Genomic DNA, 57,671 nt, shown 5'->3' on the forward strand with positions numbered 1-57,671 from the left:
TTCCACTAACAGATGAAGAAATCAAACAGCTTGTTGCCTTTATTCGGGCGAAAAACACTCTGAAAGTATAAACAACACAAAAAAGAGAGGTCCCTGTCATAGAGGGACCTCTCTTTTTCTGCTTACGACAGCTCACTTAATTCCTCTAACCGCCGCTTCGCTTCTTCTTTATTAAAGGAACTATAATAGCGATAATTCTCATCATCTAAGATGCGGTAATGCTGGCTTAGTACATTCTGCTGAAGACGAAACGTACCTTTTTTCACAGACGTCCGCCACCAAACCTTTCCACCAATCGTACGTTCAACAGATAAATGCAATTCATCGTGGGCGACGACTTCCAAAATCTCAAGCGGATCATCCCCAAGTGTCCCTTTTAAAATGTCACTATCCCTGAATAATGCACATACGGCCGCAGATTGCGTCCAGTTGAGGCGAAGACGATTCTTTTCTACCTGCTGCAAATGCCGTTTGGATAGCCCAAGCACCTCAGCCATGCGGTCCTGTGTATAGTCTTTTTCTTTTCGAATTCGTGCCATTTGTTCTGTGACGAGGTCAATTACCATTTCTTTGTCCATCTCTCATCACCTCTTGATTGTTCAGTCTTTACTGACATCATACACGATTTCTTAAAAAAAGTGGCGTCTCACCTCATGGAATGGCGAAAACATCTATTGATTCTGCTTTTCACCATGACCATGCTGTTGTTTCCATTTTTCTTGGGCAGTCTCATGTAAATATGGATAAATGTTTTGTTTCACCGTTTGCTCAAATACTTCTTCATCTAAAATACTGTACGCCGGAATTTTGATCAATTTGCCATCCATTTTCCGAATGAGCACATCCATGAACAGAAATCCCCTGATATTGTAACGATGCCTGCGCATATCAATAGATTGAATGTCTTGAAAAGGGATTGTTTGTTGCCGGTATAAAACAGCACCATTCTCTCCACGCTGAATGCGAAAAATCACATTTCCCTTCTTCGTAAAAGCCGGAAGAATCATCAAAAAAGAGATCCACCCATAGACAATGCCTAATAATCCGCCTAAAAATAAAAACAACGTATAATTCGATTCAAATGTAAGAGCTTCTGAAAATAACCAAATACCGATGATGCCAAACCCGCCCGTTGCTAAGAATGCCCATACTCTTAGAAAGGGTCTGCTCCTCACTTCTATTACTTCACTTGGATTCAAGCGCCATTCTCCTTTTCTCCATTAGAATATAGAACGTAATCCGTCCCTATGAGCCGTCTCTATCCGAAATTCATTTTCCTTCATGCCCGACACTAGCCAAGAATGCTTCTGCCCCGGAATAACAAATATCATAGACTCTACATCCGGCGTATTATTTTTATCATAAGTGACCTTCATCAAAGAATCCATTTTTCCTTTTCTGACCCTTACATCAGAAACAAATGCCCGCACAAGCTCTTGGTTCTCTGCTTTATTTAGAAAAGAAGGGCAATCCTCATTCCCTTGACTGGCTTGTTCTAACAGCAGTTCAAATTCTTCCGCCTGCAAATTCATGACTGGTGTGAGGTGATCACTCATGTGTATGTTCAAAAAGGTTGTCACTTGCTCCACAGTCTGCTGATCTTCTTTTAGTTTGTGAATCTGATGCACTTGTTGATCATAAAGCGTATGATGCGCATACACACCTGCCTGAGTCGTATGAAAGGACGTACTGACCTCTTCATCTAATGCACCAAACCTTGAAGCTTTCACGGTATGTGATGCATCATTCATGGCTTGAATGAAATGCCGGTATTCTTCTTTATAACGGTATTGTCTATTTCGAAATTCCAGCACGTCTTTTGCCAGCAAAGAGCGACATGCAATTTCAAATAAAAATCCAAGACGTTCATCCTCTACATCTGGATAATAGGCTTCCTTTAAAGACATCCCTTGCTCAAAATAGCCTTCACTGTAAAAACTAAAGATGAGTTCCTCGATACTTAGACTTAGCTGATCCAACTTGATCTCTCCTTATCCAAAAGAAAATGCGCCCTTCAAGAAATCACCTGCACCTTTCAACAGCGAATCTGCGGTTTCTTTTGTTTTTTCTATTCCTTTATGTATCACCTGATTTGCTTGATCAATGGTGTCATTGACTGCTTTAACACCTTGACCTGCCAGTTCAAATGCTTTTTTTCCTTTATCGACAACCGCATGAATTGGGTCTTTTAATTTCACTGCGACCTGTTCTGCAAAACCAGAAGTAAGCTTGGCGACTTTTTCACCAATAAAGCCACCTACTGCTGATCCTATCGCACCGCCAACCACTGTTCCAATCGGTCCTGCAAAGCTTCCAAGAGCGCCGCCCACAACGGCACCTGCAACAGATCCGCCTGCAATAAAGACCGTATTATTCACTGCATTTCCAACAGCCTTTGCATTTTCACGCTTGAGAACTTCTGGCTGATCCCCAAATTCCGCATAGTTCTCCGCAATTTTCAGACCGCAGCCAACCGTTTCTGTTGCACCCGTGACGACCGTTGCAATGATGGCATTTCCTTTCGCAAACCTTGCACCATTTTTCAGAACAGACTTGATGCCAGCTGTGTCCTTCCAATTGATACTTCCTTTTGTGAAATCACGTACACTGTTCGTGAACGCAACTGTATCGCTAGGATAAAATTTCGTAAATTTCTTATGGACCAGGTCAGCCATCGACCAATTGGATCGTTTTAATAATTCTTTTTTGCTCAGCCAAATCCTTGCCAACCGGTCAAATCTCGTTCCTTCTACCCGTCCGGTCACATCAAGAAGGAGCTTTGAATGCTGCGCAGCATAGCGGCCATTTTCTTTAATAAAGGTCGTCATGCCAAGCCCATAGTATTTTGCCTGCATCATCACAATACCAGCTAGGCTCGTGAGTGTACCATATTGATCATACAGACTGTACATTTTCCTTAAAATATCATCAGCTTCGACCATTTTATCCGTTGCATGACGAATGGCAATGTCGTCACTGCTCAATTTGCTCATTAAGGCTTGTCCAGAACCCCATGCATCTCCTACTCCAGAAAAACAGCTTCGATAACGGGGATCACAGCCTAGGATGAGGCCATCCAGTTCACTATGTAAATCGTGGTGCTTTGTTTCGATGGCCGAAAGCTCTCCTACAAAATCATTCGCCAGCCCTGTCAGCTGATCTGGAACTACTACAATGTCACGCGCCATCACATCATCTCCCTTCTCGGTTTCTTTCTCTCCGTTCTTCTCGCCTTTTTCGCTCAAGCTCTTCCATTCTGGCGATTTCAGCTTTACGTTCCTCGATTTTGACAGCAGCATCCCGCAGTTCCTGACTTGTTTCAAGCAAGTCCTTTTCAAATTGATCATAGCGTGCCACTGTTTCCTCAAAGCTTTGATCAAATTTATCTCTTGCTTCCCCTTGCCAGCCTGATCCAACTGCCTTCAGCCGATTCTCAAGCAGCTGCTTCGACTGCCGAATGCCATCAGCGGCTTCCTGGAACTTTTGAGCGAGTGCAAGTGTTTGACTAGAATCCAACTTTCGCACCCCTTTCTCCCAAATTAACGTACAAATGGATGATTTTATATGTCCTCATTATAAATAAAAAGACACCCAAAAAAATCACCCTAAAGAACCATTCAGCACATCGCAAAATAAAAGTAGGTCTTTTTCCTCTCTAATTGTCAGAGAAAACCTTTCTTGTTATGAAGCGCATTCAAGACATGATAAAATGAACATATTCTACAAAAGGAGTGACGTATTGATGAAAGAGGAAATGATCCAGCGATTCACAAGTTATGTAAAAGTGGATACACAGTCTGATGCAGACATAGAGAGCTGCCCATCCACTGCAGGACAGCTGAACTTAGCAAGGCAGCTAGTTGAAGAGATGAAATCCATCGGCATTCAAGAAGTGACAATGGATGAAAACGGTTATGTCATGGGCACGATTCCATCTAACACAGACAAAGAAGTGCCAACCATTGGCTTCCTGGCTCATATCGACACAGCCACTGACTTCACTGGCAAGAACGTGAAACCGCAGATTCATGAGAACTATCAAGGCGGGGACATCACGTTAAACGAAGATCTACATATCGTATTATCTCCAGCGCAGTTTCCAAATTTACAAAAATACCAAGGACATACGCTCATCACGACTGATGGCACGACCCTGCTTGGTGCAGATAACAAAGCTGGTATCGCAGAAATTATGACCGCCATGTATTACCTGATTGAGCATCCAGAAATCAAGCATGGAAAAATTCGTGTCGCCTTCACACCAGATGAAGAGATCGGCAGAGGACCTCACAAATTCGATGTTGATGCCTTTGGCGCTTCTTATGCTTATACGATTGACGGCGGCCCGCTAGGAGAGCTTCAATATGAAAGCTTCAACGCCGCAGGTGCAAAAGTATCAATTAAAGGAAACAACGTCCATCCAGGGACAGCAAAAGACAAAATGGTCAGTGCTGCAAAGATCGGCATGCTCTTTCACAACAAACTTCCTTCAGATGAATCTCCAGAATACACAGAAGGATACGAAGGCTTTTTCCATCTCACGAGGTTTGTAGGAGAAGTAGAAGAAGCAGAGCTGCAATATATTATTCGTGATTTTGATAAAGAGAAATTCAACAAGCGCAAAGCACTGTTTGAAAAAATCGCAAACGACTTAAAAGCGGTCTACGGCGAAAACAGCATCACCCTTAGCATTCAGGATCAATACTACAATATGAGAGAAAAAATTGAGCCAGTCAAACATATCGTAGACATCGCTCATGAAGCCATGGAAAACCGCTCAGTGACACCTGTCATTGAACCAATCCGCGGCGGTACAGATGGCTCACAGCTTTCATATAAAGGACTTCCAACGCCAAACATCTTTACTGGCGGGGAAAACTTCCACGGTAAATATGAATTCATCTCTGTAGAGAACATGCTGAAAGCGTCAGAAGTGATCGTGGAAATTGCACGTTTATTTGAAGAAAAAGCATAAACATGTTTACAACCGTTCCTGTTCGGGAACGGTTTTTTAATAAAAGTTTACAATTTTCTGAAACTTTTATGACACTTAATCGTACTAATAGAGACAACCCCAGAAAAATTCTTCTTGACGAGTGAAATAACTGGAAATATAATAGTTAAAAACAACCAGTATTTTAGACCTAAAAAAGCAGCCAGAATAAACCTTTAGAACTAAACGCTATTTGCTAACTATTTTCAGTTATAAACATCACTCACCCTGTCTACACTTAAAGAATAGGATGAATTGGAGGAATGTCATATGATGATTTTATTGATTATCGCTTCACTTTGCTGCTACTTACTATTCTCTTTCAAAAAAGATAACCGCACCCAAAAACGAAAAAGCGCAGAGCTTTCGGAGTTTGAAATCTTTCGTATGCGCCGCCACTACAACGGCAAACGCCGTCACCCACTAAACGATGCACCCAAACAAGTATAAATGTAAAAAGAAGGGCCTCATCACCAGGGGCTCTTTTTATGTATAAAAAAACGACCAAATTCATGGCCGTTTCTCTTGTTTATTTATACACCTTCGCAGGTACTTGAATCATAGGAATTCCTACATAGTACGGTGAAATTTCATATGGCTGGAAGACAACAGCGATTCCCTTTTTCGTGAAGTAGTACTGCGTGTCGTAGCCGATTTGAATATCGCTTTTTTTCAGATTCGCATAGAATTTACTTTTATGCTTCTTTGTGTAGTTATAGATATAATCTCTTACTTTTGTACGTTTTTTCTTTGTTTTTACCACATCTGTAAAGTACAGTTGCTTTGTTTTTTTCTTTGTTAACACATAGTTCATGCTCGTAACCATCGTATCCCCGTGCATGCTACCGTCATTCATGTAATCATAGTTTAGGATACTTAGTTTCTTCCCATTGTTAAATTTCGTTTTAAACGATCTCTCGTATGTGATCTTCCCAATGCCTTCTTTTTTCGCTTCGTCCTTTAAGAACAAATACGTAGAATAGGAAAATGCGATATCTTCTTTTAAATCATGGTTGATGGTTTTCATATGCGCTTTACTAAGGTTTTTCACCTGTGCATATTTAAACGTTTTTTTCTTTTTATAATAGTGTGTACTTACTTTTGCTTTTTTCACTTGTTTGGCATCCGCAGATCCAACTGGCGCAAACAATGAAACAATCAGCGAAAAAATGAGCAGGCTGATCGTTAGGCCTTTTTTCATTGTCATAGTAAAAACCCCCATTTTTGTCTATTACCAAATGAGTATACCATGACAAAAGAACCAAAAGAAGTGTTCTTTTCCATATTATTCTTTATTTTTCATGTGAGGTTTGTTTACCGTTTTCATAAGTTCCTGTATGCTTAAGATAGAATGTTAGATGAAGTGTGGTGTTTATCATAGAAGAGAATATTTTCAGTCATATCCGGACAACATTTCATAGTTTGTCCCCTACCCAGAAAAAGATTGCCAATTACATTTTACAAAACCCTCAGAAAGTTGTGCTTCATTCGATTAGTGCACTCGCTACTGAATGCAACACAAGTGAAACGACGATCTTCCGTTTTCTGCGAAAAATTGGCTATGAGTCCTATCAAGTGTTTCGTGTCCATGTCGCGCAGGATATTGCGACCAATACGCCTCAATCCATATACGGCGAGATCGAAGCATCTGATAGTGTCGCAGATATTAAACATAAGGTCATAGAGTTAACAACCAACTCTATTCAGGATATGAAGCATATTTTAGAAGACCAAGCTGTGACACAATTTATTGAGCAAATGAAACAGGCTCATAAAACCGTCTTCTTTGGAGCAGGTGCCTCCAGTTTTATTGCCGGAGATGCCTATCATAAGTTTCTCCAGCTTGGCTTTGAAGTGAGTCTATGTAGTGATCCTCATATGATGAATATGATTGCAACACATGCAACGGAACATGATTTTATCGTCGCGATCTCACATTCAGGAGAAAGTAGAGAAATCCTTGATGCCGTGCAATTTGCAAAGGAAAAAGGTGCAACGGTCGCCTCGATTACGAGCTATCCGAAATCAGAGCTCGCCAAGAAATCCGACTTTCATCTGCTCAGTTCATCGAGAGAAACAACCTATCGTTCTGACTCAATGATTTCTCGTATTAATCAGCTTGTGATTATTGATGTTTTGTACGTCGCAGCTGTTTTAGAATTAGGATCAAATGCAATCGACAACGTCAAACGTTCTCGATTAGCTGTAGCTAAAAATAAAACATAATCGACCATAGACCGGAGCTGTTTCCGGTCTTTTTTTTGTGACTTTTCTCATATTTTCCGTTGACACATTCCTATTTCGTCATGTAAATTAAATGAACAATAGTTTATTTCCTACTATTAATTCAAATCAATAGTATATATACTAACAAAAAGAAAAGAAAGCGCTTTTGTAAGGGGTTTCTAAATAGGAGGCGGACAAAATGGCAAAGCAAATTGGATTCATTGGATTAGGCATTATGGGGAAACCTATGGCACTCAATCTATTAAAAGCCGGTCATACTGTGACTGTTTTCGATATTCATACAGAAGCTGTTCTAGCATTAAAAGAATTGGGCGCAAATGCCGCTGCATCAGCTGCTGAGGCAGCATCTGAAAGCGATATCATCATCACGATGCTTCCAAAAGGTGAGCATGTAGAAGCAGTTGTAGCAGGTGAACAAGGCATATTGGCTACAGCAAAACCTGGCACGATCATTATAGATATGAGCTCTATTTCACCTGTTACTTCTAGAGCTTTAGCGGCACTGGCAAAACAGCATCAGGTCGAATTTATCGATGCTCCTGTCAGTGGCGGAGAGCCAAAGGCGATAGACGGGACACTTGCGATTATGGCGGGCGGAGAAGAAGAGATCTTTGAACAAGTAAAGGATGTCCTCTATGCCATGGGCACAGATGTCGTATTAGTTGGTTCAAATGGAAGCGGGACAACCGCTAAGCTTGCGAATCAAATCATCGTCAACTTAAATATCGCTGCCATGTCCGAGGCACTCGTTCTTGCCGCTAAGTCTGGCATTGCGATTGATAAAATGTATGAAGCCATCCGAGGTGGACTGGCAGGAAGTGCTGTCCTCGATGCGAAGGTTCCCCTCATTTTAGAACGAAACTTTGAGCCTGGTGGACGTATTGACATCAACTTAAAGGATTTAACCAATGTCATGGAAACCGCCCACGATATCGGCGTTCCTCTCCCGCTGTCTAGTCAGCTGCTAGAAATCTTCCACGCCCTCAAAGCGGACGGAAAGTCTGGACTTGATCACGGCGGGATCGTTCAATATTACGAAAAAATGGCTCATGTTGAAGTGAAGAAAGGATGAGGTTCTATGAAACAAAGCATTGAGTTATTAAATGCCATTCCGAAAGCGGATTCAGACCGCATTCAATCAGCATACGAACAAGCACTAAACCATTTCCACCATAAAGTGATTGTATTAGACGATGACCCAACAGGCATTCAAACCGTACACGGCGTCTCTGTTTTCACCGATTGGTCAGAGAAAAGCATTGAAGCTGGTTTTCTTGAAGACAGCCGTATGTTCTTTATCTTAACCAACTCTCGCAGTATGACAGAGAAAGAAACGGCGGTTCTTCATGAAACGATCGCATCAACGATTGTGAAAACGGCTGAACGGCTTGATCAAGATTTCATCATTGTCAGCCGGGGGGACTCCACCCTGCGTGGACACTTCCCGCTAGAGACTGACATTCTCAGAACGACCATTGAACAGCAAAGCTCCCACCAATTTGACGGCGAAATCCTTCTTCCCTTTTTTAAAGAAGGCGGTCGCTTTACGATTGGCAATATTCACTACGTACAGGAAGGTCACGAATTAATTCCTGCTGGTGACACAGAATTTGCATTGGATCGTACATTCGGATTTCAATCTTCTCACCTCGGAGAATGGATCGAAGAGAAATCAAACGGGTCGTTCACTAAGGAAAACACTACTTATATTTCTTTAGAAGATATCCGGGCTTTACGTATTGAACAAATCAAGGATCAGCTGATGACCGTGAAGGATTTTCAAAAAGTGGTTGTAAATGCAGTAGACTATGACGATGTCAAAGTCTTTGTCATTGCCCTCATAGATGCCATCAAAGCAGGTCAGCACTTTCTATTTAGAAGTGCGGCCGCTCTCACAAAAGTGCTTGGCGGTGTTGAGGATCAAGCACTTTTAGCTAGACAAGACTTAATACAGGAAGAAAGCACGCACGGTGGCCTCATCATGGTCGGTTCCCATGTCAAAAAAACAACGGAACAATTGCGAGCGCTGCAGCAAAATAAAGACATCGCATTTATTGAATTTGATACACACCTCGTGTTAGAACCTGAAGCATTTCAAGAGGAAATTGACCGCGTAATTCAACAAACTGAAAGGCTTTTAACAACCGGACAATCGGTTGCTGTTTATACAAGGAGAGAACGGCTTGATCTTGGAGACAATCGCCGAGAGGAAGAATTGAAGCTCTCTGTTCAGATTAGTGATGCGGTGACAAGCATTGTCCAACGCCTCTCCATTCGCCCTAAGTACCTCATTGCCAAAGGTGGAATCACCTCAAGCGATATTGGAACAAGAGGACTCAGCGTCAAACGTGCGACTGTCGCAGGTCAAATCAAACCAGGTATTCCCGTTTGGCAAACAGGAGAAGAAAGCAAATTCCCATTCATGTCTTATGTGATTTTCCCGGGAAATGTTGGCTCAAAGGATACGTTAAAAGAAGCAGTAGACATACTTGAAGGATAAAGCAGAGGGAGCGTTCACGCTCCCTGATGCAGCACAAAGGAGGAAAGATCATGTCGTTAGTTTTTATCGGACTTGGCGTTTTGTTATTACTTTTACTCATGGTTGTCTTTAAGTTAAACGCTTTCATTTCGTTGATTATTGTCTCTTTAATCGTTGCCGTTTTAGAAGGCATGTCACCACTTGAAGCGATTGCTTCAGTCGAAAAAGGGCTTGGAAGTACACTCGGCCATCTGGCGTTGGTTCTTGGCTTTGGAGCGATGCTTGGTAAATTGATGGCTGATTCTGGCGGTGCTCAGCGTATTGCCATGACACTCATCGACCGCTTTGGTATCGGGAAAATCCAATGGGCGACGATGCTGACTGGATTTGTTATCGGAATTGCTCTATTTTATGAAACCGGATTCATTATTCTTATTCCATTAGTCTTTACCATTGCTCAAGCCGCAAGACTTCCTGTGTTGTATGTGGGAATGCCGCTCGTCGCTGCACTCATTACCACACATGGCTTCCTCCCTCCTCACCCAGGGCCGACAGCCATTGCCAATGTATTTCAAGCCAACATGGGACAAACCTTATTGGTTGGAATTATTTTAGCCATTCCTGCTGTTTTAGTAGGCGGACTTCTGTTTACGAAACTATTTAAGAAAGACCAACTGCATGCACACATTCCAAAGGACTTGTTTAATCCAAAGGAATTTACAGAAGAGGAAATGCCAAGCTTCGGCATTAGTATTTTCACCGCTATTTTACCTGTATTGCTCATGACATTCAGAGCATGTTTAGAAATTTTCTTCCCGTCCTCCCCGCTGCTACCGGCAGCTGAGTTTTTAGGCGAGCCGGCGATTGCCCTATTAATCTCTGTGTTGCTTGCCATCTACACATTTGGTCTTGGCAGAGGAAAGAGCATGCAGGACGTCATGAAGTCGATTACGGATTCAATTGGCTCCATTGCGATGATTCTATTGATCATTGCTGGCGGCGGCGCCTTTAAACAGGTGCTCATTGACAGCGGTGTTGATCAATACATTGCAGGGATTATGCAAGGAAGCACACTGTCTCCTCTGCTCCTCACTTGGCTGATTGCAGCTGTCCTTCGTGTCTCTTTAGGGTCAGCAACTGTCGCGGGTCTCACAGCAGCTGGCATTTCTGCACCGCTAATTGGTTTGACGGGAGTCAGCCCAGAATTAATGGTGATTGCAACAGGCGCCGGCAGTATAACATTCTCTCATGTGAATGATGCAGGTTTCTGGATTTACAAAGAATACTTTAATTTGTCGATGGCTCAAACTTTTAAAACGTGGACATTGATGGTGACTGTTCTATCACTTGTTGGATTAGCCGGTGTTCTCGTCGCTGATTTGTTTATGTAGGAAAATAAATAGGAAAAACCATTGACTTTTTCTCGAAAAGATTGAATAATTGTGTTTATTAAGAAAATTGAATCAAAGGTAACCTTATTAAGAGTGGTGGAGGGACTGGCCCTGTGAAACCCGGCAACCGCTGTTCCTAGGAACAGAATGGTGCTAATTCCTTAAGCAAGCTGAAGCTTGTTTGAAGATAAGGCAGAGATCTCACAGTATATGATGCTCTTCCTTATCCAAGGAAGAGCTTTTTTATTTGATTTATAACCTGAAGAAAGAAGGGATTCAGCATGACACAAGTACAAACCATTGGTAAGAAAACAACAAAGCCGCCATTTCGCGCAGATCAAGTAGGGAGTTTACTTCGTTCTGAACGCATCAAAGAAGCCCGCAAGCAAAAAGCAGACGGTACACTGACAGCAGAACAGCTCAGACAAATTGAAAACGAAGAAATCACTCGTATTGTAGAGAAGCAAAAGGAAATTGGATTAGAGGTTGTCACAGATGGAGAATTCAGACGTGCATGGTGGCATTTTGACTTTCTAGAAGGGCTTGATGGGGTCGAAGGATTTGAAGCAGACCAAGGCATTCAATTCCACAATACGACAACAAAAGCGAGAGGCATCAAAGTAACAGGGAAGATTGATTTTACTGATCATCCAATGCTGGAGGATTATCGCTTCCTTCACAGCATCGCGGGTGATCATACGGCTAAAATGACGATTCCAAGTCCGAATATGCTCTTTTTCCGTGGAAAGCTTGAAGAAGGTGTGTACGACAGCTTAGATGATTTTCACCATGACGTGGCACAAGCTTATAAAAAAGCCATCCGTGCTTTTTATGATGCAGGCTGCCGCTATTTGCAGCTAGATGATACAGCTTGGGCTGTGTTCTTTTCTGAAAAAGGACATGAACAAATCAAAGCTTTTGGCCGCGAGGAAGATGAACTGCGTGAATCGTTTGCGAAAACAATCAATGAAGCGGTTGCCGATCGACCAGAGGATTTGGTGATCACTATGCACATTTGCCGTGGTAATTTTAAATCAACTTGGGCAGCCGAAGGTGGTTATGAGGCAGCGGCAGAAACGATTTTTGCGGGTCTCGATTTGGATGGTCTCTTCTTAGAATTCGACGATGACCGTTCTGGCGGATTTGAACCCCTGCGTTATGTGAAGAATCCAAACCTTCAAATCGTACTAGGTCTTGTCACTTCAAAGTATGGGGAACTTGAACCCGTTGATCAGATCAAAAGACGAATCGAGGAAGCAGCTCAATATGTGGACATCAACCAAATCTGTTTGAGCCCACAATGCGGATTCGCTTCAACAGAGGAAGGCAATTTGTTAACAGAAGAACAGCAATGGGAAAAGCTGCGTCATGTGATTGAGATTGCGGATCAAGTGTGGACATCATAGTCCACTCACAATAAAAAGAGACAAACCGTTTGATCAGCGGTTTGTCTCTTTTTTTTATGCGTCTAAATGCTTTCCATTTGTCGCAATCACTTGTTTATACCAATCAAAGCTTTTCTTTTTCTTTCGATCTAATGTACCTTTTCCTTCGTTATTACGATCGACATAAATGAAGCCGTAGCGTTTTTTCATTTCAGCCGTTGAGGCACTGACAAGGTCAATTGGTCCCCAGCTTGTATAGCCGATCAGATCAACGCCGTCTGCGATCGCTTCTCTTGCCTCAAGCAAATGACTTCTGAGGTAATCAATTCGGTAATCGTCTTGAATGGAGCCGTCTTCTTCTACTTGATCCACAGCACCCAATCCATTTTCTACGATAAACAATGGTTTTTGGTAGCGGTCATATAGTTGGTTTAGTGTTGTACGAAGTCCTTTTGGATCAATTTGCCAGCCCCAATCACTTGCTTCTAGATAAGGGTTTTTCACGCCTTCAAATAGGTTACCACCAGTAACTTGTCCAAGAACCTCTGGATCTGTACTTGTCACAAAACTCATATAATAGCTGAAGCCAATATAGTCGACTGTATGGTTTCTTAGAATGTCTTCGTCACCGTCTTGGAATTCAATGTTGATGTTATTTTCCAGGAAATAACGTTTCATGTATCCAGGGTAATAGCCTCTTGCCTGTACATCTGAGAAGAACAATGTTTTACGATCTTGATCAATCGCAGCAAACATATCTTCAGGTCTTGAGCTGTACGGATATGTGGTCATCGCTGCAATCATACAACCGATTTTAGCATCTGGAATGATTTCGTGTCCTGCTTTAACAGCTAGAGCACTTGCAACAAATTGGTGATGCGCTGCTTGATATTGAATGCTTTTCTCGTCTTCGCCTTCTTCAAATACAAGGCCACCCCCTGTGAAAGGAGCATGTAACACAACGTTGATTTCATTAAAAGTCATCCAATATTTCACTTTATCTTTAAAGCGAGTGAACAATGTTTTAGCGTATGTTTCATAAAGACCCACAAGCTTACGGTTTCTCCATCCGCCGTAGTTTTTCACAAGTGCAAGTGGCATTTCATAGTGAGAGATCGTGACAACTGGCTCAATTCCATGCTTATGCAGTTCATCAAATACTTTTTCATAGAAAGCGAGGCCCGCTTCATTCGGTTCCGCATCGTCACCATTTGGGAAAATACGTGGCCAAGAAATGGATAGTCTGAAGCACTTGAATCCCATTTCTGCAAACAGGGCAATATCTTCTTTGTAGCGATGATAGAAGTCGATCGCATCATGATATAAGTTAAGGTCTTTCATTGATTCATCGAATGGGTGCATAATCCCGTGTGGTGATACATCCGCTGTCGATAAGCCTTTTCCATCTTTGTTATAAGCGCCTTCAATTTGGTTGGCTGCTACTGCGCCGCCCCATAAGAAACCTTTAGGAAATGTTTTTTCTAAATTCGTCATGTTGAATGCCCTCCTCATTTTCTTCTACACTGACTGTAAGCAGTGTCTCTTTTACTGTAATCGCCCCAACTGTTTTCGCATCAACTTGTGCATAATCATTTGTGTTGGTGACGATAATTGGCGTTGTTACATCATAGCCATCTTGCTGAATGCTCTTGATATCAAATTCAACTAGCAGATCTCCTGCTTGAACGAGATCACCTGACTGCACATGACTTGTGAAATGTTTACCGCCAAGTTTTACTGTATCAATCCCCACATGGATGAGAAGCTCAGTGCCTTGGTCACTCTTTAAGCCAATGGCATGTTTCGTTTGAAAAATGGTTTCAACCTTGCCATTGAATGGTGCTACTACACGTCCAACTGTTGGGACAATGGCTGTACCTTTACCCATGATTTCATTAGAGAATGTTGCATCATTTACTTGATTTAGCGGCTTTAATTGACCTTCAAGCGGGCTTTGTACTACTTCATTTTGAAGCGCCACTGTGTCTTTCTTTTCTTCTGGTTTGTCTGCTTTTGTATCATCTTTCACTGGTACATCTTTGAATCCTAGGACAAGTGTCATGATGGTTGCTACAACAAAGCCGATCACTAATCCAATGATGGAGTACACAAATGTCGGTCCAATGAACGTTGGGAGACCTGGAAGACCTGCTGATCCTGATATCACATATGACTTTACTTTGAAGATAGACATGAACACGCCGCCTGCTGCTGCACCAATGAGGGCTGCAAGGAACGGTTTTTTCAATCGCATGTTCACACCATACATAGCAGGTTCAGTAATACCCATTAATGCAGTGATACTTGTAGACATCGCCAATGATTTGAATGTTTTGTTTTTTGATCTTAAGAAGACACCGAATGCTGCGCCTGCTTGTGCCATATTCGCTACAAACATCATTGGAAGAATGAAGTCAAAACCGTTTAATGTAATGTTGTTGATCATGATTGGAAGTAGTGCATAGTGCATGCCCGTAATGATCAATGGTGACATAAATCCACCGATTAAGAGTCCGGCCAAAATACCTGCATGTTTGAACAATAAATCAATTCCACCTGAAAGGCCATTTCCGATAATCCCACCAAGCGGTCCAACCGCGATAAGCATAACTGGTACCACGACAAGAAGTGTAACTGTTGGAACAAGAATGATTTTTAGTGATTTCGGACTATATTTTTCTGCGAATCTTTCCACATATGAGCCGAGCCAGATAGTGAGTAGAATTGGAATCACCGATGAAGAGTACACAACGGCAACCACTGGCAAGCCTAGAAATTCTGTATTTCCTGCACCTAGTAAAGCGGTGAGCTGCGGGTGCAGTGCGGCTGCTGCAATGGCAGCGGCGATATACTGATTTGTGCCAATTTTTTTGGCTACGCTTACAGCAAGCAGAATCGGTAAGAAGTAAAAGGCTCCGTCTCCGATAGCTGTTAAAATCGCATATGTGCTGCTTTTATCTGAGATCCATTGGAACGTCAGCATTAATGCCAAGATCCCTTTGATCATACCAGCTCCAGCGATGGCTGGAAGAATCGGTGTGAAGACACCAGAGATAAAATCGAAAAGCTTTGAAATCACATTTTGTTTTGATGCTTCTTCTGAATCGCCTGACTTTACATCTGTTGATAACCCAGAATCAGCAATCATTGCTTGATAGACGTTTGATACGTCGTTGCCAATAATGACATGGTATTGACCGCCGCTTTGATTCACGCCCATGACGCCATCTGTTGATTGCAGCTTCTCCTTATCCGCCTTGCCTTCATCGTATAAATTGAAGCGAAGTCTTGTCATACAATGCGTGACTTGCTTTACATTCTTTTCACCGCCGACAAGCTCTAGAACTTCTTTTGCTGTTTGTTTGTGGTTCATTGTGTTACCCTCCAATCGTTGATTTCATCTTGATATAGAAAAAACCTAAACATCCATTAATGCCCGAAAAATAGCGATTCAGACATTAATCGATATTTAGGTTTTGCCTGCTTAACCAGTAACAATCCTTCATAGCGATTGATCGTTATTCAATTTTATAAGCCTTTAGATACAAAAAAACCTAAATCATGCCTTATCAAAGATAGGGACAATGATTTAGGTTTTGCCTGCTTGACCAGTAACAATCCTAAAAGATTGTGGGTTATTGAGTTTATAGTTATAAATTAGCATGTTAATTTTGATATGTCAACGCTTTCTTTTTGATTTATTTTCTTTTTATGACTCGATCGATGTGCAAAGTTAAGTATAACATCTCATCTTCTATGAGACTTCGGTTGTATTCTTTTTGAACATAGTCATTAATTTTCTCCGCACATTGAAAAGCGGCTGTATTTTTTTCCTTTACCACTTCATACAGAAACTCATTTTGATTTTCCATTTGTGTTTCGTTAAACAGACGCTGTCCAAAAAACTTCAAATGCGTGACAAAACGGAAATAATTTAATGATTCTTCGTCCAAATCAATTTGGAAATGATACTTTACGATGTTCAAAATATCTTGAATCAGTTTTGTAATTTGAATGACATTCGGCATTTCCTCATTCAGTTCTGCATTAACAATATGCATCGCAATAAAGCCTGCTTCATCCTCGGGAAGATGGATGTTGAGCTTGTCCTGTATGATCCGAATCGCTTCTACACCACACATGAATTCCTCTTTGTACAGCCGTTTGATTTCCCAAAGCAAGGCATTTTTAATGTCCATTCCTTTTTGATGACGTTCAATAGCAAAGGTAATATGATCCGTTAACGTGACATAGATGCTGTCATTTAAATTTTTGTTAAGGGTCGTTCTCGCGTAATCGATAATTGCCTCACACACTTGCATATACTCGATCGGAATATCATAAAGCAGGGTTTTGAATTTTTCTGATATATCTTTATTTTGAATGGAAAATACTTTTTCAATACGTTCTTCGTCAATCGGGTCTCCGCTTTTCTTTTGAAACGCAATCCCTCTGCCCATAATGACCAGCTCATGCTGCTCGTCATCAAACGCACTGACCACATTATTGTTGATTACTTTCGAAATGATCAATTGATCCCCCCCAGTACATTCCGCTTTTTCGAGCATTTCATTGTTGATTGATATGTCATTTTATTATTATTTTCAAAAAAGAGGACTTTAAGATGATTTTACATTTTTTTTTGATACGGTCAACTAGAAAGAATGACATATTACCTCTCAGAAATGACGATTTAGGGGCAAAAAGGCTAAAAATAGACAAAAAACACTCTTCAAAAAGAGTGTTTTTTACAAAATTAGGAGCAATCCCAGTTATAGACGACATTTTCGAAATGTTTTCGTTTGAGGTCTTCTGGTTTGATAAAAAAGTTAGCAATGCCGCAATCTCCCCATAACATGTCCACTTCATCATCTGAGTCAATTTGCAATAATAGCACACTATGTTCTTGGTCTACATAGGTACGCGGGTCTTCTTGTGTAAAACCTGGGTATCCGCCTACTTTGTGGCCAAAGCCACTTGCTGTCTCATAAAATTCATCTAGTAAAGTATCTGCTTCATCACCATCAATACCAACAGCATCTTCGAATAGATCCCAGCTTCGCTTTCCTGTGACTTTTTCAAAGCGGAAATCTTCTACACTGATCGTTTCGCTTGATAATTCACCTGTAATCGCGCCTTCCTTCGTAACTGGAAAATAAAAATCGTCAGGAATTTTCACGAATGAAAAATCAGTCAATAAGTCTTCTTCAGCTAAGAAAGGTTCCTCAATAAATTTGATCCGAAAATCTTTTTGCTCTGTTTTATGGTCAATATTCATCCCATAAAGATCATCATGTACAGAAATAAAAATTTGCAAAAGTCCTGTTTCTGGGTAATCTTTCAGCTTTGGCAGCTGGCCGAAATTGATTTGTGCCAGCAGCTTCATAGGATGGCCTTCTCCATCAACGGGATATTCGTCGTTTTTTGGGAAATAAGGATCACCTGCTATTTTGCTGTCATATGGTCCTGTTTTTCCTTGTTTTATCTGTAATTGAATCAGTGGTTTTTCAGTTTGATCTAACAATGGACGGTAAGGCGCAAGTACTTCTTGCAGCTTTGCTGATTGTGTCAAGATGGGCTTCCTCCTTATGTATAGGTCTAATGATCAAAACAGGTCTCTCTTTTTCTATCATACAGAAGTGTAACTTCCCTGTCAGTGAAAAACCCGTCAATATCATGACAAAAAACTCACTTCAACACGTTAAAAAACCTCCGATATGGCTGGAGGTTTTGTGATTCGTTTATTTATTTCACTTGATAATTCACTAAGTCTGTTGCCAATGATTTCATCGTTTCGTTCGTTTCGTGCAGCCCCTCAATAATTTTTGTGAAAGTGCCAACGAGTTCTGCTTGATGTTCAGAAGAAGCCACGATTTGTGCTATTTCTTCTTCCATTCCTTTGATAGAGCCTTGCACATCTTTTAGCGCTGTTTCAATATCAGTCGTTGCCTGCTTCGCGTGAGTAGACAGCTTTCTCACTTCTGTAGCAACCACCCCAAAGCCTGCTCCTGCTTCACCGACTCTTGCAGCCTCAATGGATGCATTGAGTCCAAGTAAGTTCGTTTGATCAGAGATACCTTTGATGAGATTAGACACTTGGTTGATTTTAGAGGAATTTTCGACAGTGGTTTTTGTATTTTGTAGAATTTGTTCACTTGTCGCTTGTAGTTCCTCTGAATGTGCAGCCACTTGCTGTACCATCGCGACTAGTTTTTCGGAAGCATCGTTACTTTCCGTCATAATGTGTTCTAATCGTTGTTGATTCGTTTGGTCATATGCTACACAGAAGGCAGCGATTACTTGACCATTGTCATCTTTAATCGGGACGGCGACGATGTCCATAGGAATTCCGTACACCTCTTTAGGAATCTGGATAAATGATGGCTCTCTCCCATTTTTCAACATCGAAAAGTTTTGGAACCCGGGAGCTACAACGTCGCCTGCTTTAAACCCTAAGTCAATGTTCCCGTGCTGCTGATAATAAAGAACCTTCTCTTTCCCTAATACAGAAAAGGTTAGCTGCTCTCTCATAGCTAGTCCAACGATTGGTAAAGCGTCTATTATGTTATCAATTCTCTGTGACATTCGCTCACGTTCATCCTCTCTTTTTCTCAGTACACTCTCTTTATCGGTTCTTTATATGATCTATTACAGCCTGCAATGTGTACTAATATCAACCAAATGACCTAAGACATATAAAACAGCCACATTCCATCAAGAGAATGTGGCTGTTTTTAAAAGAAGAAGATGCATATCAACACACTAATGACGATGAAAAAAAGATACATGCAGTCGATCCATGAAGTGCTGATGACATGATAATACGTTCTCTCCCTCGTCCCTGTGAAGCCTCTTGCTTCCATCGCAATGGCTAGTCGTTCAGATTTCCGTACGCCTTGCGTGAAAAGAGGGAGTGCATAACGTATAAACGCTTTCCAACTGTTTTTTTGCTTGTAACCTCTAATTTTATGTGCAGCCTTCATTTGCTTCAATTCACTTTGAAACAACGGGATAAACCGGAAGCCTGCCAGCATCCCATATGCCCATTTGGGTGACATTCGGCATTGATGGATTAAGCTCATCATAAAGGCCGTCAAATCAGTTGTTGATGTAAAAAGGAGACCAAATGTCACAAACCCAAGCATTCTAAAAGAAATGGTCAGCCCATTTCTTAAACTCTCCTCTGTGATATGAAACCATGCCCATTTCCAAACTGTATGATCTCCCTTGCCAAAGGCCGCTATCATCCAAAACACGAGAATGAAAAAGAGCAGATAAGGTACAAGTCTGGTGATGAGGTATTTCAAATTCCAGCCGCCTAGGACAAGTCCAATTCCAAGTGCAAACAGCCAGATGATGAACGTCGTTTTAGGATCAGAAATCGCCATCAGACAGCACATCGCAAGGAGATGGGCGAGTAATTTCATGACTGGATTTACAGTGGATAGAAAGGAGTGATTACTTTGCAATCGTCATCACTTCCTTTCTTTCAGCCATATAGCGATAATGTAACGGCACTCTCAGCTCACAGGAAGTGACAAGTTCCTGATGAGAAAATAAATCAAAAGGCGTACCATCATAAACATGCTCCCCTTGATGAAAAACAAGCACCTGATCAGCGCACTCATCAACGAGTTCCATATCATGTGTGACCATGATAATAGTGGTGCCTTGTCGTTGACGTTCTTTTAAACGCCGGATTAACTCCCTCGCCGTTTTCTCATCCTGCCCGAAGGTCGGCTCATCTAAAATGAGTACATCCTGATCAAAAAGAAGCATCGTGGCAACACTTAATCTTCTTTTTTGTCCTAAACTTAAGGTGAAAGGATGCACGTCTCTATGCTTCTCTAGGCCGAACTCTGCCAATAGCTGATTCGTTTTTTCTTGCACCACAGGCTCTGGCCAATTTCGCTGTCTCCCACCAAATGCGATTTCATCAAACACTGTGTCCTGTATAAATTGAAGTTCTGGATTTTGAAATACAAAGCCGGCTTTTTCATATAATGTTCGGTCAGACCACTTTTTCAGGTGTTTTCCTTTTAAAAAAATGTGACCTTTCTTTATTGGTTCTAAACGGATGACATGTTTAAGAAACGTACTTTTTCCGCTTCCATTTTCACCAATGATCGCAACCCAATCTCCTGCTTTTATATCAAGGTGCAGGTCATCTATAATGCTTTTTTTCCCGTAGCTTAATTGTAGATGATCTGTGCGAATGATTGTCTCTCGATTTGTTGATGTCTCATGACGTTCTTTTCTCGCCTCAAAGGTTTGCAAGAGTTTTTGACTCAGTGGATGAAACGGATCTTGTACGATAGTGGACCATTTCTCGGGAAATATTTTCGGACGCCAAATGCCGGCTTCTTTCATTTCTCCCTCAAATGTGTTCATCACGTCTTTTGGCGTTCCATCTGCTATGATACGGCCTTGATGATCTAATAAGATCACCCGATCCATCCACTCGATGACACCGTCTAACACATGCTCCACAAAAATCATCGTCTGATTCTGTTCAGCCGAAAGCTGCTGAAGCAATTGAAATATCTCCATTCTTCCTGCTGGGTCAAGCTGTGCAGTCGGTTCATCAAAGAACAGGACATCTGGCTCTAATGCTAGTAAACAAGCAAGCGCCAACCGCTGCTTCATGCCGCCAGATAAGGTATGAATATCTGTATTTGGGTCGACATCCAGCTGTACTTTTTTCATGAGATGCTGAATCATATTATCCATTTGTTCACGAGGGACAGATCGATTCTCTAAGCTAAACGCAATTTCCTCATTGACTCTGTGCATACAAAACTGCGAATCTGGATCTTGAAACATGACACCAGTATGCCTTTGCCGCATCACTTCTCCCTGTACTTCAGCTTCCATATGCTCTGGAATAATGCCAGCAAGCACAGAAATCAGCGTAGATTTCCCGCTTCCACTTGGTCCTAAAATCAGCACCTTTTCCCCCTTTTGAATAGAAAGAGATACTTGATGAAGAACGGGATTCGGCTGTTCATAAAAACGGACAGTGAGATTACTGCACGCGAGAAATGAATCCATGCTGGTCACCCTTACTTCGTTTTTCTTTCATGATGGCATATTGATTCAGCACACCCGTTTTAGATAAAGCATCCACCACAACCTTTGCTAAGCAACCACCGAGTAACATCCCGCTAATGACTTGAGTGACAAGTGTCATGAGTAACACTTGAGGCGTGTAATAGCCGAATCCATTGGCAATGAGGCTATATGCCATTGCCCCTACTGCTGCAAAGGCACCAGACAACATGAGTGTCCACATGCGATATCGCTTATAGCCAAATAGAGCGAAGGCGATTTCTGCTCCAAGTCCTTGGCATACACCAATCAAAAGCGCAGAAAGACCGAAGTGGCTGCCTGTCAGTAATTCCACGGCGGCGGCGGCTGTTTCTGCGATGAGGGCAGCTCCTGGCTTTTGGATAATGTAAGCAACGATTGGACTGGCAATGACCCAAATTCCGAACATGATGTTGCCTCCTGCTGGACCGACAAGGGCTGTAATCGGTAAATAAAGCGTCGACCACCCTAAATAGATAACTCCGCATGCCACTGATAAAATGACAGCGAGAACGACTTCTTTCATCTTCCATGTCATGAAGAATGCACCTCCATTTGGACAGGCCACTCTTCGACAGTAAAGGCCATGTCCCAGAATTTATACTCAAGCTGACAGCTTAAGATGAAGTGCTGTTTCATTTTCTCCTTTTCCTTCTCACTTGCTCCTTCCGCCCACTGATCAAGCCGTTTGCAAAGCTCCACTGTAACAGAGTCCGTTAACCCGCCATAAAACGTAATCCACTCATAGAATGGATGGGCAGGATCGGGCTCTACATCTCTGAGCATTCGTTTGCCTATTTCCCAATAAGTCCAAGGGCAAGGGAGCAAAACCGCAATGATTTCTCCTAGCGTCCCTTCCTCGGCGACTTGCAGCATGTGATGAATATAGTGATGAGCACTTGGCGCCAAAGATGCACCTTGCAGTTCATCATAAGCGACACCTGCCACCCGGCAAAGGTTTTGATGAGGATGTGTCTCACTATCAAGGACAAAAGCCATTTGTTGATGGAAAAAGGTAATGTCCTCTCTGTCTGTACATCTGCTAATGGCTGCCGCATAAATTTTAATAAAGGCATTTAAATATTCTGCATCCTGTTTGACATAATGAATGATCTGTTCCTTTTCGAGTTCTCCTGCTGCAAGTCCTCTCACAAACGGATGCTGATAAATCGCTTCAAATAATGGTTCTGCTTCTTGCCTTAATTGCGTTGAAAATGTCATAAAAAAAGCCTCCTCTTTTTCAGTTGAATAAATGAAAAAGCCACCCCAAATGGAGCGGCCTTCTTATCGATTCAATCATGAATAAGACAAGGTCCTGCTCCACTTCCCTCCGCTAGTACAAACTAGATCAGGTTCAAAGGGTCCAAGATTTTCTCTTGTCTCAGTCATACATGACTCCCCTAGTGGACTTTTGTCATTTAATTATCTTTACTCTACACATGTGGCGATTTGATGTCAACCGCCGATCTTAATTCAATGTATTGATCGTTGGCAGCTTCTCGATCCCTGCTGCATAGTAGAAATTAAGGACACTGAAGAAATCAATTGGCTTTCCTGTCTTTATATCAACAGCCAAAATATGATCGCCGTAATTAGTCAGGTCATCAATGTCTAAACGCCTTGGCGTTGTCTTTCCGAGAGTATCAACAAAGCTGCTATGGTAGTACTGCCCACTAGCAAACGATGATTCATGATACATAAATAATGTCTCCACATCTAAGTATACAAGAATGGCCTCAGAGGAACTCGCATATGGAGCAGAGTACGATACTGGTGCCGAAATACTTTTCACTTTTACACTGTCAACAGAATGCGTTCTCTGTTGATATTTTCCATCATATGAGAAATAAAATACACGCTCCCATTTATAATCGGCGGTCTTAGATTGTTTGTTATACACTTTTGTACCATTTGCGAAAACATCCCCATTGGCATACGCAGCAACAAAGTATTGCAATGTTGATGACAGGGATTCAGCACCTGTGAAATTTGGTGGGTTTTTTGCGTTCACCTGTAATGTATATGAGTCTCCAAAGTTTCCACCGCTAGTAATACCAAACGCATAATCCCCCGCTGGTAAATTGCTTAACGCAAGCAGACTGCCTGCTGGTTGAATCAGATCCGTTGGATAAGCTTGTCCTTCTTCATAATCAATAACAAATAACTGAACGAAATAATCAGCATTTGGAGAGGTAATCCGGCTGATGAGCGCCTGAGGGGACGATGTACTTAAGAACCATAAATCAACTGGATCTTCCTCGTTTAAAACTGCCGATTGATTAATAGCTAGTCCATCAATAGAGCGAACGGCAGACGTGCGCATCTTTCCATCTGCAGCCGCTTTTCGTTTAATACTTATTCCCTTTTTCTTATCTACTTTAAATGATTTTTTTACTTCCTTCTGTTGAACCGCAGTCCCTTTATCCTGCTTTTCAAACGACTCTTGCACTTGCTGAATGGCTTTTTCAGTCAGTGGCGATACTTTTTCACTTGATTTTGGTGCATCTTCTGCTTTGATTGCTGGTGAAAATAAACCTGTTGTGACCAATAAAATAGACAGTAAGGCGGCGGTGATTTTGACATAAAATGCTCTCACAGGAACATCCCCTTTTCCCTAATTTGGGTTTTTTACCCTGTGATTATTTTACCATTTTTCTAATACTTGTTTTGGACTTTTTAGGAAATTTTCATAAAAAAACCAGCCGTATGAGTCACGACTGGTTTATTTGATGATTTATGCAATGGTTTTGACAAATAAGCGTGCTGTTTCTGCACTTGATCCTGGATTTTGTCCAGTAATAATTTGTCCGTCTACAACAGCGAATGGCGCAAATGCATCGCCTTTTTCAAATGCTGCCCCTTGCTCGCGAAGTTTTGTTTCCAATAAAAATGGAACTTTAGATGTCAGCTGAACAGCATCCTCTTCCTCGTTTGTGAATCCTGTTATTTTCTTGCCGTCGATAAATGATTTTCCATCACGATCCTTCACATCAACAAAGGCAGAAACGCCATGGCAAACTGCCCCAACGGCTCCATTTTTGTCTGAAATCGCTAAGATCGCATCGGCAACCAATTGATTGGACGCAAAGTCGATCATTGGGCCATGTCCTCCAGCAAAGAAAATGCCATCATACTCAGCTGGGTTTACATCTGTCAGTGCCTTTGTGTCTTGAAGTAATTCATACACATCTTGATATTGTGCTGGAACTCCTTCAGGAATTGAATTTTTATCGATCGGTACTGTTCCACCTTTTATTGAAACAATTTGCACGTTGAGTCCATTTTCTTTAAAAATATGAAATGGCTCGGCCAATTCTTCTAGCCATAAGCCTGTAGGGTGTCCGTTCATTTCTGAGCTGCTTGTTGATACTAATAAAACGTTCTTGCTCAACTTTATCATCCTTTCTATTTATCATGTGACTATTTTATATTTTGCACAATTAAATATCAAGCAATCAGACTTGGAGACAACTCTTTATGTTATACCCGATTTTTTAAAAAATATAGCCTCACTTCAAATCTAATCATTCTGTCACATTCTATTGACAGGGAATTTCATGTAAAATTGTGATGAAATGATATAATATGAGAAACAATTGACAGACCTCTTGCGCTAGAGGGAATTTAAAAGGAGTGGAAAAAGAGATGAAAACCTATTCGATTGTGATGATTATCATCACGCTCTGTATCATATTGGCTGTCTTTTTAATGAATCTTACGGGCGTCATGTATGGAAAAATCATATTGGCTGTCGCTGTCGCCCTTTGTCTTACGTCCATTATTCGTTTGATGGGAATGCGTAAAAGATAAAAGCCGCCCTCTAGGGCGGCTTTACCGTGTAGACAAACCCCTCGCATTCAGTGTCAGTCCTGCGCTTCGGTGCTCACCAATGTCAAATTCGCTCCGATGCTCGTCCTTCCTAAACTGCAAAGGTTTTCTATCACGCTGATAGGATTATATAGCCAGGATAAGTGCAATTAATGCAAGAAAAGCTGGTAACCCTTGTTTGATGATAATCGATTTATTAGACGTCACACCGCCAAATACTGCTGCGATGAACACACAAAGAACGAAAAATAGCTGAATCATATATCCTACGGTATTCGAACCAAGAATGAGCCCCCAAATGAGTCCAGCAGCTAGAAAGCCATTGTATAGCCCTTGATTAGCAAACATCACTTTCACATTTGGATCCTTTTGTAAGTGTTCAGGCAGATTGAAAGATCTTTTCGCCATTTTTGATTCCATAAAAAACATTTCTAGTAACATGATGACAATGTGCTCTAAAGCGACAATACCTACTAAAATCATTGCTAAAATATTCAATTTAGTGAATTCCTTTCTGATAGACGGTCTCGTATTTGTATTTTGTCCGTGTATAAATCAAAGTCTTGGATTAGCTCTAACGCCTCATGAAAACGACTTTGTGGAATGTCTTTCATTTTTCTTACACCAAATTCCTTTTTAATAAAAGCCATGATGGTATTAATATGAAGCTTACCGTGGCCATCATACTCTAAATGGCTGCAAAAAGTCTGCATCGTCCCTCGAATCACCTTTAATTGCTTGGCAGTGACACAACTCATTGGTAACGCTCATCCTTTCTTGGTTTTTTAACAACTAAAAAGAACATTGAATGAAAGAAAAACCTTCCAATCTCTATTATATAATGGTTTCATTCGGATATCAAAATAAAAAAGAACAAACATTCGATCAAAGACGAGTCATACGCTAAAAATCCATGTCTTAACGTATCAAAAAGCCGGATTCATGGATAGAATCCGGCTTTTTGTTTAGTTGCTTTTAGAAATTAATACCTTTCCAACAGAACGGTCCTTACTTTGTCCGACGACTTTAAAGGATAGGCCGTATGTTGGCACATCACGTCCTGCATCCGGGTTATTTGGATTCACATAGTTCTTTTTATCACTAAATGTACGCGTTGGGCGGATATAGCGATCCTCTAAGGTTAAGCCTGTTGTCGCTGTATAATCAATATTCAGCTTCGTGCTTGGATTCAAAGAGAATGCTGCATCATGTACTTGGAAACCTGTCGCTGCAATAGAGCCGTCACTCCATTTCAACACTTGTTGATCTGCATCTACGACTCCAAGGAAGCCGTTCCCTGGATGTTTTCCAACCCAGTTATCACTGTACGATTGATCGACGTACCACACGACCAAACCGTTATTATAGCTCATCAGACTTGCTCCTCGTTTGATATGCTTTAAGCCTTTATCGACATCAGCATAAGAGCGCCATTCTAGTAAATAATACTGAGCGGCATATTGTTTTCCATTAGATTGAGAGAATCCGTTAAAAGTGAACGTGGACGTTCCCTCGGCATCATCTGACCACACTTTTGATCCATCTGCTGTAATCTTTAGATCATCTACAAATAAACCTGGCAGTGAATATCCTGCATCGGTTGTATAGCGGAATTGCAGATCGATCTTCTTCCCTGCATAAGCAGAAAGGTCAAAGGATGCATCTACCCATCCATCTGATTTCCCATCGATGCCATTGCCTTCATTCGCTCCTGCCTCATTTCGATCATTCGTAATATTACCAGCAATGGTTGTCCATTTGTCTGTCCCAGTTTCACGAACTTCTACATACGCATAGTCATAATCTTCTTCGATATCGTACCATGCTTTAAACGTAAGCTCGGCTTTGCTTCCCTTCGACAAATCAATCCCTGATGTCGTCATGGTAGCATTCAAATTGTCACCTGTTCCGCTGAAGTATGAATATTGCCCTTGTGCAGGCTGAGTGACCACAATCTCTTTATCTGGCAAATCGACTCGAACCGCATCATGGTTGGTTCCTTTTGTTGCTGCTTCATCGATTAAAACTGTTTTGCTTTTTGTTAATGTCTTACCATCAATGGTTTTTCCAGAAAGCCAGTTGCCGCCATGCAGGTTTTGAAGCATTTCTTTTGCATATGGACTAAAACCTGTTGGTTCCGTACCAGGTACTTTACCTGCCCAGCTTCCGCTTGACATGATAGACCAATAAGAAACGGGCTCTCCTCTGCCTGTGTATTGTGTATCGTATTCATCAGGCAGACCAAGATCATGTCCAAATTCATGTGTGAACACGCCTGCTGCGCCATCTTCAGGCTCAATCGTATAATCTAGAGCGCCTAACTTTCCGCCTTGACCCACTTCTGATTCAGTGTTTGGAATCTCAAATACATCACCAAGTGACCAGCGATGCGACCAAATCGCGTCAGAGCCAAGCTGTCCGCCGCCAGCTTCTTCACCTACGCCAGCGTGTACAACCATGAGGTGGTCAATGATACCGTCCGGCTCATTATAAACACCGTCTCCATCCATATCATAGCGGTCCCATTGATCATATTCACCAAGGTCAATGTTTGGATCCTTTGCCGCTGCTTCGAGGGCTTCTTTCACCAATTCGCGCGGTCTGCCGTCACTGCCTGATTCGTCTGGTACGTTCCCGCCATAATATGCTGCTTCATGCTTGGCTGTATACCATCCAGCTACTGTTCCACTAATCGTGTAGCTTCCACCGGACTGCTTTTCATAATACTGCTTCATAGATACTTTTCTTTTACCATCTGGACCGATGTAGCCATTTTTTCCGAAAAGCATATCTTGGTAATGCTGCTGATCGTACTTGTCATAGTACATATCAGTCTCTTCTTTTTTAATACTATTATGCTTATAATCTTTAAAATCTACTAATAAGACCAAAACTTTATCATTACGGACGTCGCCTTTATATTTTTCCTTTTGCACCGGCTTTACTTGATTGCCTTCTTTTCCTTTATGCTTCTTTAACTTTTTCTTTTTGGCTAGTTTATTATGTACATTTTGTTTGTATTCTTTTAGGAATTCAGGTTCTTCTGTTAAGGTACTTGCGCTTTGTTTCATCGCTGCTTCTTCTTTTTTCTTTAGGTAGTTCTTTAATGCTTTTTGGGTTTCTGCCTCATTGGCATTCTTTTTGATCTTTCCTTGTTTTTTCAAGGCTTTGATGAGGCGGTCTTCATTGACAACACTTGCGTCGAATGGAATACCTGAATAATGACCACCATCTGAGGATGTTGACTTTTCTGAGGTGTGGGCAGATAGAGGGGTGCTGAAAGCTGTCAATGTGCCTAAACTGAGGACAGCTGTTAGTGCGATGCTCGTCCATTTCCCTTTTTTCATATTGGTTCCTCCCTAATTTGGTAATAAATAATATCTAATTCTAGCATATTCCAATATACTTAAGTCGAAAAACATTTTATTTTCAGAAACTTTGTGGAAAAAGCACAATACGAGATTGAAATAGGTGGAACGAATTGTCGAAAATAAAAGAACCCTAGGCTATAAATGCCTAGGGTGTTTGTTGTTTTTCTATGAAAGCTGCTCTCCTTGATATGCAACAACATCAAGTGGAGCGGCTAAAAATTCTTTTGCCTTTGCGACGAAAGCTTGGAAATGTGCACTTGCATTATGGCTTTGAACCGCTGCTTCATCTTTCCACACTTCTACCATTAAAAAGGTGTTTTCTTTCTCTGTATCCTTGAAAAGCTTGTAGGACACATTGCCTGCTTCTTCCTGTGAAGCTTTCATTAAACCGTTGATTTCTTCTAGAAATACGTTTTCTTTCTCTGGATGAATGGTCATCCCTGCATGAATAATAATCATATGATCGTCTCCCTTTTTTTAAAAATTATTTCCACTCTGTGATGCGATCGATCGGTAAACGGTAAGAAGCATAACCTTCGTCAGCCGCTTTCCCAATGGATAGAAGCATAACTGGTACATAGCGCTCTTTATCCCAGCCGAATGTTTCAGCGATGACTTCTTTGTCATATCCGCCAATTGGGTTTGTATCATAGCCATGCGCACGAGCAGCAAGCATCAGCTGCATTGACACAAGTCCACCGTCAATTAAGATCGTTTCACGATTCACTTGCTCTGGAAGAGCTTCAAAATGTGCAGTTAATGCAGCAATTTGTCTTTCTTTTACTTCCTGCGGCATGTAGCCATTTTCTACTGCTTTTGAATAAATTTCTTCTAAGTATTCATTGTTTTTCATATCTGCAAACACAGCGATGACAGCTGATGATGTAGCTACTTGTGTTTGGTTGAATTTTGCGAGTGGTGCGAGCTTTTCTTTTCCTTCTGGGCTGTCAATGACCATGAAGCGCCAAGGCTGTGCATTCACTGATGATGGTGCTGTTGTTGCCTCTTCTAAAATCTCCGTCATTTCTTCTTTGCTAATTTTCACTGCTGGATCATAGTTACGAATGGAGCGGCGTCCTTTCATAATTTCCATAAAATCGTTTGTTTTTAATGTTGTAGCCATGTTGAAACACTCCTTTAGGTTGTTTGAATCTTTTCGATGTTTTGTTGTATTCGGATGAGCACATCAGTGAGAAGCTTTCGTTCTTCGTCACTTACGTTTTCAAGCATTTCTGAGATAAATCGTTCTTTTTCTTTTTTAGAAGCTTCGATTCTTGTTCTGCCTTCTTCTGTCAGACGAACAAGCGTGACTCGATTATCTTCCGGCTTTCTTCTGCGCGTGACCATTCCTTTTGTTTCTAACTGTTTTAAGTGACGCGTCACAGCCGCACTATCAATATTTACTTTTTTCTGCAAATCGGACTGGCTGATTTCGTCTGCTTGAAATAACAGTGATAGCAACTCTAGTCTTGATTGGCTGATGCCCGTGCATGCTTCGAACTTCACGCCCATCATACGGTTCACACACTGCAAACGGTATAATACCTCTGCTTCTTCAGAGCAAAATGCAGTCAATGCCATCCCCTCTTTTCTATTCAGATCAATTAGTTGATATATCAATCATTGACTCGTCAACTAATATACACCCATTATTTCATGATTGCAAGAGGTTTGTTTCATAAAGTGAAATTTTTTATTTCAATTAAAAAAGACGAGCTTTTGCTCGTCGTAGACAAAGGGCTAAAATGTAGTTTATTTTAGCCCTTTGTCTTCTTTTCAGCGTGAAAGAAAACCTTTGCAGTCTAGAAAGGACAGCTACTTTTGCGGAGCGAATTTGACATTCGTGAGCACCAGCGCGCAGGACTGACACCGAATGCGAGGGTTTGTCTTCACGCTGGGACGAGCTTTTGCTCGCCTTAAGAACTTGGTGTCGATGTTGGTCCCACATAGTAGCTGATAAATCCAATGATCATCAAGACAACAAAAATAAAGAGAATGAGTTTGAGCATTCTCATGGTTTATCCCCTCCCACTCATCTAACTTATCATATCTAGAAGAAGCGCTACCTAAAATTTACATAAAAAAAGACAAAAGCGATTCATCACTTTTGTCTTCTTCTCTTTATTCTGTAATCACTGTATGAATCAAAGTCGGAGCATCAGCATGGTCAGCGATGCGGATGTTGTCATAAATTTTCTCCATGACATTCGCAACATCTTCACGATTTGCATGCAGCGTCACGAGAGATTCACCTTTTTCTACACGATCGCCTACTTTTTTGTTGAGCATGATGCCAACAGATAGGTCGATATCGTCTTCTTTTGTTGCACGTCCTGCTCCAAGAATCATCGCTGCAACACCGATTTCGTCTGCGACGATTTCAGCGATCACACCTGATTCTTTTGCCGGCACTTCGATTTGATAAGGTGCTTGTGGCAGTTTTTCCGGTTGATCTACAATCGAGCCGTCTCCACCTTGGTTTTCTAAAAATTCCTTGAATTTCTCAAGTGCTTTGCCGTTTTTCATGACTTCAATTAGCTTTTCTCTTGCTTCATCAAGTGTCTCTGCTTTTTTCGCAAGAACGACCATTTGACTTCCTAATGTGAGCACAAGCTCGTTTAAGTCTTCAGGGCCTTCGCCTTTAAGCGTGTCAATCGCCTCTTTCACTTCAAGGGAATTTCCAATCGCTAATCCTAGCGGCTGAGACATGTCTGAGATGACAGCCATCGTTTGTCTGCCAACATTATTTCCGATACGAACCATTGCTTTTGCAAGCTTCTCAGAGTCTTCAGGTGTTTTCATGAAAGCACCTGCACCTGTTTTCACATCTAGTACAATGGCATCTGCGCCAGCAGCGATTTTCTTACTCATAATCGAGCTTGCAATGAGCGGGATTGAGTTAACAGTTCCTGTTACATCACGAAGGGCATACAGTTTTTTATCAGCAGGTGTCAGGTTGCCTGATTGTCCAATGACCGCTACTTTATGACGGTTCACCAGCTCGATGAACTCGTCTTTTGTAATTTCAACGTGGAAGCCTTTGACTGCCTCTAACTTGTCGACTGTTCCACCCGTATGTCCAAGACCACGCCCAGACATTTTTGCAACAGGTACATCAAGTGCTGCAACAAGAGGAGCGAGTACAAGCGTTGTTGTATCGCCTACACCGCCTGTTGAATGCTTGTCTACTTTAATGCCGTCGATAGCAGACAGGTCAATTGTGTCCCCTGAGTTTGCCATAGCGAGTGTTAAATCTGCACGTTCTTGATCCGTCATATCTTGGAAGAAAATCGCCATCGCCAAGGCACTTGCTTGGTAGTCAGGAATTGTTCCGTCCGTATAACCTTTGACAAAGAAAGAAATTTCCTCTGAAGATAATTCTTTTCCGTCACGTTTTTTCGCAATGATATCTACCATTCTCATTGTTTTCACCATTCCTTTTTTAGTTTAGTAAATCAAACCGACAACGCCTGCTGTTAAGAAGCTGACGAGTGTTGCACCGAATAACAGCTTTAACCCAAAGCGTGCGACAACGTTTCCTTGTTTTTCATTTAAGCCTTTCACTGCTCCAGCAATGATACCGATAGACGAGAAGTTCGCAAATGACACAAGGAATACAGAAATGATCGCTTCTGTACGAGCAGTGAAATGAAGACCGTCGCCAGATAGAGCAAGCATCGCTACAAATTCGTTAGATACCATTTTGGTCGCCATAATACTTCCTGCTTGTACCGCTTCACTCCAAGGTACACCAACAAGGAAAGCAAATGGTGCAAACACATATCCAAGTACATCTTGGAAAGAAACACCGATGGCAGCTGTGAAAATACCATTAATCATCGCAATTAATGCAACGAATCCAATCAACATCGCAGCCACAACAATGGCTACTTTGAAACCATCCATAATGTATTCGCCGAGCATTTCGAAGAAAGATTGTCTTTCTTCTTCTACGACTTCAAGCATGTCTTCGTCTTTAGACACTTCATATGGATTGATGATAGACGCAATAATAAATCCACCAAATAGGTTCAGCACAAGTGCTGTAACAACGTACTCCGGTTTAATCATTTGCATATACGCACCGACAATGGACATTGATACAGTCGACATCGCAGATGCACACAATGTATAAAGACGCTGTTGAGGTAATAATCCAAGCTGCTTCTTAATGGAAATGAACACTTCGGATTGACCTAAAATCGCTGACGCTACGGCGTTGTAAGATTCTAGTTTCCCCATTCCATTGACTTTACTAAGCAAATACCCAATTCCGCGTACGATCAGCGGAAGGATACGCCAATGCTGCAGGATACCAATCAAGGCAGAAATGAAGACGATCGGCAGCAAGACATTGATAAAGAAAGTTGACGCATTATCATTCATTAAACCGCCAAATACGAAGTTGATCCCTTCACCAGCATAGCCTAGAAGCATTTGGAATCCTTTTGCAAAGCCCCCGACTAGGAAGTTCCCAACACCTGTATTGAGCAGAATATAACCTAAAATAAATTGCAGTACAATCATGACAATGACTGGACGGAATTTCACTCGCTTTTTCCCGTTACTTGCCAGCCATGCAATGGCGAGAATCACCAGCAAACCGATAATACCAATGACGTATTTCATGTTTTTCCTCCTTGAATGAATTCGTTTACATTAATGTGCTTGTATGGAACAAACCCTATTTCGCAAACAAATTGCGGAAGAAAATCCCAGAAATGAGATCCTTCCGCATATGACTTTTTCATCATCTAATGAGTCATGAATGTTATCCTACCATAGGATCGTATGAATTAATAGTCTTTAGAAGGAGCTGATTGATCCCCTTTAATAATGGAAACGCCTGCACTGGCACCAATACGGGTTGCGCCTGCAGCTGTCATCGCTTCTACGTCTTCTTTTGTTCTCACGCCGCCTGATGCTTTGACACCGATGTCAGGTCCAACTGTTTTACGCATTAATGCGATGTCCTCAGCTGTTGCACCGCCTGTACTAAATCCAGTCGATGTTTTGACGAAATCAGCGCCAGCTTTTACAGAAAGTTCACAAGCTCGTACTTTCTCTTCATCTGTGAGTAAACAAGTTTCAATAATGACTTTCACTAAGGCTTTGCCTTTTGCTGCGTCTACAACGGCACGAATATCTTGTTCAACTGCATCATATTCGCCATCTTTCAATGCCGCAATATTGATGACCATGTCCACTTCAGTTGCACCGTTTTCAATGGCATCCTTTGTTTCAAATGCTTTCACTGCTGTTGTGTTTGCACCTAACGGGAAACCGATGACTGTACATACATCAACGCCTGTCCCTTCTAGTTCTTTCGCCGCAAGAGATACCCAAGTTGGGTTCACACAAACGGAAGCAAATTGGTATGTCTTTGCTTCTTCTAGTAACTGCATGATCGCAGCTTTAGATGTATCTGGTTTTAGTGCTGTATGATCAATGAGCTTTGCTATTGTCATGATTCACACTTCCTTTTAAATATGATACTTTCATCTTAAATGACTATTGAACAATTGTAAATATAGTTATGAAATTTTGTTCATCTATTTTGTGACATTTAAAAGAGCTCTTGCTGTGTGCTGATCGATCATCAATACGTTCGCATATTTTCCTCTCAGCGCCCCATGGATAGAGGCAACCTTTCGATGTCCACCAGCCACAAGAATGGAGCGCTCTTTCGTTCTCAAATCATCCAGCTCCACACCGATTGTGCGATTGTTAATCGCTTCACTGCAAATGCGTCCTTCTTGATCATAAAAACGCGAACAGATATCTCCAACACTGGATGTCTTGAGCAGCGCCTTTTCTTCTTCACGGAAATAACCAAGCCTAAACAAAAGCGCCTCATCTCTTACCGTCCCAACAGTAAACACAGCGATATTTGCCTGTTTGCCCATTTCAATAATGCGCTGAATATGTCTGTCCTGTTCGACCATCTCTTTAACGGCGGCACTATCGAACACAACAGGCAGTGGCAAATAGCGTGGTGCCGTTTGAAAAGCTGATGCAAACAGCTGAATCGTTTCTGCAGAATATGTATTCACATGTGAATGGCTGATTCCACCTTTCAGCTGAACCACTTCTACCCCTTTTACCTGTTTAGGTTGCATCTTTTGAGCAATTTGATACATCGTGGTGCCCCAGCTCACTCCAACGATATCGCCGTCTTTCACCGTATTTTGAAGATAATCTGCACCAAACCGGCTCAAGTAATCCGTAATCGTTGGATAATCGTCCTTTGGTGAAAATACCACATGAGCCTCGAGCAGATCATATTTTTCTTTCAGCAATAAGGACAGCTCATTTAAATCCTCAAATGGGTCCATCACTGTAATTTGGACGTACCCTTTTTCCTTCGCATACTGAAGCAGACGAGACACCGTTGGCCTCGACAGGTCAAGCTGCTTGGCGATTTCCTGCTGACTGTAATCAGATAAGTAATAGAGCCTTGCTGCTTCAATACTTAATTGCTGTTTCTCCCGATCCATTCGTACGCCTCCTTTTTTCCTCTATCATAACAAATTGTTCACTTCACCATGCACAAATGTTCATTTAAAGAAAATGGTGTAGGCTGCGTGAAAGGTCTCTTGCTTCTCTAAGGTTTGAATGCCGAATTTCTCCTTATACTGCCCGTTTGTCCCTTCCATATCAGCGATCCCATAACAAGGCTCAATACAAACAAAAGGAGCCATTGTTCCCTTTTCTTGATCATATGGAGACCAAATACCAACGAACGGAAAACCACTGAGATCGACCTCAACGCCGTGACCTGCTTGAGAAGTCAATGATACTTGATCAATATGACTAAAGATCATTGCATCGTTCTGAAAAAGTTCTGGGCGAAGTTGAATCGGCTCAAACTCAACACCTTTCTCCTTCTCTCTCACAAGTGAATCATGAAGTTCATATTGAACTGGATCATGTTCGGTGGAAGGTATCAATGTGAGTGAATAATCAGCTGTCTGCTCGCCTTCAACAAGCGGGACATGAAATGCCGGATGTCCACCAATCGAGAAATACATCGTGCCATCTCCTTCATGAACAATTTCCCAGGAAATCGTTAGTCCATTTTCCGACAGTGCATAACTGATGCGCGCTGTAAATTCATACGGATATTGTGACGTGTGACGGCCATTTGATTGATATTGAAAAACCACCTGATCTTTTGCTTCTTCAAATAGTTCAAAATCAACATCACGCAAAAATCCATGCTGCGAGAGTTGATACGTTTGATCGTCTATCTTGTATTGATCATCCTTCAACCGTCCGACAATCGGAAATAAGACGGGCGACACCCTGCCCCAATAAGCAGGGTCACCAGACCACATATATTGACGTCCACTTTCTTTATGAAGCACCTCTCTCACCTCGGCACCTCTCTCATTGATTTGAACCAATAACAGATCATTTTCAATCGTTTTCATTCAACACATCCCCTTTCCTTCTTTTTTTATTATGACAGGGATTTTCGGTTTGAGTATAAAAGAGTTAGTTAGAATAAAAAAGACTTCTCCCTTCTAGGGAAAAGCCATTAAAATTACTTATTCATCATCATCTTGTATAGTCCATCTAAGGCCTTTGATTTGTTTTAATCTCTCAATTTCTTCTTCGTTTTCAGGAAAAATATAGCTCTCCTCTTCATGTGAGCTTGAAACCAGCCACTCTTTCCCATTTTTGAAGAATGATAAATCTTCCAGTAAATTAGGGTGAACCCACCCGTATAGAGAGTTCGAAAGTTCTTTTAACAGATTTTTTGTGTGTTCATTGGCATAATAATAATAAACATATGCTGTTTGACCATCTCCTAGAATCGTGGTAGCCCATTCAGACTCTTCCTTCATTTCTTTAAGAGATGGTGAAAGTTTATCTAGAATTTCACGATAATCGGCAAAATCAGCAAAATCTTTTCTAAAAACTAATTGGAACTCATCACATACTTCACAACATATATCGATGAGCGCATTGTATTCCTTCTTTCTTGGTTGACGATTAAGAACAATCATCGAAAACCTCCTCTATCTGGATTTTTTATCTAGGGGCGCCAAAAAAAGCATGTGCTCCAGTTCTTTCATATTTACCTTTTAATTTATAAACTGGATGATAGTGATAATGTTTATTTTTACCTTTTTTGTCAATTTCCGCACCTATTACTTTTCCAATCGGACTGGCTGCTTTAGCAATAGATTGTGCATTGCTTTTGGAAGTAGACCATGTATCTTTTTTCTGAGCTAATCTTTTTACAGCGTTTGCACGACTTATACCTTTTCCAATAAATAAATGAGGTTTATCTTTGTCTCGATAAGCAATAAAGTGATTATGTTTATTATCTTTCCTTTTTATAAATTCAGAATAAGCAATATAGGTAACACCTACTACTGTTACTGCAAGTCCCAAAGCTAATAAATGTTCTAATAGAACTGCCCCAATAGCAATACCAATAGGAATAACAAATGCAAAAGATGCTTGAATATCTTCAGAATTCACTTCATATTTCTTATCATCTTTTGTATCTTTAAACGTAACCTCTAAATTATCATTTAAAAGTGTCTGCAAGTCAACTTCATAATCCTTTGAAACCTTTTCACCTTCACTGCCAATTTCTTCAGTTTGATAACTGATTTCTGCTGTTTTTTTATTTAGAGATAGAATACCAGTTACTCCGTCTTGCTCCTGTGAAATTACATATTTTTCATTACTATCTTCTAAAACATGAAAATCTTTTGTGGTAACAGCCTCTGTTTTATTTGGAAATTGGAAAAACAAAGTTATAACCAGCGATAGACAGATAACAATTGAGATTAACTTACTTATTTTATTCATCCTAAACTAAACCTCCGAGTTTCTTGTTTTAAAAAACAATTTTATTCAAATAATCATCAATACCATTTTTTTAATATTTTGTATACTTGTTGATTTAAACTTTCTTCAGAATTAATATTAAAACGTTCCCTATACTGTAAAATTAAGCTTACTACACCTGTAATATGGGCACTCGCTAAAGAGGTGCCACTTTCAATCGCATAGTTGTTATGAGTCCTAAGAACTGGTATATCTACACCAGGAGCAGCAAAATCATAATTTCCTTTAGATGAAAATTCTGCTACCTTCTTATGCTTATCCACAGCGGTGACAGAAAAAACATTCTCATAAGCAGCTGGGTAATCCATTTTCCTTCCATACTTATTACCAACAGCAGCTACTATAATTATGTTTTTTTGTATTGCTTTGTCTATAATCCTCTTAACAGATGGATCATCTTTCATTAATCCAAAGCTAGCATTGATAACATCAATTTTATTATCAATACACCATTTAACAGATTTGACAAAATTTTTTATTGAGCCCTTGCCTTTTGAATCTAGAATTTTAACAGGATATAACTCTACATTCTGCGTTATCCCTACAAGTCCAATTTCATTATCATTAGCTGTGATTATTCCAGCTACAGCCGTACCATGCCCTAAACTGTCCTCTTGTTCTCCTCCTGTACCAATTGTGTTAAGTCCTTTTTTAACTTTACCTATCAAATCAGGGTGTGTCCCATCTATCCCACTATCAATTATTGCTATTCGTACACTTTCTCCTCCTCTACTATTTTCCACATGTTTTTTTGTTAACTTTATGCTCCATGGAACCTGTTGATGAATATTACTAGTGAAGTTTAAATTTTTTGAGTGCAATTCAAAACACTTAAAATAAATAAAAAGAACTATTAATATTATCAAAAATCTTTTTATCAAACTATTGATTCAACACCACTCCTTTTTCCATATATTATTCTATATTATGGTTTTTAGTCAATATAAAACCATAAATGTTATATATTAATATGCTGATTTACAATAAAATTTTATTGAAAAAAATTCAAACTAAATATTTTGCGTTGACGTCTATTATATATACAATATATAAGTGTCCTTATTTAAAATAAAGACGCGTTTGACATTGATGGGGGATTCTTTTTCATGAACAGCAAGGAAAACCGTTTACGTTACATATTAGGATTAGATGGGCTGAGAGCTGTTGCCGTATTGGCGGTCATTGCTTATCACTTACATATTGAACCCGCAAGCGGCGGGTTTCTTGGCGTTGATTTGTTTTTTGTGATTTCTGGTTACTTGATTACAACCATCTTGCTGCATAAGCAGGATTTGGGCTATCAAGAGCTTCTGCCTTTTTGGATGGGCCGCATCAGAAGGCTGCTTCCAGCTGCCTACGTCATGATTTTTTTAATCGTCAGCTGGTGCGCCATTGCTGGTTCAAATGCATTAATGTCCATTCGTGGCGATGCCTTATCGTCCTTTTTTTATGTGAGTAACTGGTGGTATATTTTTCATCAGCTCTCTTACTTTGACAGCTTCAATGCTGTATCTCCACTAAAAAATTTATGGTCTTTGGCGATTGAAGAGCAATTTTATCTCATTTGGCCTGTACTGTTGATTGCTGGACTGAAATGGGTGAAAAATAGATCCCATCTTCCTATGATCACCTTTGGTCTGGCACTTGTATCTGCGTTATGGATGGCCATTCTCTATTCACCGGATACTGACCCAAGCAGGATCTATTATGGAACAGACACACGTGCGTTTGCACTCCTCATCGGGTGCAGTCTTGCATTTGTCTGGCCCATGCACAGACTTTCCAGCAGAAAGTTACTTCCTGTCGGCAGACGTATGTTACAAATAGCCGGATTCAGTTCGATGGTCATTTTCCTCTTATGTGTTTATGCAGTCGACGAATTTGACGGCTTTCTCTACCAAGGCGGTATGCTTTTATTCTGTTTGAATGCAGCGATCTTAATTGCGTGTGTCTGCCATCCTGCCAGTCTTATTGGGAAATGGCTGTCTTTTCAACCACTCGTTTGGCTCGGAAAGCGGTCTTATGGCATCTACTTATGGCATTATCCAATTATCGTGCTGACCACACCGGTCATTGAGATTGGACAGCCTTCCATAGGACGTGTCACATTGCAGCTCATCGCAATTCTACTCATATCAGAGGCTTCCTATCGTTTGATCGAACAGCCGATTCGTAAACTCGGGTTTAGACACTATTTTGCCTCTTGGTCGATTTGGAAAACAGGAATCAAGCAATGGTCTATGTCCAACAAAGTGTTTCTTGGGATTGCCGCAGTCCTTTTGATTTTATTTACCATTGGCATGTCTAGCTCGTCTCATACATCCCCACATGCCAAGGAAGTAACACAAATTAAGACAGCGCCCCAAAAGGCAGGCGGTCAGACAGAATCAAAAGTGAAGAAAAAGAAAGACAAACATGAGAAAAAAGCAGCGGATCCTAAACAATTTAACCAAGTTCTTGCCATTGGTGATTCCGTCATGTTAGACATTGCTTCAAATTTAGAAAAGGCCTATGAACCCATCACCATTGACGCAAGGGTCGGAAGGCAAATGAACGAAGCCATCCGCATCGCCCCTCAATATGCTTCTTTTAACAAGGCTGATGCCGCTGTTATTATTGAGCTTGGCACAAATGGTTATTTTACAGAGGGGACTTTGACCTCATTCATTCAACATTTCTCGAAGGCTCATATTTTTCTTGTGAACACTCGCGTTCCAAGATCTTGGGAAAATGATGTGAATGCAGTCATTGAGCGTGTGGCCAATCAACATCACAATGTGAGCTTAGTCGATTGGCATTCAGCCGCTACCGGACAGCCATCCTATTTTCAGCCAGATGGTGTTCACCTTTCCACAAAAGGCTCTGACACATTGACTGAGCTCATTAAAGCCAGTATCAAGAAAAAAGGAGATGTGTCCTCAGCATCATAAGAAGACTAGCATCCTGTGAAGAGAGATTCAAAAAAGACATGCTTTCCTATGATTGGAGGCATGTCTTTTTTGTGATGGATGAGCACAGAGCTGCATTATGTTTTACTTTTAAAAGACCAAATGATGACAGGGATGAGAATTAACGATAAAATTCCTCCGCTTAAAGATAATGTAGCATAACTCGTATTCGCAACGACCATTCCTGAAAGGGCACCGCCAGAAGCACCTGCTAACGCAACAAAAACATCGAGTGTTCCTTGGGTTTTTGCCCGGGATGATGGTTCTGTAGAATCCACTATTTGAGCAGTACCACTAATTAAACCAAAGTTCCATCCCAATCCAAGTAAAGACAAAGCAATGATTAATAGAATCATTGAATCACTTGGTGCGAATGCTGCTAATAAACCAGCAAGTAACAATGTGATGCCCGACGCTATGCTCATAGCTGTTCGTCCTAGTTTATCTACAAGTACACCCGTGATAGGTGAAGGAAGATACATGGCCCCTATATGAAAACCAATCACAATGCCCACTTCGGCTAATCCATGGCCATGATGCTGCATATGCACCGGTGTCATGGTCATGAGTGCCACCATGACAATCTGAGTTAAAATCATCACTGTGGCACCTACTGTAAGCCCTTTTTTATCTGTTTTTTTATCAGCAGCATCTGCTTTATTTCCATGACCATGTTCTGCTTTGTAAGTTGCTATTCTTCGGGCAATGTCTAATGGATCAGGACGCAACAGAATAAAAAGGACAAGACCAGCTACAATAAATGCTACTGCTGATAAAATAAAAGGACCGGCAAGTGCTGGAACACCAATGGACACTGCAAATTTACCCATCACTTCAACTAAATTCGGACCTGCTACTGCTCCAAATGTTGTCATGACCATTGTTGTACTAATGGCAGTTGCACGCTGTTTAGAATTCGCTAAGTCCGTCCCCGCATAACGCGCTTGTAAGTTCGTGGATGTTCCTGCTCCGTAAATGAAGAGCGATGCAAATAATAAAATGACACTATTCATCATAGCTGCCAGCACAACGCCAATTGCTCCGAGCCCTCCAGCAACAAAACCTGTCGATAAACCGATGCGTCGTCCATAACGTTGCGAAAGCTTTCCTACAATGAAAGCTGACCCAGCTGACCCCAAAGTAAATAAAGCGATTGGGACTCCTGCATAGGCTTCAGTTCCAAGCATTTGTTGCGCTAAAATGGCACCTACCGTAATTCCTGCAGCTATTCCAGCCCCTCCAAATATTTGCGATAGACTGACAACGAACAATACTCGTCTATATAAATTTTTCAATTTTTGGGGTGAATCTATATAATTCTTCACTACATCTTGTTCTGTATCTAACACTTGTAAACACCCACTTGAGATTTATTTGCCCAATGTAACCATTATATCAGCTCCGACTACAATCCTTGATTAAATCTCTTCCACCTCTCGGCCATTTACATGGCGAGCAAGCTATTGTTTTCGGATCATGAATAAAGCGCCCACATGACTGACCTGTACTTTTGAGCTGATGCGTATCTTTTGTCGTTTTCTTTTATGCCGTTAAAAGACTGGCACTCAATGCTAATGCGTGCTTTTCGTTCGTTTTTTGATCCACCAACGCAAAATTACCATTCTCATACGCTAATGAAAATAATTCTTCGATATGAAAAACTCCTGCCTGAAACTGCTTGCTCAATACATGCAGTGCCACAGCACTGGCGACTTGAGCTGTTGCTTGAGACTCATCGCGACCTTTTATTCCAAGCGCTGCTTGATGAATTTCGTTACCCTTCATTCCTACCGCTTCCACTTTCACTGCATATTGATCTGTACCCATTTGAGCAGATTGAATCAGTGAAATGGCTCGTTCCTTGATTTTCGGCATCGTGAGAAGGGACGTCATTCCGAGTTTCCTTGTGAGAGCAAATGCACGTGTCGCTACACCAGAATCAAAACAGAGCCTTGTTGTCACAGAAGGCACATGGAGCGTCGAAGGCAATGTTTGCTGGTCAGAGAAAGGAAACTGATAGGCTTGCCGCTTTCCAAGCGTTTTGCCAAAATCAATGCGTTTCCCTCCAGTAAAACTTTTGACTTTCTTTCGCTGATGATTCTTCGTCAGCTCATAATCCGTATGCACATGATCAAGCGTCCATTCAATAGCTGCTTTTCCATGCTGGTCACCTAGCCCAAGCATGATACTAATATCAATTTGCTCCACAGAGGTCAGAATAGATGCCGCCTTCGCTGCAAGCAAATTGGTGAGACCAGGTGCAAGACCTACGCTCAGCACAGCCGTTGCGTTCAATTGCTGTTGATGGACCTTTGCTAGCTTCTCAATATAGGCTCCTTTTGCCGAAATATCGAGATAATCAATACCTGATCGTAAGCATGTTTCAGCAAATGACGTGTCATCTTGATCCAGACACATGATCACGAGTTTCGTTTCATCCATCCAGTCCGTATCCATTGGTTGTCTGACGTCTATCTGAAATGGACGTACACGCCCATTTGTTTGGCGTGCAAATTGTTCAGCCTTCTCATAACTTCGGCCAGCCGCAAAGACTTGGCCTGGATACACGTCACTTAATTGAAGACATATTTGCTGCCCCACATGTCCATAACCGCCTATCACCATCACTTTTGACCTCATTTTCCAACCGCCTTTCTATTGCCTCTTTTACAAACAATCCCTTTGATCATGCCCGCTTGAAAATAAGGTCTGATGTCTTGAAATCCTGCTTCGGTTAATTGTGCTGTCATTTTTTCTTCAGACACGGGATATGTTGTGACACCCAGCCTTTCTCGGAAGGATGTAAACACTTCCTTTCCCAAGCCTTGACGATTCATGAATAGAGAAAGCATATGAAGCTCCTGCTGAAATGCAGGCGTTTCTGGGTCTCCTTGAATAAACGCCAACACGAGAGGCGCCCCTGGTTGAAGCCGGCGGGCGATCTCCTGTAAAAAGGTCAGTTGATCTTTTACAAAATGAATGACAAGCAAACTTACTGCTGCATCGTACAACTTTTCAACCGGCACTTTGTCTAAGGCCATCTCATACCATGTGACGCGATCTTGCATATGAAGCTGTGCCACTCTGCGCTTGGCCATCTCAAGCATGGTTGGAGATGGATCAACCCCTGTGATATGCCAGTCTTTATTTCTTTGAAGCATGTTGATAATCTCTTCGCCCCCACCTGCTCCGACTGTTAACATGCGAGAAGCCGCTCCCATTAAATCGATTTCTACTCTATCCACTGTCAGCTCATGCAAAAGATGATAGCCCGGTACTTTATGTGCAATTGTCGCTGCATAGGATTCAGCAACAGGATCATGCCAATGTTGATTTACACTCATATGTCTTCTCCTCCAGTTTCCGCTTTGCTTCGTTTCCTTTACACTAACGGTATGTTATCTTCATTGTAAGAAGATAGATGAGAAAAAACGATCCCTAAAAGTAGGGATATTGAGGAGGAGATCAAATGAACAATCCAGCCGCTCATTTTCAGCAGCTGAGAAAAAGCATTCGAGATGAACTTGCTGCTATCTGTGATTTTGATGCTGCCTGTATCACAACCATTGATCCAGCTACTCTCCTCTCGACGGGTTCTTTTACAGATGAACCGATTGAAGCCATACATAACGAACTGTTTCAAAATGAATATTTAAAAAAAGATGTGCACCAGCATGAAGATCTAGCGAAAGGTCCTGTCCACGCTGCCAGTCTCGTCCAAAGCGGAGAATACATCAATAGTGGTCGATACCAGCACATTTTGTTGCCTAACGGATGGGCAGATGAATTGCGGGCAGCCCTTGTGATTCAAGGTGAATGCTGGGGAATTGCCAGCCTTTATCGGAAAAAGGAGAAGGAACCTTTTCATGAACAAGATATACAAGCGGTTAGTCGCCAAACACCAGCACTCGCAGCCAAGCTGAGAGATGAACTTTTTAAAAGAAGAGAAACGGAAGAAGATGAAACGGCGGAACACCAAGGCTTCCTCATTCTTTCACACGATTACCATCTTCTTTATGGAAATGAAACCGGACTTCATTGGCTCCACACCTTCCAAACCTTTGAGCAAATTCATGACGGTGCCATCATGCCCCGTCCGTTTAGAGCATTAGGTGCTAAGCTTTTATATGGCGGCGGTGACCAAACAGCGGTCAGCATCACCAGAATGCCGACAGGGCGTTTTCTCTCTCTTCAAGCATTTCGTTTAGCACAAGCAGCCGGGCACGAAGAGGCTGTCATGATTCATATTAAACGAGCTCAAACAAGTGACATTCTTCCTTATATAGCGAAAACATACCGGCTGACAGAAAGAGAAATGAACGTCCTAGACTGCTTAATAAAAGGACAATCCACAAAAGAAATTGCCAGTACGTTATTTATCTCGCCTCATACGGTGCATGATCATGTAAAGGCGATGCTCGAAAAAACAAATTTGAACAGCAGACGTATGCTTGTTTACTTTTTCTCACACATATAAAAAAGCGGCTACCTCATTGGTAGACCGCTCTTTCTTTATTTTCCGATGACTCGCTCATGCAAGATATGTGCGACTCCTGCTTCGTTATTGGATTTTGTCACAACATCCGCAACTGCTTTGACATCATCAATGGCATTTCCCATCGCAACGCCACAACCTGCAAATTCCAGCATCGACACGTCGTTCCCATTGTCACCAATCGCCATCACTTCTTCACGAGAAATTCCCAGTTCATGCGCTAGAAGCTTCACGGCATTCCCTTTGCTCACATCAGGATGAAGAATTTCTAGGAAGAAATCTGTGCTTTTTACCATCATGTACTGATCCTTCACTTCAGATGGAATGGCTTGTATCGTCTTTCCCAAACGTTCTGGCTGATCAATATACATCATCTTCGGAAGTCTCATGGATGGGTCTGCCTCTTCGACAGGTAAATACTTAAGCGGCAATTTCGTTAAGTACGATTCAAGTACCGTGTATTCACTAATATCCCGATTTGGTGTGTATAGATGAGCTGAATCGAAATAATGCATAGGTGTATCCAGCTGACGGCTCAGTTCATATAAAGAAGTCAAATCATCATAGGATAAAGTTAATTCTGATACGACTTCATTTGTATGGCTGTTTTGTACAAGCGCTCCATTATAGGCGATGACATAATCCCCCTCTTGATCAAGCTGCAGCTCTTTTAAATAGCGATGCACCCCGCCAATCGGCCGGCCTGTACATAAAACAATTTTAACGCCTTCTGCCTTCGCCTGTTGAATGGCTTCAAACACCTCATCCGGCACCATATGCTGATCATTTAATAACGTACCATCCATATCAATTGCGACTAATTTATACATTCACTGCTCCCCTTTTCTCAGCAAAACGTGCTGTCACTATTTTGAGTGATCATCTACATGATCACATGCTGTTCACCATACTATGTACCTATTTCAGCCTATCGTTTTTTTCTCACACTGTCTACTTGTTCATATCTGTAACAAAAAATCACTTCATCCTCATCTATTATAACCTATTCTATGAAATCCGCTGTGAATAGGACAGACCTGTCATTTTAACAGTATGAAAAGGAACAAATGTTCATCGGAGAATATTTTGAAACTAGCAAATCTAATTGTATGATGGATAGCAAAGAAAGGAGGTGCAGGGAATGATTACATTTACGAGAGGAAAATTGTCAAAAATGTCTGGTGTACATATTGAAACCATTCGTTTTTATGAAAATGAGGGTGTGCTCCCCGAGCCTAAGAGAGCACATAACGGCTATCGTTTATATGATAAAAAATATGTACTCATGCTATCCTTTATCACTGAAGCAAGAAAGCTAGATTTCTCACTCAAAGAAATTCGAGAAATTATCACGTCACTATTCGAGAAACAGTCGAAAACAGAAGCGGAACAGCTGCTCGAACAAAAAGTAGAAGATATTCAAAAATCCATTCAAGAGTTAAAAAAGAGGAAGGCGGCCATTCAACTGTTAACGAAACAAACATTAGCTAACATTAGTTAATTGTAGAGGCTGCCAAAGATGTGCCGGTATTTTTTACTGGCACCCCTCTGCGCCTAGCTGTTAAGTACACGTTGTATGAAAACATCAGGTATACTAGAGACAGCTTGACGTGACATCAATCGCATGAAAGGGGTTATGAATAGAATGAGAATAGCAACCATTGGAACAGGTGTGATTGTTGAAGGTTTCCTCCAGGCAATTGAACAGCTTGAAGGTGCTTCTTGCCACGCTGTCTATTCAAGAAAGGAAGCTACGGCAAAGAAACTCGCAGATCAATTTGGGGTGCAAACGACTTATACGGATTTAACCGCTATGTTAGAAGATCCCCACATAGAAGCGGTATATATCGCATCACCCAATCGTTTACATAGCGAGCATGCCACGGCTGCATTGAAACACGGAAAACATGTGATTTGCGAAAAGCCTTTTACCTCTAATGTGAAAGAGCTAGAAGCCTTAATCGCTCTCGCAAAGGAAAAGCAGCTCTTCCTATTTGAAGCCATTACGACCGTTCATATGCCCAACTATCATTTAATCAAAAAACACCTTCATCAATTAGGCAGAATCAAACTCGTTCAATGTAACTATAGTCAATATTCAAGTAAATATAATCAGCTGCTCGCCGGGGAAACGCCGAATGTCTTTAACCCAGAGTTTTCTGGCGGTGCCCTCATGGATATTAACATATACAATGTTCATTTCATTATGAATCTATTTGGTTCACCGAAAGACGTTCGTTACCAGGCCAACCGCCATCCAAACGGCATCGACACATCTGGTGTTTTAACTTTTACTTACAATGATTTCATCGCCACAAGTGTTGGCAGCAAAGATACAAGCAGTATGAATTTCGCTTTGATTCAAGGGGAAAAAGGGTTCCTGCATGTGAAAAATGGTGCGAATGGCTGTGAGGAAGTGTTGCTGCATATAGGAGACCAAGTCACTTCACTCAATGCACAAACCAATTCAAACCGCCTGTTTTATGAAGCAGAGGCATTTCAGCATATCATTGAAACCGGAAATGTCGAAAAATGTTATGAATGGCTTGATGACAGTCTTTCTGTCATGAAGGTTCTTGAAGCCGCTAGGAAAGACGCCGGTATTGTTTTCCCAGCAGATCATGCTTAATTAAAAAACCGCCTTCTGTGAAGTGACCCCCTAAATTTAGACGCGTTTTTTTATGAGACAGCTTTCGAGGCATGAGTTCGATATTGTATCGGACTCATGCCTTTTAGTTTTGTCTTTATACGTGTGTGATTGTAGTAGTCAATATATTGTTCAAGTTCTTGCTTGAAGTGTTCGATGTTCTCAAATTTTTTTAGGTATAGAAATTCAGACTTTAAGATACCAAAAAAGTTCTCGATAACTGCGTTATCGTAACAGTTACCTTTTCGGGACATACTCTGTGTAATCCCACGCTTTTTTAAGTCGTGTCTATATTGCTTCATTTGGTAATGCCATCCTTGATCAGAATGTATCATTGGTTTCTCATCTTCATCTAAACGATTGAACGCCTGATGAAGCATCGTTGAGACGAGTGAATAAACAGGTCTTGAACCGACTGTATAGGTAATGATTTCACCATTAAATAGATCTAATATGGGCGAAAGATAGAGCTTCTGACCAAATAACTTGAACTCCGTTATATCTGTGACCCATTTCTCATTTGGCCTATCAGCTTGAAAATGACGAGCCAATATATTAGGCGCTATTTTGTTCACTGTGCCTCTGTATGAACGATATTTCTTCACTCGGACCATGCATTTTAGCCATAGAACTTTCATGATGCGCTGGACTTTTTTGTGATTTACCTTTTGTCCTCGGTTGATTAGTTCATCACGAATCCGGCGATATCCATAACGTCCTTGATGTTCCTGATAAATGGTTTGAATCATCTTTTTCAGTTCGACATCCTGATCAGGACGATCTAAATGCTTGATCAAGTAATAGTAGGTACTGCGTGGAATACATGCGAGCTTAAGAAGTGATTTCACCGGATATTGATGCCTTAAATCATAGACTACTTGCGCTTTGTCTTGTTTGGTGATTGTTCCTTGTTTTGAACTAAGGCATTCAACTTTTTTAAATACTCATTTTCCATGCGCAAATGTTCTACTTCTGCCTGTAAAGCTTCCATTGAACCTTTCGTTATGTCTTGTTTTCCAGTTTTCTTTTTCATAGACGGACGCCCCTTTTTCTTAGATTGAAGGGCGTCTACTCCTTGTGTTTTCAAGATGCGCTTCCAGTTCCAAAGCGTGGTATCAGAAGGCAGGTTAAAGAGTGCAGCTGTTTCCAAGATAGACGTCCCATGTTCATTCATATAATCAAGTACGTCTAGTTTATATTGGACTGGATAATTTGTATATGACTTTGAAAAAGCTTTTTCGCCATGATATTGATACTTTCTGACCCAATATTGAAGTATGCTTTTGTGCACGCCAATCTGTTTTGCAATTCCAAGCAGGGGTTCGCGGTCAACGAGGTATCGTTTTACCGCTTTGATTTTATCTTCAATTGTAAATTTAGCCAAAAGAAAAGCACCTCCAAATGTTAGACTGTGTCTAATATATGGGGTGCACTTCACTGATGAAAAGGCGGTTTTTTGACATTAGATACTCTTTGAATATGCCACTAGACGCTGAGACATATGATTCACTTCATCAACTGAAGCGTTCACTTGCTCTGTCAAAGCAGCCTGTGTTTGCGTAAGAGCTGTCATATTGGAGATATTTTCAAGAATTTGATCGATTTGTGTTTTCATTTCAGTTAAACTAGATTCGATATTTTCTGTCGCATTGGCACTATGAAGCGCTAGCTTACGCACTTCATCGGCAACGACTGAGAAACCGCGGCCCTGCTCGCCTGCTCTTGCCGCTTCAATTGCGGCATTCAAACCAAGCAGATTCGTTTGGTTTGCCACTTCTTTGATCAAGTCTGAAATGTTCTTCGTCTCATCTGCACTGTTTTTCGCCAGATTAGCAGCAGACGTTGACTGCTCTTGGGCGACAGCAAGCTCTTGTGCTTGGTTTGTCACAGAACTGATGCCAGATACCATTTCACTAATAGAACTTGAAAGCTGCTCTACTTGGGAAGCCATTTCATTGGCTGTTTTTTCTTTATTTTTTTCTAACGTAATATCACGAATCGTTCCTGCAACACGTAAAGGGACACCCTTCTCATCACGAATGGTTTCACCGCCCGCATGATACCAGCGGTACTCGCCATTTTTACTCTGCAATCTATAATCAATGTCAAATGGCGTACGGCCAGAGTGGTCATTTAAGTGATCCGAAAAGGCTTGGAGAGCCGATTCTTTATCTTCAGGGTGCAAACGATCACTCCAGCTACTCAACACGTTCGGGAAATCTTTTTCATCTGTAAAACCAAGCGTTTTTCTAAACTGTGGAGACCACCAGAATTCATTGTTTGGATTGACAGAATCACCAGCCTCTACAACCATATCCCAAGGAGCTTCCACAAGCGCACGGTTGATCAAGTCATATCTTGTCACGAATGCTTGTAGCTCTTCTTCTTTCAATTTCTGATCATGAATATCAAAAAGAGCCCCTGCCACACGAAGAGGTACCCCATTTCGATCTCGAATCGTCGTTCCAGTTGCTTTGAACCAGCGATACTCGCCATTTTTCAACATCAGACGATATTCGATATCATACGGTGTACGGCCAGAATGATCCAATAAATGCGTAGATAATGCATTCAAAGTGTATTCCTGCTCATCTGGATGAATTCGAGATGCCCAGCTGTCTAAGACATTCGGAAAATCGTTTTCATTTTGAAAACCTAGCATTCTGCGGAAATCATCTGTCCAGGTAAATTCGTTTTTTCGATTCACAGGATCTCCTGCTACAACCGTCATATCCCATAGACCCACTTGAATGGCTTTTGTCACTAAATTCATACGCATATGAATATCTTCTTGCGCTTCTTGCATCTTTTGTAACGCTTCATTTATTTGAGCCACTGCTTCTATTGTTTGACTAGAAGAGAATGCAGCAGTATCAATTCTGGCTGAAAAATCTCCCTTCTCAATTCGTTCAACTAATTGACTGCTTTCACTTAGAAGGGCTCCCGACGATGAATCACTTGCTTTTCTCATAAACATCTTCAATAACTCCTTTCATTCTTCCATACTTTTTTGAAATATTTTACAGTTATAAACAATTCTTTATTAGGACTTTAGTAACACAAAAGATATATCGACAAAAACTGAAAATTGTTTATGTCAGAATGAAGGCAAATGATCATTTTTTCACGAAGTTTCAGATTTTGGGGATGGGTCATGGAAAGGATTTATGGAAGAAAACGGCTCATTTGATAGAATCAACCGCCTATTTTGTCTGAAAAATCTCTTTTTTTATATTGACACTGGCCTCTCGAAAAAAGAAAATGGAACATAAGCATTTTAAAAAAGGAGAACGTCATGAGCGCGAATCAGGAACAACACGAATTAAAAAAGCTTTTATCGCCGCGTCATATTCGCATGATTGCGATGGGCGGGGTCATTGGTACAGGAATCTTTAAAGGAAGTGCCGATACAATCGGCTTAGCAGGTCCTGGAGTTATCTTTTCCTATGTATTTGCTGGATTGCTTCTTCTCATTGTCATGGCGGCTTTAGCTGAAATGGCCATCGTCTACCCGGGGAACAACCTTCGCGACCTCATACAGATTGCGCTTGGTCAACGTTTTTCATTTGTTGTCGGATGGGTTTACTGTTTTATGTGGCTCACTGTATGTGTCATTGAAATCATTGCAGCGGGGAGTTTACTTCAATATTGGATGCCAAACGTACCTTTATGGTCTTTATGTTTACTTTGCTCACTCTTAGTCATCGGAATTAATTTAAATAATGTAAAATACTTCGGTGAAATTGAGTTTTGGTTCGCTGGAATGAAGATTTTCGTTATTATTGTGTTTATTATTCTCGGTGCTGCATTATTATTTGGAATCATTCCGAGCGAACAAAGCACGCCTGTTCTCACCAATTACCAAAACTTTGTGCCGAACGGATGGGGTGCTGTCTTTGCCTCATTATTAGTGGTGATCTTCTCGTATGGAGGCTCTGAATTGATCGGGCTGACCATTACAGAAACAAAGGATGCAGAAAAGGTGTTACCTGGTGTTGTCAAAAGTATGATGTGGCGCATCATCTTGTTTTACACACTGCCGATTTTGATTATTTGTGGACTCATTCCTTGGAATCAAATTGATCCGAATAACAGTCCTTTTGTCCAAGTCTTTTCAGCAGCTGGCATGCAGGGGGCATCTCACTTCATTAATTTCGTCTTAATTACAGCCGTTCTATCTGCCGCCAACTCTGGTATTTACGGCACGACGAGAATGATTCATTCTCTATCTAAATCAGACGGCGGTCCAAAAAAGCTGGCACAGGTCAACAAAAGAGGTGTACCTATTTTAAGTTTATGGGTGACCGTTCTGTTTCTTTTAATCGGAACATTCTTTGCTTACTTGTACCCAGATCAAATTTTCAGCTATATGCTGGCTATTCCTGGTTTTGCGGTTTCTCTTATTTGGATCAGCATCTGTCTGGCTCATTTGAAACTGCGTCCAAGATATCCGCAGGAGCCGTATTTCAAAGTATGGTTATTTCCGTATTTCACTTTATTTGCTGGTCTTGTACTCAGTGTCAGTTTTGTTCTGTTCCTATTCAGACCAGAGAACTTACCTAGCTCGATTATCAGTATCGGTTTCTTAGCAGCCGCCATCATTGCTTCATTCTTAATGAAAAAGAAAGCTTAGAAACGCAAGCAAAGCCCGCCTCAATGGCGGGTATCAAATTGTTGACAAGGGCTAAAATGAACTTGATTTTAGCCCTTTGTCTTCTTTTCAGCGTGATAGAAAACCTTTGCAGCCCTAGGAAGGACGAGTACTGGCGCGGAGCGAATTTGACATTCGTGAGCACCAGCGCGCAGGAATGACACCGAATGCGAGGGTTTGTCTACACGCTGAAACCCGCCTCAGTGGCGGGTTTTTTCATGAGCAGCTGCTGCGACTTCGAAATCAACAGACGCTTTTGGGATGCCGTTGATGATGATGGTTAATGTATGAATGCCCTCATAGTGCTTTCTCGTTGTCATATTTTGAAACGACTGTGACCGGACAAATTCTCTATGCAGCGCCGATCCTGTTTCAAATTCTGTGATTTTAAATACCTTTTGATTGCGTGTACCACGAGCTTTCACGTAATCAATGGCATACTCTACGCGCAGCTTTAATGGCTTATCAACCTGAAGAATAAAATGGAAGGTCAGCTTCTCTCCAATACGAACGGGGGCTTGCGTCACCTTCAAATCCGTTACTTGGATAGACGGATCATCTCCATAGCCAAATAAAGCCATGATATCTGGATCGCCTTTTTTCAATAACGTACGGGATGCATGTTTGACAATCCAGTTTGTATGTTCATTGGTTCCATACCAGCTTTTGACCATTTGCTTCATGAGGTCTGGCTGAATTGCAGAAATATCATTTAAATGATTCGCTACACTTTTTTGCACATACTTGGCCGAATCTGACTTCAAATTTTCTAAAATGGGCAGCGTGACAGAAGGGTCCTTTTTCAGCGCAGGGACGGATAATCCCCACGGCAAACGAGGCCTGCATCCTTCACTAGCGAGACGGCGAATATGTTCATTTTGATCCTGTGACCACACAAGCATCTGCGCCAGCATTTTCTCTTGATCTTGAATGAGAAAAGGTCGAACGGCAAATTCAGCAGTGGAAAACGGTGTAAAGAATTCAAGTGCTTTGATCGAGATATCCCAATGGTCAACACCATATGTCTCGACGTAGTCTGGAAATACAAGCGCACTGAGCCCTGTAAAATGCGGTGCTGTCTGACGCAGTACATCGATTGCCTTCTCATAATCCACAGGCAGACAGGCGTGCATCGATTCAGTCACTCTTCTCATTCGTCCTTTTAACTCCAGCTGCTCCCAATCCTCTTGAAACACGAGCTGCTGAAAGTGATCAGCATCAAATACAGTTGACGCTTGCGCCAGTTTTTCTGCTAAATGTTGAATAAATGGTTCATTATATACATGTTTTAAAGGTTCGATCGTGTCCGCCTCCCATAGCTCAATATCATTATTTTATCCTAAATTGTCAAAAGCGGCATAACAACAAGCTAAAACAGCCCAATTCCGAAGGATTGAGCTGTTGTGCCGTTATATAAACATATTAATGATCATAATAAATGCAATGGCGCTAACGGAAATGATGGTCTCCATAGCCGTCCAAGTCAAGAACGTCTCTTTGATGGTCATACCAAAATACTCTTTGATCAGCCAAAAACCAGAGTCATTGACATGAGACAAAATCAGTGAACCCGCTCCTGTTGCTAAAACAAGCAGCTCTCTGCTCACATCCGGCATGGATGCAGCGATTGGGGCTACAATTCCGGCCGCTGTCATCATGGATACTGTAGCTGATCCTGTTGCCACACGAATAACCGCAGCAATCAGCCAGCTAAGTAAAATCGGTGAGATTGGGGAGTGTTTGGCTAAATCAGCAATATAATCCCCAACGCCTGAATCGATCAGTACATTATTGAACGCTCCGCCTGCACCAATCACAAGCAGAATGGAAGCGATCGGTCCCAAACAATCGTTACTGAATGACAGCACTCGGTCACGGCTCATCCCTTGTATAAAGCCAAGACTAAAGAAAGAATACACTGTCGCAATCAATAAAGCTGTTATGGGATCTCCAATGTACTTGAACATCTGATACCACATACTATCCTCTGGCAAAATAATGTCCGCCAACGTGGCAAGCAACATAAGAATGACCGGCACCAAAATGGTAAACATCGTATTCGCAAAACCAGGAAGCTTCCGATCAGCATGTCGTTCCGTGAATTGCTTTCTGAGCAGCTCTGGAACTGGTTTATGTATTCGCTTTCCAATCCACTTACCATACAACGGTCCAGCAATAATAGCTGTTGGCAAACCGACGATGATTGAAAAGAAAATCGTTTTCCCCACGTTGGCATGATAGATGCCTACTGCTGCCATTGCAGCTGGATGAGGCGGGACTAACCCATGCACAACAGACAAGCCTGCGATTAATGAAATCCCAATCGTCACAAGCGAAATGCCCGTTTCAATCGCAATGGTAAAGAGTAAAGGAATGAGAAGAACAAATCCGACCTGGAAAAAGACAGGTATCCCCACGATAAAGGCTACAAACATCATCGCCCAATGCACATTCTTCGTCCCAAAACGACTGATGAGTGTTTGAGCGATCCGCTCAGCGCCCCCTGACTCGGCCATCATTTTCCCAAGCATGGTCCCAAGCGCTAGCACTATCGCCAGTAATGATAACGTGTTCCCTAATCCCGTTTTAATCGATTGAATGATTTCCTGTAAATCCATTCCTGTAGCAAAACCTACTAGCATAGAGGTAATAATCAAACTCACAAACGGATTCAACTTAGCGACTGTAATGAGAATGAGTAAAAGGACAATCGCCGCAATCACAATGAATAAAAGCATGTTCTCCCACCTTTTCCCCGATGTTTAACGATTTTGTTTTAATTGCAACGCACTAATGACATCAAATTCATCCTTCAGTTTGTCATAGAGACGCTCATATAAATAAAATAGCTCTATATATGTTTCGTTGTTCTCCATATTTGGTTCATGGCGAGCAGAAATACGAATCCATTCCTGTACTTCTTCTATCTCTTCCATATGACCTAAACTATGAAGTGCAAGGACAGCCGCCCCAAGTGCGGAAGCCTCGTAGCTTTCTGGAACGAGCACTTCTCTGCCCATCGTATCCGCCAAAATCTGCCTCCATAGCGGGGATCTCGCAAATCCACCAGAAGCCCGGACATCCTTCGCTGGACCTGTTAAATCTCTTAGTGCCACACCGATCGAGAAAACACTCATAATGACGCCTTCTAACACGGCTCTAATAAAGTGCTCGCGCTTATGCTGAAGACCAATCCCGAAGAACGTGCCTCTTGCGTTTGGATTCCAATAAGGTGCACGCTCACCTGTTAAAAATGGTAGAAACAGCAGTCCTTCTGAGCCAGCTGGAACCTTCTCTGCAATATCAATCATCAGATCGTAAGGGTCTACACTTAGACGCTTCGCTACCTCCACCTCTGACGACCCAAATTCATCCTTCAGCCATCTCAGCATAATCCCGCCGTTATTGGTCGGTCCTCCGACTACCCAGTGCTTGTCCGTCAATGCATAGCAAAATGTTCTTGATTGCTCATCTGTAATCGGCTGATCTACGACTGTACGTACTGCACCACTTGTCCCAATCGTGACTGCTACCTCACCTTTGCCAATCGCACCAACACCAAGATTCGCTAGGACACCGTCATTCGCACCCACAACAAATGGTGTATCTTCTTCAATGCCCATTCGCAGCGCAATTTCTGGCTGAAGCCCACGCAGCTGATGCGTCGTTGGAACAAGTTCAGACAGCTGATTCACCTGAATTCCTGCAATACGTAGGGCCTCCTCGTCCCATTGAAGCGTTTCCAATCGGAACAGTCCTGTTGCTGATGCAATTGAATAATCGACCACATACTGACCGAAGAAATGATAAAGAACATACTCTTTGATGGAAATGAATTTTGCTGCCTGATTGAAGACGTCAGGTGTCATTTCCTTGATCCATCGTATTTTTGAAAGCGGTGACATTGGATGGATCGGTGTTCCGGTTCTTTTATAAATTTGAAAGCCATCTAAGTCCGTTATGATTCGTTTCGCTTGTTCTGCACTTCTGTTATCAGCCCAAATGATACTGTTTGTTAATGCTTTTCCATTCTCATCCATGACGATTAAGGAATGCATCGCCGTACTAATTCCCACACCTATGAGGTTTTTTGCATCAAATGCTGCTTTCGTCAATGCGCCTCTTACACTCGCAATCACAGCATCTAAAATATGTTCAGGGTTCTGCTCAACCCATGCTGGCTGGGGGTGAATGAGGTCATAAGGAACAGAATGCTTTGATATGACTTTCCCCTGTGGTCCAAATAGAACCGCCTTTGTACTTGTTGTTCCAATATCCAAACCAATTACCGCCTGGTTTCCCTTCATCTGTATCACGCCCAATCATTGATTTGAAATAAAGTGTCGTGGTGCCGGTGTACCTGATAAATCCCATTATAGGAATATTTTTTTCGACATTCAACGATCAAAAAGAAAATAATTTTCATTTAAAACCTTAGAATCGTTACCACAACAGCATTTTTCACTAATAGAAAAATTTATTTTTGAAACCATTACACTCTTTTTTGAGAGATGGTTTCTCTCATTTGCTTTAAGTTTGTTAATGTTTCCTGCTGCCTTAAATGTGCAAGCGCAAAATATAGCACATCAATCACAGTAAGCTGGGCAAGCCTAGCAGACATCGCTTCCGTTCGGAAAGCCGTTTCTTGCGTTGATGTATACAGCGTGACATCTGCAAGCTGACTCAATGGAGAACGCTGATAGCTTGTAATGCCAATGGTTTTCGCTCCTTTTTCCTTGGCTGTTTTCATCGCATCCAGTAAATCCTTATTTCGACCAGAATGAGATATACCAAGCACTGTGCTCTTTTGATCAAGCAGACCTGCCGACATCGCTTGAAAGTGAGAATCTGTATGAACAATACAGTTGATGCCTGTTCTCATAAATTTGTGGAAAGCATCTGTGGCGATGAGGCCAGACCCACCACTGCCATAAAACTCTAAGCGCTCTGCCCCATGGATTAATTGTACGGCTTTTTCTACATCTTCTGGATTCAACAATTGAAAACTATCCTTTAATGCAGTGATGTTTGCCTGAAATACCTTTTGCATAAAAACGGCAGTATCATCGTCAAGACTCATCTCTTCATCTACATAATCAGGCTTCGTTTGGTCTATTTCCTGGGCAATAGCAATCTTCAAATCTTGATACCCCTCAAATCCAAGCCTTTTACAAAGACGAAATATCGTTGCCTCTGAGCTCGCTGTCTTTTTGGCAAGCTCGACAATCGACAAATGGATGATGTCGCGGGGCTCACTTGTAATGTGCTCAGCAATTGCTTT

At 41.5% G+C, this 57,671-nt stretch carries 54 protein-coding genes, 1 pseudogene and 2 riboswitches (2 of these 57 only partly in view); of the genes and pseudogenes, 14 read left to right on the forward strand and 41 right to left on the reverse strand.

Features of this window, described 5'->3' with window-relative positions:
- On the forward strand, positions 1 to 71 hold the final stretch of the coding sequence (locus tag ACSBQP_RS12735) for a helix-turn-helix domain-containing protein (protein WP_017368336.1). It extends 277 nt beyond the left edge of the window; 71 of the gene's 348 nt are visible here — the last part of the coding sequence; the start codon falls outside the window, past its left edge; its stop codon occupies positions 69 to 71.
- Between the two features lie 51 nt (positions 72 to 122).
- On the opposite strand, the gene ACSBQP_RS12740 is transcribed toward ACSBQP_RS12735, so the two are convergent.
- The 5 genes from ACSBQP_RS12740 to ACSBQP_RS12760 all read right to left on the reverse strand — a co-directional run bounded on the left by ACSBQP_RS12740 (position 123) and on the right by ACSBQP_RS12760 (position 3,516).
- Positions 123 to 578 carry a helix-turn-helix domain-containing protein gene (locus ACSBQP_RS12740; protein ID WP_017368337.1) on the reverse strand — a complete coding sequence of 152 codons (456 nt, stop codon included), beginning with the start codon at positions 576 to 578 and terminating at the stop codon, positions 123 to 125.
- A gap of 93 nt (positions 579 to 671) precedes the next feature.
- On the reverse strand, positions 672 to 1,199 hold the full coding sequence (locus ACSBQP_RS12745) for a YfjD family protein (RefSeq protein ID WP_435028462.1): 528 nt from the start codon (positions 1,197 to 1,199) through the stop codon (positions 672 to 674).
- 21 nt (positions 1,200 to 1,220) lie between these two features.
- Positions 1,221 to 1,979: a hypothetical protein gene (locus tag ACSBQP_RS12750; RefSeq protein WP_035702567.1), complete on the reverse strand. Its 759-nt coding sequence runs from the start codon at positions 1,977 to 1,979 to the stop codon at positions 1,221 to 1,223.
- Positions 1,980 to 1,991: 12 nt separating this feature from the next.
- Positions 1,992 to 3,188: a DUF6861 domain-containing protein gene (locus ACSBQP_RS12755; protein WP_435028463.1), complete on the reverse strand. Its 1,197-nt coding sequence runs from the start codon at positions 3,186 to 3,188 to the stop codon at positions 1,992 to 1,994.
- Between the two features lie 4 nt (positions 3,189 to 3,192).
- On the reverse strand, positions 3,193 to 3,516 hold the full coding sequence (locus ACSBQP_RS12760; protein WP_017358661.1) for a WXG100 family type VII secretion target: 324 nt from the start codon (positions 3,514 to 3,516) through the stop codon (positions 3,193 to 3,195).
- Between the two features lie 226 nt (positions 3,517 to 3,742).
- Between ACSBQP_RS12760 and pepT the strand changes: the two genes are divergently transcribed.
- Both pepT and ACSBQP_RS12770 read left to right on the forward strand, forming a co-directional pair.
- On the forward strand, positions 3,743 to 4,975 hold the full coding sequence (pepT, locus tag ACSBQP_RS12765) for a peptidase T (protein WP_435028464.1): 1,233 nt from the start codon (positions 3,743 to 3,745) through the stop codon (positions 4,973 to 4,975).
- A gap of 288 nt (positions 4,976 to 5,263) precedes the next feature.
- A complete protein-coding gene (locus ACSBQP_RS12770) occupies positions 5,264 to 5,443 on the forward strand; it encodes a hypothetical protein (protein WP_008345664.1) in 180 nt (59 codons plus the stop codon).
- 79 nt (positions 5,444 to 5,522) lie between these two features.
- Here the strand turns inward: ACSBQP_RS12770 and ACSBQP_RS12775 are convergent, their stop codons facing one another.
- Positions 5,523 to 6,200: a DUF3298 and DUF4163 domain-containing protein gene (locus ACSBQP_RS12775; protein ID WP_017368341.1), complete on the reverse strand. Its 678-nt coding sequence runs from the start codon at positions 6,198 to 6,200 to the stop codon at positions 5,523 to 5,525.
- Between the two features lie 161 nt (positions 6,201 to 6,361).
- Here ACSBQP_RS12775 and ACSBQP_RS12780 point away from each other — a divergent pair, with 161 nt between their 5' ends.
- From ACSBQP_RS12780 to ACSBQP_RS12800, 5 genes are all read left to right on the forward strand, one after another.
- On the forward strand, positions 6,362 to 7,219 hold the full coding sequence (locus tag ACSBQP_RS12780) for a MurR/RpiR family transcriptional regulator (RefSeq protein WP_206428012.1): 858 nt from the start codon (positions 6,362 to 6,364) through the stop codon (positions 7,217 to 7,219).
- Between the two features lie 199 nt (positions 7,220 to 7,418).
- Complete coding sequence (garR, locus tag ACSBQP_RS12785) at positions 7,419 to 8,312, forward strand: 2-hydroxy-3-oxopropionate reductase (RefSeq protein WP_144625492.1); 894 nt, start codon at positions 7,419 to 7,421, stop codon at positions 8,310 to 8,312.
- Between the two features lie 6 nt (positions 8,313 to 8,318).
- Positions 8,319 to 9,740 carry a four-carbon acid sugar kinase family protein gene (locus tag ACSBQP_RS12790; RefSeq protein WP_366205815.1) on the forward strand — a complete coding sequence of 474 codons (1,422 nt, stop codon included), beginning with the start codon at positions 8,319 to 8,321 and terminating at the stop codon, positions 9,738 to 9,740.
- Positions 9,741 to 9,790: 50 nt separating this feature from the next.
- Positions 9,791 to 11,110: a gluconate:H+ symporter gene (locus tag ACSBQP_RS12795; protein ID WP_008345676.1), complete on the forward strand. Its 1,320-nt coding sequence runs from the start codon at positions 9,791 to 9,793 to the stop codon at positions 11,108 to 11,110.
- Positions 11,111 to 11,191: 81 nt separating this feature from the next.
- Positions 11,192 to 11,304, forward strand: a riboswitch (SAM riboswitch).
- An 87-nt stretch (positions 11,305 to 11,391) separates the two neighbouring features.
- A complete protein-coding gene (locus ACSBQP_RS12800) occupies positions 11,392 to 12,516 on the forward strand; it encodes a 5-methyltetrahydropteroyltriglutamate--homocysteine S-methyltransferase (RefSeq protein ID WP_048002481.1) in 1,125 nt (374 codons plus the stop codon).
- A 54-nt stretch (positions 12,517 to 12,570) separates the two neighbouring features.
- Here the strand turns inward: ACSBQP_RS12800 and ACSBQP_RS12805 are convergent, their stop codons facing one another.
- From ACSBQP_RS12805 to ACSBQP_RS12855, 11 genes are all read right to left on the reverse strand, one after another.
- A complete protein-coding gene (locus tag ACSBQP_RS12805) occupies positions 12,571 to 13,989 on the reverse strand; it encodes a glycoside hydrolase family 1 protein (protein ID WP_435028465.1) in 1,419 nt (472 codons plus the stop codon).
- Positions 13,961 to 15,868 carry a beta-glucoside-specific PTS transporter subunit IIABC gene (locus tag ACSBQP_RS12810; RefSeq protein ID WP_435028466.1) on the reverse strand — a complete coding sequence of 636 codons (1,908 nt, stop codon included), beginning with the start codon at positions 15,866 to 15,868 and terminating at the stop codon, positions 13,961 to 13,963. The genes ACSBQP_RS12805 and ACSBQP_RS12810 overlap by 29 nt, the downstream gene beginning before the upstream one ends.
- 325 nt (positions 15,869 to 16,193) lie before the next feature.
- The gene (gene licT, locus ACSBQP_RS12815) at positions 16,194 to 17,027 is read right to left on the reverse strand and encodes a BglG family transcription antiterminator LicT (protein ID WP_060832766.1); all 834 of its coding nucleotides are present in this window, start codon (positions 17,025 to 17,027) and stop codon (positions 16,194 to 16,196) included.
- Positions 17,028 to 17,251: 224 nt separating this feature from the next.
- Positions 17,252 to 18,067 (reverse strand): YwqG family protein, encoded by an 816-nt coding sequence (locus ACSBQP_RS12820; protein ID WP_217816009.1) that lies wholly within the window; start codon positions 18,065 to 18,067, stop codon positions 17,252 to 17,254.
- 173 nt (positions 18,068 to 18,240) lie between these two features.
- Positions 18,241 to 19,080 (reverse strand): methyl-accepting chemotaxis protein, encoded by an 840-nt coding sequence (locus tag ACSBQP_RS12825; protein ID WP_024719223.1) that lies wholly within the window; start codon positions 19,078 to 19,080, stop codon positions 18,241 to 18,243.
- A gap of 149 nt (positions 19,081 to 19,229) precedes the next feature.
- A complete protein-coding gene (locus ACSBQP_RS12830; protein ID WP_024719222.1) occupies positions 19,230 to 19,964 on the reverse strand; it encodes an energy-coupling factor transporter transmembrane component T family protein in 735 nt (244 codons plus the stop codon).
- A complete protein-coding gene (locus ACSBQP_RS12835) occupies positions 19,954 to 21,546 on the reverse strand; it encodes an ABC transporter ATP-binding protein (protein ID WP_435028467.1) in 1,593 nt (530 codons plus the stop codon). The genes ACSBQP_RS12830 and ACSBQP_RS12835 overlap by 11 nt, the downstream gene beginning before the upstream one ends.
- A complete protein-coding gene (locus tag ACSBQP_RS12840) occupies positions 21,521 to 22,120 on the reverse strand; it encodes an ECF transporter S component (protein ID WP_019743666.1) in 600 nt (199 codons plus the stop codon). Before ACSBQP_RS12840 ends, ACSBQP_RS12835 begins: the two co-directional genes overlap by 26 nt.
- Positions 22,117 to 22,803 (reverse strand): thiaminase II, encoded by a 687-nt coding sequence (gene tenA / locus ACSBQP_RS12845; protein ID WP_017368356.1) that lies wholly within the window; start codon positions 22,801 to 22,803, stop codon positions 22,117 to 22,119. The genes ACSBQP_RS12840 and tenA overlap by 4 nt, the downstream gene beginning before the upstream one ends.
- Positions 22,804 to 22,890: 87 nt before the next feature.
- A riboswitch (TPP riboswitch) is annotated at positions 22,891 to 22,994 on the reverse strand.
- A 56-nt stretch (positions 22,995 to 23,050) separates the two neighbouring features.
- Positions 23,051 to 24,178 (reverse strand): hypothetical protein, encoded by a 1,128-nt coding sequence (locus ACSBQP_RS12850; RefSeq protein ID WP_017368357.1) that lies wholly within the window; start codon positions 24,176 to 24,178, stop codon positions 23,051 to 23,053.
- A gap of 138 nt (positions 24,179 to 24,316) precedes the next feature.
- Positions 24,317 to 24,973 carry a type 1 glutamine amidotransferase domain-containing protein gene (locus ACSBQP_RS12855; protein ID WP_017358640.1) on the reverse strand — a complete coding sequence of 219 codons (657 nt, stop codon included), beginning with the start codon at positions 24,971 to 24,973 and terminating at the stop codon, positions 24,317 to 24,319.
- A gap of 227 nt (positions 24,974 to 25,200) precedes the next feature.
- Here ACSBQP_RS12855 and ACSBQP_RS12860 point away from each other — a divergent pair.
- Positions 25,201 to 25,392 (forward strand): annotated as a pseudogene (locus tag ACSBQP_RS12860) (hypothetical protein); the annotation flags it as partial.
- Positions 25,393 to 25,536: 144 nt separating this feature from the next.
- Here ACSBQP_RS12860 and ACSBQP_RS12865 read toward each other — a convergent pair.
- From ACSBQP_RS12865 to ACSBQP_RS12930, 14 genes are all read right to left on the reverse strand, one after another.
- The gene (locus ACSBQP_RS12865) at positions 25,537 to 25,908 is read right to left on the reverse strand and encodes a DUF1304 domain-containing protein (RefSeq protein ID WP_007498006.1); all 372 of its coding nucleotides are present in this window, start codon (positions 25,906 to 25,908) and stop codon (positions 25,537 to 25,539) included.
- Positions 25,905 to 26,168 carry an ORF6C domain-containing protein gene (locus ACSBQP_RS12870; RefSeq protein WP_008345710.1) on the reverse strand — a complete coding sequence of 88 codons (264 nt, stop codon included), beginning with the start codon at positions 26,166 to 26,168 and terminating at the stop codon, positions 25,905 to 25,907. Before ACSBQP_RS12870 ends, ACSBQP_RS12865 begins: the two co-directional genes overlap by 4 nt.
- A 207-nt stretch (positions 26,169 to 26,375) precedes the next feature.
- Positions 26,376 to 28,757, reverse strand: a complete 2,382-nt coding sequence (locus ACSBQP_RS12875; protein ID WP_335350492.1) for an immune inhibitor A domain-containing protein — start codon at positions 28,755 to 28,757, stop codon at positions 26,376 to 26,378.
- 189 nt (positions 28,758 to 28,946) lie between these two features.
- On the reverse strand, positions 28,947 to 29,240 hold the full coding sequence (locus tag ACSBQP_RS12880) for a putative quinol monooxygenase (RefSeq protein ID WP_008345714.1): 294 nt from the start codon (positions 29,238 to 29,240) through the stop codon (positions 28,947 to 28,949).
- A 25-nt stretch (positions 29,241 to 29,265) separates the two neighbouring features.
- Positions 29,266 to 29,904: a nitroreductase family protein gene (locus ACSBQP_RS12885; protein WP_008345716.1), complete on the reverse strand. Its 639-nt coding sequence runs from the start codon at positions 29,902 to 29,904 to the stop codon at positions 29,266 to 29,268.
- A 14-nt stretch (positions 29,905 to 29,918) separates the two neighbouring features.
- Positions 29,919 to 30,362, reverse strand: a complete 444-nt coding sequence (locus ACSBQP_RS12890) for a MarR family transcriptional regulator (protein WP_008345718.1) — start codon at positions 30,360 to 30,362, stop codon at positions 29,919 to 29,921.
- Positions 30,363 to 30,902: 540 nt separating this feature from the next.
- Positions 30,903 to 32,204, reverse strand: coding sequence for a pyrimidine-nucleoside phosphorylase (locus ACSBQP_RS12895; RefSeq protein WP_039164991.1), 1,302 nt, complete (start codon positions 32,202 to 32,204; stop codon positions 30,903 to 30,905).
- A 24-nt stretch (positions 32,205 to 32,228) separates the two neighbouring features.
- Positions 32,229 to 33,410: a NupC/NupG family nucleoside CNT transporter gene (locus ACSBQP_RS12900; RefSeq protein WP_017358632.1), complete on the reverse strand. Its 1,182-nt coding sequence runs from the start codon at positions 33,408 to 33,410 to the stop codon at positions 32,229 to 32,231.
- Between the two features lie 167 nt (positions 33,411 to 33,577).
- The gene (gene deoC / locus ACSBQP_RS12905) at positions 33,578 to 34,249 is read right to left on the reverse strand and encodes a deoxyribose-phosphate aldolase (protein ID WP_007498018.1); all 672 of its coding nucleotides are present in this window, start codon (positions 34,247 to 34,249) and stop codon (positions 33,578 to 33,580) included.
- A gap of 84 nt (positions 34,250 to 34,333) precedes the next feature.
- The gene (locus tag ACSBQP_RS12910; protein WP_007498020.1) at positions 34,334 to 35,278 is read right to left on the reverse strand and encodes a sugar-binding transcriptional regulator; all 945 of its coding nucleotides are present in this window, start codon (positions 35,276 to 35,278) and stop codon (positions 34,334 to 34,336) included.
- A 60-nt stretch (positions 35,279 to 35,338) separates the two neighbouring features.
- Entirely contained in the window at positions 35,339 to 36,214 is an 876-nt protein-coding gene (locus ACSBQP_RS12915; RefSeq protein ID WP_435028468.1) for an aldose 1-epimerase family protein, read from the reverse strand.
- A 117-nt stretch (positions 36,215 to 36,331) separates the two neighbouring features.
- Positions 36,332 to 36,793, reverse strand: coding sequence for a hypothetical protein (locus ACSBQP_RS12920; RefSeq protein ID WP_047947038.1), 462 nt, complete (start codon positions 36,791 to 36,793; stop codon positions 36,332 to 36,334).
- 25 nt (positions 36,794 to 36,818) lie between these two features.
- On the reverse strand, positions 36,819 to 37,610 hold the full coding sequence (locus tag ACSBQP_RS12925; RefSeq protein ID WP_047947039.1) for an SAR2788 family putative toxin: 792 nt from the start codon (positions 37,608 to 37,610) through the stop codon (positions 36,819 to 36,821).
- Between the two features lie 56 nt (positions 37,611 to 37,666).
- Complete coding sequence (locus ACSBQP_RS12930; protein WP_160757851.1) at positions 37,667 to 38,530, reverse strand: S8 family peptidase; 864 nt, start codon at positions 38,528 to 38,530, stop codon at positions 37,667 to 37,669.
- Between the two features lie 225 nt (positions 38,531 to 38,755).
- Here ACSBQP_RS12930 and ACSBQP_RS12935 point away from each other — a divergent pair, with 225 nt between their 5' ends.
- On the forward strand, positions 38,756 to 40,579 hold the full coding sequence (locus ACSBQP_RS12935) for an acyltransferase family protein (RefSeq protein WP_394157335.1): 1,824 nt from the start codon (positions 38,756 to 38,758) through the stop codon (positions 40,577 to 40,579).
- Positions 40,580 to 40,674: 95 nt separating this feature from the next.
- Here the strand turns inward: ACSBQP_RS12935 and ACSBQP_RS12940 are convergent, their stop codons facing one another.
- The 3 genes from ACSBQP_RS12940 to ACSBQP_RS12950 form a co-directional block, all read right to left on the reverse strand.
- The gene (locus ACSBQP_RS12940) at positions 40,675 to 41,946 is read right to left on the reverse strand and encodes an MFS transporter (RefSeq protein WP_017368368.1); all 1,272 of its coding nucleotides are present in this window, start codon (positions 41,944 to 41,946) and stop codon (positions 40,675 to 40,677) included.
- A gap of 193 nt (positions 41,947 to 42,139) precedes the next feature.
- On the reverse strand, positions 42,140 to 43,237 hold the full coding sequence (locus tag ACSBQP_RS12945) for a saccharopine dehydrogenase family protein (RefSeq protein WP_060832773.1): 1,098 nt from the start codon (positions 43,235 to 43,237) through the stop codon (positions 42,140 to 42,142).
- A complete protein-coding gene (locus tag ACSBQP_RS12950) occupies positions 43,234 to 43,941 on the reverse strand; it encodes a class I SAM-dependent methyltransferase (protein ID WP_206114106.1) in 708 nt (235 codons plus the stop codon). The genes ACSBQP_RS12945 and ACSBQP_RS12950 overlap by 4 nt, the downstream gene beginning before the upstream one ends.
- 125 nt (positions 43,942 to 44,066) lie before the next feature.
- Between ACSBQP_RS12950 and ACSBQP_RS12955 the strand changes: the two genes are divergently transcribed.
- Positions 44,067 to 45,074, forward strand: coding sequence for a helix-turn-helix transcriptional regulator (locus tag ACSBQP_RS12955; protein WP_048001194.1), 1,008 nt, complete (start codon positions 44,067 to 44,069; stop codon positions 45,072 to 45,074).
- A 35-nt stretch (positions 45,075 to 45,109) separates the two neighbouring features.
- On the opposite strand, the gene yidA is transcribed toward ACSBQP_RS12955, so the two are convergent.
- Positions 45,110 to 45,922, reverse strand: a complete 813-nt coding sequence (yidA, locus tag ACSBQP_RS12960) for a sugar-phosphatase (protein WP_135226485.1) — start codon at positions 45,920 to 45,922, stop codon at positions 45,110 to 45,112.
- Positions 45,923 to 46,233: 311 nt separating this feature from the next.
- Here yidA and ACSBQP_RS12965 point away from each other — a divergent pair, with 311 nt between their 5' ends.
- Both ACSBQP_RS12965 and ACSBQP_RS12970 read left to right on the forward strand, forming a co-directional pair.
- Entirely contained in the window at positions 46,234 to 46,593 is a 360-nt protein-coding gene (locus tag ACSBQP_RS12965) for a MerR family transcriptional regulator (RefSeq protein WP_007498034.1), read from the forward strand.
- Positions 46,594 to 46,737: 144 nt separating this feature from the next.
- Positions 46,738 to 47,721: a Gfo/Idh/MocA family protein gene (locus ACSBQP_RS12970; RefSeq protein WP_046344808.1), complete on the forward strand. Its 984-nt coding sequence runs from the start codon at positions 46,738 to 46,740 to the stop codon at positions 47,719 to 47,721.
- A 50-nt stretch (positions 47,722 to 47,771) separates the two neighbouring features.
- Here ACSBQP_RS12970 and ACSBQP_RS12975 read toward each other — a convergent pair.
- Together ACSBQP_RS12975 and ACSBQP_RS12980 are read right to left on the reverse strand one after the other, a co-directional pair.
- Positions 47,772 to 49,123 (reverse strand): IS3 family transposase gene (locus tag ACSBQP_RS12975; protein WP_435028469.1). Its coding sequence is split into 2 segments (ribosomal slippage): positions 47,772 to 48,679 and positions 48,679 to 49,123, totalling 1,353 coding nucleotides; the frame shifts between segments, so codons are not numbered across the junction.
- 78 nt (positions 49,124 to 49,201) lie between these two features.
- A complete protein-coding gene (locus ACSBQP_RS12980) occupies positions 49,202 to 50,716 on the reverse strand; it encodes a methyl-accepting chemotaxis protein (protein ID WP_217816553.1) in 1,515 nt (504 codons plus the stop codon).
- A gap of 318 nt (positions 50,717 to 51,034) precedes the next feature.
- Between ACSBQP_RS12980 and ACSBQP_RS12985 the strand changes: the two genes are divergently transcribed.
- Complete coding sequence (locus ACSBQP_RS12985; RefSeq protein WP_007498042.1) at positions 51,035 to 52,372, forward strand: amino acid permease; 1,338 nt, start codon at positions 51,035 to 51,037, stop codon at positions 52,370 to 52,372.
- A gap of 218 nt (positions 52,373 to 52,590) precedes the next feature.
- On the opposite strand, the gene ACSBQP_RS12990 is transcribed toward ACSBQP_RS12985, so the two are convergent.
- From ACSBQP_RS12990 to ACSBQP_RS13005, 4 genes are all read right to left on the reverse strand, one after another.
- Positions 52,591 to 53,691 carry a DNA alkylation repair protein gene (locus tag ACSBQP_RS12990; protein ID WP_435028500.1) on the reverse strand — a complete coding sequence of 367 codons (1,101 nt, stop codon included), beginning with the start codon at positions 53,689 to 53,691 and terminating at the stop codon, positions 52,591 to 52,593.
- A 108-nt stretch (positions 53,692 to 53,799) separates the two neighbouring features.
- Positions 53,800 to 55,128 (reverse strand): GntP family permease, encoded by a 1,329-nt coding sequence (locus ACSBQP_RS12995; protein ID WP_008347326.1) that lies wholly within the window; start codon positions 55,126 to 55,128, stop codon positions 53,800 to 53,802.
- Positions 55,129 to 55,152: 24 nt separating this feature from the next.
- Complete coding sequence (gene gntK, locus ACSBQP_RS13000) at positions 55,153 to 56,697, reverse strand: gluconokinase (RefSeq protein WP_435028470.1); 1,545 nt, start codon at positions 56,695 to 56,697, stop codon at positions 55,153 to 55,155.
- A gap of 185 nt (positions 56,698 to 56,882) precedes the next feature.
- Positions 56,883 to 57,671, reverse strand: the 3' portion of a protein-coding gene (locus tag ACSBQP_RS13005; RefSeq protein ID WP_224564671.1) for a MurR/RpiR family transcriptional regulator. Its footprint extends 45 nt past the window's final position; the window shows 789 of its 834 coding nt (coding positions 46-834); its start codon lies off the right edge, out of view — the gene reads right to left on this strand; its stop codon occupies positions 56,883 to 56,885.

Origin of the sequence: Bacillus sp. G402 (assembly GCF_051172515.1) — a bacterium.
Classification (GTDB): domain Bacteria; phylum Bacillota; class Bacilli; order Bacillales; family Bacillaceae; genus Bacillus; species Bacillus altitudinis.

Coding starts and splice junctions, on each gene's coding strand:
- ACSBQP_RS12740 (WP_017368337.1), bottom strand. CDS start 578: ATGGACAAAGAAATGGTAATTGACCTCGTCACAGAACAAATGGCACGA.
- ACSBQP_RS12755 (WP_435028463.1), bottom strand. CDS start 3,188: ATGGCGCGTGACATTGTAGTAGTTCCAGATCAGCTGACAGGGCTGGCG.
- pepT (WP_435028464.1), top strand. CDS start 3,743: ATGAAAGAGGAAATGATCCAGCGATTCACAAGTTATGTAAAAGTGGAT.
- ACSBQP_RS12770 (WP_008345664.1), top strand. CDS start 5,264: ATGATGATTTTATTGATTATCGCTTCACTTTGCTGCTACTTACTATTC.
- ACSBQP_RS12775 (WP_017368341.1), bottom strand. CDS start 6,200: ATGACAATGAAAAAAGGCCTAACGATCAGCCTGCTCATTTTTTCGCTG.
- garR (WP_144625492.1), top strand. CDS start 7,419: ATGGCAAAGCAAATTGGATTCATTGGATTAGGCATTATGGGGAAACCT.
- ACSBQP_RS12790 (WP_366205815.1), top strand. CDS start 8,319: ATGAAACAAAGCATTGAGTTATTAAATGCCATTCCGAAAGCGGATTCA.
- ACSBQP_RS12795 (WP_008345676.1), top strand. CDS start 9,791: ATGTCGTTAGTTTTTATCGGACTTGGCGTTTTGTTATTACTTTTACTC.
- ACSBQP_RS12800 (WP_048002481.1), top strand. CDS start 11,392: ATGACACAAGTACAAACCATTGGTAAGAAAACAACAAAGCCGCCATTT.
- ACSBQP_RS12805 (WP_435028465.1), bottom strand. CDS start 13,989: ATGACGAATTTAGAAAAAACATTTCCTAAAGGTTTCTTATGGGGCGGC.
- ACSBQP_RS12810 (WP_435028466.1), bottom strand. CDS start 15,868: ATGAACCACAAACAAACAGCAAAAGAAGTTCTAGAGCTTGTCGGCGGT.
- ACSBQP_RS12825 (WP_024719223.1), bottom strand. CDS start 19,080: ATGTCACAGAGAATTGATAACATAATAGACGCTTTACCAATCGTTGGA.
- ACSBQP_RS12835 (WP_435028467.1), bottom strand. CDS start 21,546: ATGGATTCATTTCTCGCGTGCAGTAATCTCACTGTCCGTTTTTATGAA.
- ACSBQP_RS12840 (WP_019743666.1), bottom strand. CDS start 22,120: ATGACATGGAAGATGAAAGAAGTCGTTCTCGCTGTCATTTTATCAGTG.
- tenA (WP_017368356.1), bottom strand. CDS start 22,803: ATGACATTTTCAACGCAATTAAGGCAAGAAGCAGAACCATTATTTGAA.
- ACSBQP_RS12870 (WP_008345710.1), bottom strand. CDS start 26,168: ATGAGTTGTGTCACTGCCAAGCAATTAAAGGTGATTCGAGGGACGATG.
- ACSBQP_RS12875 (WP_335350492.1), bottom strand. CDS start 28,757: ATGAAAAAAGGGAAATGGACGAGCATCGCACTAACAGCTGTCCTCAGT.
- ACSBQP_RS12880 (WP_008345714.1), bottom strand. CDS start 29,240: ATGATTATTATTCATGCAGGGATGACCATTCATCCAGAGAAAGAAAAC.
- ACSBQP_RS12885 (WP_008345716.1), bottom strand. CDS start 29,904: ATGGCTACAACATTAAAAACAAACGATTTTATGGAAATTATGAAAGGA.
- ACSBQP_RS12890 (WP_008345718.1), bottom strand. CDS start 30,362: ATGGCATTGACTGCATTTTGCTCTGAAGAAGCAGAGGTATTATACCGT.
- ACSBQP_RS12895 (WP_039164991.1), bottom strand. CDS start 32,204: ATGAGAATGGTAGATATCATTGCGAAAAAACGTGACGGAAAAGAATTA.
- ACSBQP_RS12900 (WP_017358632.1), bottom strand. CDS start 33,410: ATGAAATACGTCATTGGTATTATCGGTTTGCTGGTGATTCTCGCCATT.
- deoC (WP_007498018.1), bottom strand. CDS start 34,249: ATGACAATAGCAAAGCTCATTGATCATACAGCACTAAAACCAGATACA.
- ACSBQP_RS12910 (WP_007498020.1), bottom strand. CDS start 35,278: ATGGATCGGGAGAAACAGCAATTAAGTATTGAAGCAGCAAGGCTCTAT.
- ACSBQP_RS12915 (WP_435028468.1), bottom strand. CDS start 36,214: ATGAAAACGATTGAAAATGATCTGTTATTGGTTCAAATCAATGAGAGA.
- ACSBQP_RS12920 (WP_047947038.1), bottom strand. CDS start 36,793: ATGATTGTTCTTAATCGTCAACCAAGAAAGAAGGAATACAATGCGCTC.
- ACSBQP_RS12925 (WP_047947039.1), bottom strand. CDS start 37,610: ATGAATAAAATAAGTAAGTTAATCTCAATTGTTATCTGTCTATCGCTG.
- ACSBQP_RS12935 (WP_394157335.1), top strand. CDS start 38,756: ATGAACAGCAAGGAAAACCGTTTACGTTACATATTAGGATTAGATGGG.
- ACSBQP_RS12945 (WP_060832773.1), bottom strand. CDS start 43,237: ATGAGGTCAAAAGTGATGGTGATAGGCGGTTATGGACATGTGGGGCAG.
- ACSBQP_RS12950 (WP_206114106.1), bottom strand. CDS start 43,941: ATGAGTGTAAATCAACATTGGCATGATCCTGTTGCTGAATCCTATGCA.
- ACSBQP_RS12955 (WP_048001194.1), top strand. CDS start 44,067: ATGAACAATCCAGCCGCTCATTTTCAGCAGCTGAGAAAAAGCATTCGA.
- yidA (WP_135226485.1), bottom strand. CDS start 45,922: ATGTATAAATTAGTCGCAATTGATATGGATGGTACGTTATTAAATGAT.
- ACSBQP_RS12965 (WP_007498034.1), top strand. CDS start 46,234: ATGATTACATTTACGAGAGGAAAATTGTCAAAAATGTCTGGTGTACAT.
- ACSBQP_RS12970 (WP_046344808.1), top strand. CDS start 46,738: ATGAGAATAGCAACCATTGGAACAGGTGTGATTGTTGAAGGTTTCCTC.
- ACSBQP_RS12980 (WP_217816553.1), bottom strand. CDS start 50,716: ATGTTTATGAGAAAAGCAAGTGATTCATCGTCGGGAGCCCTTCTAAGT.
- ACSBQP_RS12985 (WP_007498042.1), top strand. CDS start 51,035: ATGAGCGCGAATCAGGAACAACACGAATTAAAAAAGCTTTTATCGCCG.
- ACSBQP_RS12995 (WP_008347326.1), bottom strand. CDS start 55,128: ATGCTTTTATTCATTGTGATTGCGGCGATTGTCCTTTTACTCATTCTC.
- gntK (WP_435028470.1), bottom strand. CDS start 56,697: ATGAAGGGAAACCAGGCGGTAATTGGTTTGGATATTGGAACAACAAGT.